Origin of the sequence: Parvularcula oceani, assembly GCF_000733125.1 — a bacterium.
In the GTDB taxonomy this organism is placed as follows: domain Bacteria; phylum Pseudomonadota; class Alphaproteobacteria; order Caulobacterales; family Parvularculaceae; genus Parvularcula; species Parvularcula oceani.
Genome location: NZ_JPHU01000010.1, coordinates 57,672 through 114,650, shown reverse-complemented (window position 1 = coordinate 114,650; position 56,979 = coordinate 57,672). Strand labels below are relative to the sequence as shown.

Below are 56,979 nucleotides of genomic sequence, written 5' to 3'. Positions count from 1 at the left end.
CTCCTCGGGCTCGCCGAGGCGCTTGAGCGGGATCTGCCGCGTGAGCGCGGCCTCGCCCTCTTCGGCGCTGCCCTTCATCGCGATCATCGGGTCGAGGATCGGCGTGCGGGTGAAGACCGGGTGCACGGAATTGCAGCGGATTCCGGTCCGCGCCTTCGCGCAGTGCAGCGCGATGGAGCGGGACATCATGGCCACGCCGGCCTTGGCGACGTTGTAGGACAGGAAATTGGCGTCGGCGATGATGCCGGCGACCGAGGAAATGACCACAATCGAGGCGTCGCCCGCCCGCTTCAGCGCGGGCATGGCGGCCTGCGTCCCGAGGAAGACCGAGTCGCAGTCGATCGCCATGACCTGCCGATACTGCTCATAGGTCTCGGTCTCGATATTGCCGAGGCTGCCGATGCCGGCATTGTGGATGAGGACGGAGATGCCGCCCATCGCCTCCTCGGCCGCGGCGCAGACCTCTTTCCACTGCGCCTCGTCCGTCACGTCATGGGCGAGGCCCGCCGCGGCGCCGATCTCTCCGGCGGCCTGGGCGACCTTGTCGGCCTGGATATCGGTGAGGACGATCTCCGCCCCCTCCTCCTTGAACATCCGCCCGAAGGCGAGGCCGAGCCCCTGGGCGCCGCCGGTGATGAGCGCCTTCTTGCCGGCGAGGCGGCCTCTTCCGCCCCCGCTCACGCGCCGCCGCCCCTGGTGCCGGGCGAGCGGGTCTCGTCCATCGCCCTGTCCAGGCATTCGGCCATCTTGGCGCGGATATCCTCGTCGGAGATGCTGGGAGGCAGGTCCTCGCGCAGCTTCTCGAAGACATCGTCGTCGCCCGGCTCCTTGAGGTCGGCCCTGACGACCGACCGGGCATAGGCCTCGGCATCGCTGGACGAGAGGCCCAGCTTTTCGGCCGCCCAGGCGCCGATGAGCCTGTCGCGCCGCGTCTCCACCTTGAAGCGCGCTTCCGCATCATGGGCGAATTTCGCTTCGAACCGCCGCTCCCGATCGTCAAACGTGGTCATTGCCGCTCCTTCCCTGCCGGAACCATACCCCCGTCTACGCCGGTGCCGTGTTCCTGCAAACGGCTTTGCGCGGGGTTTCGCAGCGTGCTAGCGGGGCGGCCTTACCCCCTGGGGGGACGCGCCCGCTCCGCGCCGAGGCCACCCCCGCAGCGCGCAAGGATTCCGGCGATGGCCCGCGGCAAGCAGATCTACGAAGGCAAGGCGAAGATTCTCTATGAGGGCCCCGAGCCGGGCACGCTCATCCAGCACTTCAAGGACGACGCGACGGCCTTCAACAACCAGAAGCACGCCGTGCTCGAGGGCAAGGGCGTCCTCAACAACCGCATTTCCGAGTTCATCATGTCCGGCCTCGAGCGGGTGGGCATCCCGACGCACTTCATCCGCCGCATCAACATGCGCGAGCAGCTGATCCGCCATGTCGAGATCATTCCGCTCGAAGTGGTGGTCCGCAATGTCGCGGCCGGATCGCTTGCGAAACGGCTCGGCCTGAACGAGGGCGACGCCCTGCCCCGCTCCGTCGTCGAGTTCTACTACAAGGACGACAAGCTGGGCGATCCCATGGTGTCGGAGGACCACATCACGGCGTTCAACTGGGGCAGCGCCCAGGAGATCGACGACATGATGGCCTATGCCCTGCGGGTGAACGACTATCTGTCGGGGCTCTTCGCGGGCGCGGGCATCCGGCTGATCGACTTCAAGCTCGAATTCGGCCGCCAATATGAGGGCGACCTCGTCCGCCTGATCCTCGCCGACGAGATCAGCCCGGACAGCTGCCGCCTGTGGGATGCCGATACGGGCGACAGCATGGACAAGGACCGCTTCCGCAAGGACATGGGCGGCGTGGTCGAGGGTTATCGCGAAGTGGCGCGGCGCCTCGGCATCCTGCGCAACGAGAACGAGCGGGGCGACGCCAAGGGGCCCGTCCTCGTCAGCTCGAACGACGAGAACAAGGCGTAAGGGGCGGCATCATGAAAGCGAGCGTGTTCATCACCCTCAAGAGCGGCGTCCTCGACCCGCAGGGAAAAGCCATCGAAGGCGCGCTTCACGGCCTCGGCTTCGAGGATGTCTCGGGCGTGCGCCAGGGCAAGCTGATCGAGATCGAGCTGAGCGAGACGGACGAGGCGAAGGCCCGCGCCGATGTCGAGCGTATGTGCGAGCGCCTGCTCGCCAATCCGGTCATGGAAAGCTACCGGATCGAGCTGTCCGCCTAAGGGCGGGCCTCCCCCCTATTGATCGAGGGCGGCCGTCGCCGGCTGGGCAGGCGCGTTGATGTCGAGGTCGCGATCCTCGAAGAGCGCGTAGGTGTCCTCGTACCATTCCGAGCCCGGATAGTTGTAACCGAGGATCGCCGCATGACGGCGCGCCTCGGGCACGACGCCGAGTTGCAGATAGCTTTCGACGATGCGGTGAAGCGCCTCGGGCACGTGGCTCGTGGTCTGATAGTCGCGCAGCACGGTGTTGAACCGGCCGAGCGCCGCGACATGCTGGCCGTGCCGCAGATACCAGCGGCCGACATCCATTTCCTTGCCGGCAAGGTGATCGCGCGCCAGGTCGAGCTTGAGGCGGGCATCGCGCGCATATTCGCTTTCGGGATAGCGGCGCACCACGTCCTGAAGCGCGATGAGCGCGTTCTTGGTGATGTCCTGATCGCGCCCGACATCGCGGATCCGCTCGTAATAGTTCATCGCCTTGAGGTAATAGGCGTAGGCCGCGTCCTTGTTGCCCGGATGGATCGAGAGGAAACGGTCAACCGAGGCGATCGAGTCCTCATAGGCGTTGGTCCGGTACTGGCCATAGGCGGTCATCAGCATGGCGCGCCGGGCCCAGGCCGAATAGGGATGCTGGCGCTCGACTTCCTCGAAATAGAGGATCGCCTCGTCATAGCGCTTCTTCTCGAGGTTCTCCGCGCCTTCGGCATAGAGAAGCTCCACCGGCTGCTCGACATAGGCGAAACGCTCGTCCTGGTCGGGACCGCCCGCACAGGCCGTCACACCGGCGATGGTCGCGGTCGCGAGAAGGAGACGCAGTCGTTTCATGGCCCAGCCCTGTTGCCGCCCGGCCCCTGCCGGTGGGCACGCTTTGTATGAACGCCGCCCCGGCCGGTCAAACCTGCGCCGGCCGCTTCAGCGTGAATTCGGGTTCAGACGCCGCCCGCTCAGGCGAGAATGCGCAGCCCTTCTTCCGCCTCGCCGGGCAGGAAGACCTCGGTCTTACCGTCCGACGCGTCGATCGCGGCGGCGAGCGCGGTGTTGAGGGCATGGCCCGGCTTGTAGGCGGTGATGCGCCCGATCACCGGGCGGCATAGCAGATGCAGATCCCCGATCAGGTCGAGCGCCTTGTGGCGGACGAATTCGCTTTCGAAACGGAGCCCGCCGTCATTGAGGATCGCCCCTTGGTCGACCACGATGGCATTGTCGAGCGAGCCGCCCAGCGCGAGGCCGTTGGCGCGCATCGCCTCGACATCGGAGAGCGAGCAGAAGGTGCGGGCGGCGGCGAGGTCGCCGCGAAAGGCCGCGGCGATGCCCGACAGCTCCAGATGCTGCCGTCCTATGGAGCGGTCGGGATAGTCGACCGTGACGTCGAGCGTGCAGCAGGCCCGGGCGGGATCGGCCAGGGGCGCGACCTCCACGAAGGCGTCGCCGCGCTCCACCCGGACCGGCGCATCGATCCGCCAGGCGCGGCGCGGCGCGGGCAGCGACCGCGTGCCGACCTCTTCGATGAGGTCTAGGAAAGGCTGGGCGCTGCCGTCCATGATCGGCACTTCCGGACCGTCCAGCGTGACGATCGCATGGTCGATGCCGCAGCCTGCGAAGGCCGCCATCAGATGCTCGACCGTCGAGACCGTGACGCCCGAAGCGTTTCCGAGGACCGTGCCGAGCGTGGTGCCGCGAACCGCCGCCGGCGAGGCCTGGACCGATAGCCGCGCGAGGCGCTGCGCCTGATTGGCGCCGCCTTCGCCGCTCAACAGGTCGATGCGGCGGAAGAGGATGCCGGTTCCGGCCGGCGCGGGATGCAGCGTCAGGCGGACGGGCAGGCCGCCATGCAGGCCGATGCCCTCGCAGGACACGGACGCGCGAAGCGTCTGCGCCGCAGCGCCCTCGAACCTCTCGCTCAGTCCCGCAGCCGTCATGCTTCGTCCCACTTTGCCGGTGCCGCCGCGCCAGCCCTCCTCTGACGCAGCGGTGCCTTCAGTATGGTTACGAAGGGGGCCAGCCCGAAGTCACGCTGTGTTACCGGCTATGTTACAGGTCAAGGCACTGAAATCTGGCGGCTATTCGACGGTGACCGATTTCGCGAGATTGCGCGGCTGGTCGACATCGGTGCCCTTGGCCACCGCGGCATGATAGGCGAGAAGCTGCACCGGCACGGCGTAGACGAGGGGCGAGAGCAGCCCCTCTGTGTCCGGAACGGGCACCTTGGCCCACAGCTCTCCGCCGCGCTCGGCCGCGGCGAGCCCCGCCTTGGTCGAGATCAGGCAGCAGCGCCCGCCGCGCGCCATGACTTCCTGCATGTTCGAGATCGTCTTCTCGAAGAGCGGGCCCGGCGGCGCGATCACGATCACCGGCACCGCCTCGTCGATCAGCGCGATAGGCCCGTGCTTGAGTTCGCCCGCGGCATAGCCTTCGGCGTGGATATAGCTGATTTCCTTGAGCTTCAGGGCGCCTTCGAGGGCGAGCGGGAAGCTGACGCCGCGGCCGAGATAAAGAACGTCGCGCGCGGAGGCCATGTCCTGGGCGAGGTCGCGCAGCGCCTCGTCCATGGATAGCGCCTCCGCCACATGGCGGGGCACTTCGAGAAGCGCCGTCAGGAGGCGCTGCTCCTCCTCGGGCGACAGCACGCCCCGCGCGACGCCCGCGCCGATGGCGATGCAGGCGAGCGTGGCGAGCTGGCAGGTGAACGCCTTGGTCGAGGCGACGCCGATCTCGGGCCCGGCATGGGTGGGATAGAGAGCGTCGGCCTCGCGCGCGATGGTGCTCTCGGGCACGTTGACGACGGCGCCGATGCGCTGGCCCGCTTCCTTGGCGTCGCGCAGCGCGGCGAGCGTGTCGGCCGTCTCGCCCGACTGGCTGACGAAGAGCGCGGCCCCGCCCTGCCGGTAGGGCACGTCGCGATAGCGGAGCTCGGACGCGATATCGATCTCGACCGGCAGGCGGGCATAGGTCTCGAACCAGTATTTCGCGATCAGCCCCGCGAAATAGGCCGTGCCGCAGGCGGAGATCGTCAGCGAGGTGACGCCGGCGAAGTCGATTCCGCCCTCGGGCAGGCGCACCGTGCCGGAGACGGGATCGAGATAGGCCGAAAGGGTGTGGCCGATCACTTCGGGCTGCTCGTGAATCTCCTTCGCCATGAAGTGCCGGTGCTCGCCCTTGTCGACGATGGCGGCCGAGGCATCCGAGAGCTGCTCCTGGCGGCTGACCGGCGCGCCGTCCGGCCCGAACACCTCCACGCGGTCGCGCATGACCACGGCCCAGTCGCCATCGGAGAGATAGGTGACCCGATTGGTGAAGGGGGCGAGCGCATAGGCGTCCGATCCCAGATACATCTCGCCATCGCCCCGGCCGACGGCGAGCGGGCTGCCGCGCCGCGCGCAGTAGAGGGTCTCGGGCTCGGCCTCGAACAGAACGGCCAGCGCGAAGGCGCCTTCGAGCCGGCCTATGGCCTCGGCGAAGGCTGCGCGCGGTTCGCGCCCGGCATCGAGATAGGCGCCCATCAGCTTGGCCACGGTCTCGGTATCGGTCTCGGATTCGAAGGCGACGCCGTCAGCCGTCAGCTCGTCGCGCAGCGCGGCATAGTTCTCGATGATGCCGTTATGGACCACGGCGACATGGCTGCCGGCATGAGGATGCGCATTGGCCTCTGTCGGGCGGCCATGGGTCGCCCAGCGGGTGTGGCCGATGCCCACCGCGCCCGGCAGCGGATCCTCCGCCAGCATGCGGCGCAGCTCGGCGAGCTTGCCCACCGCCCGGCGCCGGCCGAGCCGGCCATCGCACACGGTGGCGATCCCGGCGGAATCATAGCCGCGATATTCGAGCCTCTGGAGCCCCTCGACGAGGCCGTCCGCGACGTCCCCACGGCCGATAATGCCGACAATGCCGCACATAAGCGCCTATTTCCCTTCCATACGGGACCGAAACGATGCCGCCCATCCCGGCTTTTGAACCTGACGGCTCCGCCCAAGGGCGAGAGCGTCCGCCTCGACGTCCTCGGTGACCACCGACCCAGAACCGACAAAGGCGCCCGCCCCCACCGTCACCGGAGCGACCAGCGCGGAGTTCGAGCCGATGAACGCCCCCGCCCCGATCTTCGTCCTGAACTTGCCATAGCCATCGTAATTGCAGGTGATCGTGCCTGCGCCGATATTCGCATGGGCGCCGATCTCGGCATCCCCGAGATAGGTCAGGTGGCTGACCTTCGCGCCCTCTCCGAGCGTCGTCTTCTTCACTTCGACGAAATTGCCGACCTTGGCCCGCGGGCCGAGTTCCGCGCCCGGGCGCAGGCGCGCGAAGGGGCCGACCGTCGCCCCGGTCTCGACCGCGCAGCCTTCAAGATGGCTGAACGCCTCGACGCGGACACCCTCGGCGAGGCGCACGCCGGTCCCGAAGACGACGCTCGGCCCGATGACGCAGTCCTGCCCGATCTGCGTGTCGTGGCTGAAGCGAACGCTCCGGGGATCCTGCAGCGTCACGCCGGCGCGCATGGCGGCGAGCCGGGCGCGGGTCTGGAACAGGCCTTCGGCCACGGAGAGCTCGGCGCGGTCATTGACCCCGAGCACCTCGCTCTCCTCCGCGGTCACGACCGCGGCGCGCCCGCCCCCGCCGGTGACGAGCGAGACGAGATCGGTGAGGTAGAATTCGCCCTTGGCATTGTCGTTGCCGACGCGGGGCAGCTCTTCGCGCAGCACATCGGACCGGATCGCCATCACGCCCGAATTGCACAACCCGATCGCAAGCTCGTCCGCGCTCGCATCCTTCGCCTCCACGATGCGGACGAGCGCGCCGTCCTCGCCGGTGACAAGCCGGCCATAGGCGCCGGGCTCGTCAGGCTCGAAGCCCAGGACCGCGAGCGCCGCGCCCTCCGCGATCGCGGCGCCGAGCGCCCGCAGCGTGGCTTCCGTCACGAGCGGCGTATCGGCGTAGAGGACGAGGACGATGCCGTCGAAGCCATCGAGACCCGCCATGCCCGCGCGCACCGCATCGGCCGTGCCGCGCGGCGGATCCTGAACGAAGACGAGCGCCTCTTCGTCGAGCGCCCTCGCCGCCTCGCCGACCTCGGGCGCCTGGCTGCCGATGACGACCACCCGGCGTTCGGCGCCGAGCCCCCGCGCCGTCGCGAGAACGTGACCGAGCATGGGCAGTCCGCCGATCTCGTGCAGCACCTTGGGCAGGCGCGAGCGCATGCGCGTGCCGTGCCCGGCGCCGAGGATCACGCTGGCCAGGGGTTCCATTCGAGCCGTCCTTCCCGTCAGTTCCGCAGCCAAGCCGTAGCCTGCCGCTGCCGCAGCCTCTAGTCACAGCGCGTTTCGCGCTGCACATGCCCCCGCCGTCAAGGAAAAGCCATGCCGAACCCGCCTTTGTCTGACCTCGTTGTGATCTTCGACCTCGACGGTACCCTCGTCGACAGCGCTCCGGACCTGACCGAGGCGATGAACGCGATCCTGACGCGGGAGGGGCTGTCCCCGCTGCCCGCAGGAGAGGTGCGGCACCTGGTCGGAGAGGGGGCGCGCGCCCTTCTGGAGCGCGGCTTCGCGGAGAACGGGCGGGCTTTCCCGCAGGGCGCGGCCGGGGACCGCCTCGTCTCGGATTACATCGATCATTACGAGGACCACATCGCGGACAGCTCCTTCGTGTTCGAAGGCTGCGATGCGTGTCTCGAGGCGCTCGCGCGGGCAGGCGCGACGCTGGCGGTCTGCACCAACAAGGTGGAGCGGCTGGCCTTCCCGCTCCTGCGGGCGCTCGGCCTTCTGTCCCGGTTCGAGATCGTCCTGGGACGGGACAGCCTGGCGGCGCACAAGCCCGATCCGGCGCCGCTTCAGGAAATCCTGCGCCGCAGCGGGCGGAGCCGCGGCGTCATGGTCGGCGACACCCTGACCGACCTTCTTGCCGGGCGGCGCGCCGGCATGCCCGTCCTCCTCGCGGAGTTCGGATATGGAACGGAAGACATTCCGCTCGAAACCAGCGAACAGCGCTTCGCCGATTACGAGGCGCTGTTCGAGATGATCATTCGTATCGGTAACGGCGTCGCGATGAGCGAGCGCGGAACGATCTAGGCCTCAGGCTTGTCCTTGGAGCGCCTGGGCATGCCGTTGACCATGTCGCTGCGAACGTCGAAACGCGAAGACCGCATCGTCGAGACGAAGCCCTGATGGACGAGCTCGACGTCCACGTCGAAGCCTTTCTTCCGCCAATAGTCCCGGATCGCCGACTGAAGACGGTTGGCACCGTCCGAAGAACAATAATCCGACATGCGAATCCTCCTGCTGCGGCATTTGATGTGTAACCGCTGAAGAGGAAGCTTGTCTATAGGTTCACCTTGTAAGAGGTTAAATTTTCCCTACCCGGCGCCCCTGGTGCGCCTTTGGACCTCCGTCTCCCCATGCTCTCGCACAGGGGCATGATATAGTGTAACCCTATACTGGCTTGGCCGCCGATTGGAGAGAGCACCGGCTTGCTGCACAGCGTTCCAGATGTCGAGGAAGGCGCGACGATCGGGCAGCGCATCCGTGCGGCGCGCAAGGCGCTCGGCCTCAACCAGGGCGCTCTCGCCGACCGCCTGGGCGTCACCCAGCCGACCGTCGCCAATTGGGAGGCAGGGGTGCACGATCCCCGCCAGCTCATGCTGGCCAAGCTGTCCGAGGCGCTGAGCGTGTCGCTCGGCTGGCTCGCCGGGGGCGAGCGCTCCGAGCTCGAGGCGGACAGGAGCGCGGCGGCGCCCTATCTGCGGCGCCCCATGCAGCACGTGCCCGTCCTGACCGCGGCGTCGGCCGCGCGGGTCGTTCGCCAGAACATCGACCCGCACCGCGCCGCGACGGACTATATTCCGATAACCTATGGCGGCGGCGAGCTGATCGCCGTCTTCCTGCCCAAGACGGCCGTCCCGGGCGACATCGCCCCGGACACGCTGTTCGTGATCGACATGGCCCGCAAGGCGCCACTGCCGGGCGAACTCGTCATCCTGCGGACCGATACGGGCCTGCTGGCGTCGGCGTGGGAGAGGACGCCGGGCGCGGCGGGAGGCGGCAACATCCTGGGCACCGTCGTCGCCTCGATCAGGTTCCACTGACGCGGTTCTGGCGTCGCGGCGAGAGCTTGCGTAGAGGCCCTTGCGTGACTGAACTCGGCACGCGCGGAGCGCGCTTCTCTCTGACCGGCTGGCAGGTGGCGGATGGCGGCATCCGCTTCGCCTTCGACTGCTCGCGCTTCGGCGCCTTCGAAGAGCGCGTATGGTTCCCGGACATCGCGGTGCCGGACGCCCCCGATGCCGGCCTGTGCCGCCTTCTCGACCTCCTGCATGTCGCGCTGGGCGTCAGCGCCTACAAGGCGGCGGCGGCGGAGCGGGTGGATCTGCCCGCCCTGACCCCGGCGGGCCGCGCCATGGCCGAGCGCCTCTACACGCACGGCCTGGCGGAGTTCTTCGTGCGCGCCGGACTGCCCTATCCGCCGCGAACAGCATTCTCGTCCGCGAGGGAGGCCGCGCCTTCGGCCCGACGCGCGGCGCGCGCGCGGGAAGGCGCGGCGCTCGTCGCCTTCGGCGGCGGCAAGGATTCCTATGTCGCCCGCGCCATCGTTCAGGAGGCCGGGCAGGAGGCCCTGCTCGCCTCCGTCGTGATGTCCGACGCCGTCGCGGAGGCCATCGACCGCACGGCGCCCGAGCCCGTCCGCTTCCTGCGCCGCAGCCTCGACCCCAAGCTCCGCACGCTCGAAGGCGCTTATAACGGGCACGTGCCGATCACCGCGATCAACATGCTGGTCCTGACGATCTATGCGCGGCTGAAGGGGCACGGCGCGGTCATCTTCGCCAATGAGCGCTCGGCCGACGAGGAAACGATGCGGGTCGGCGGCGTGCCGGCCAATCACCAGGACTCCAAATCCTCCGCCTTCGAGGCTCTGGCCGCCGGAGCCGTGGCAGAGGCCGATCCCCTCGCGCCCATACCCTTCTCGATCCTGCGGCCCTATTCGGAGGTCTGGATCGCGCGGGGCTTTGCGAGCCTGTCAGATGCGCATGGCCGCTTCACGAGCTGCAACCGCAATTTCCGGCTCGCGGGAGACGCGGCGGGGCGCTGGTGCGGGCATTGCGCGAAATGCGCCTTCACCTCGCTCCTCCTCGCGCCACACCTCGATAGGCGGTCCCATATCCGCAGTTTCGAAGCGGATATGCTGAATTCTGCGGCTCTACTGCCCTATTACGAGCAGCTTTGCGGCCTCGGTGACCAGAAGCCCTGGGACTGCGTCGGCACGATCGACGAGTGCCGCGCGACGCTGTGGCAGGCCGGGCAGAGCGGGGACTGGCGCGACAGCCTCGCCGTGCGCAGCCTGTTGCCGCGGGTGCGCGAAGAGATGACGGATCAGGCGCTCGCCGCTGCCTGGGATGCCGCGCTGCGGCCTGCCCCCGCCCCGGCCGTACCGGAGCCCTACCGCCTGGCGGCGGCGCGGCTCTGGCCATGAAGACGGTCCTGATCCACGGCCTCGGCGTCGAGGGCCGGGCGGCGGCGGCCCATTTCACCGCCCATGCGGGTATGACTCTCCTCCTGGCGGATGAGGCGGGCGGCAAGCTCGATGGCCGGCCCGTCCTTCGGGAGGCCGAGGCGGCCGGGCGTCTCGACGCCGGCACGCTTTATCTGCGCTCGCCGGGCATACCGCCGGAGAACCCGCTGCACCGAGCGGCGCGCGCCGCGGGCGCGGCGGTGACCACCCCGACGGGCTACTGGCTGTCGCGCCTCGCGCCCCGTGGCACGATCACGGTGACGGGCACCAAGGGCAAGAGCACGACGACCGCGCTGATCGCGGCCATACTGGGTAAGGCCGGCATTCCCGCCGCCGCTTACGGCAATATCGGGCAGCCGCCTCTGGGGCCGGATCTGCCGCGCGAAGAGGTGCCCGTCGTCGAGCTCTCCTCCTATATGATGCACGACCTGCCGCCCGGGCCCTACCGCCACCTCGTCACCAGCCTCTACAAGGAACACACGGACTGGCACGGCGGAGAGCCCGAATACCGCGCCGCCAAGCTGCGGCCATACCGGTTCGACCCGCCCTGCGGCGGGGCCGCTCCCCGCGCCGTCATAGCCGATGAGGCGCTGGCAGGAGTGACCGCGATCGAGGATGCGGTTCCGCTGACGGGCGAGGCGCTGATCCTCGGCCCTCATGCCCTCGCCATCGAAGAACTGGGGGACGCCTTCCGCAGCCCTGGCGCGAGAGCGGCGGCCAGAGCGGCCTCAGCCATCCTGCTGCCCATGCTCGGGCCCGACCGCCTCTTCGAAGCGTTGCCCGCCGCAGCAGCGGACTGGCGGGGGCTGCCTTCGCGCCAGGCCATGGTGCCGAGCGCGGATGGCCGCATCTGGATCGACGATGCGCTCGCCACCGTGCCCGAAGCGGTGGGGGCGGCGCTCGAGCGGTTCTGCGACCGTCCCGTCCGCCTGATCCTGGGCGGCAAGGATCGCGGCCAGCGCTTTGGCAGCCTCGCCCCGGCGGCGAAGCGCCTGGACGACCTCGCCGTCTTCGCCTTCGGCGAGATCGCCTCCCGCGCCGCCGGGGATCTCGCGCCCATGGCCGTCGAACACCTGCCAAGCCTCGAAGAAGCCGTCCGGGCGGCGGCGGCGGCCTGCCCGCCCGGCGGCGTGGTGCTGTTCTCGCCCGGCGCGCCGAGCGGGCCGCCCCATCGCGACTACAAGCAGCGGGCCACGATCTTCGCCGGGCTCGCATCGGAGGCTTTGCCGCGATGAGCGCGCGCATGGCCCTGACCCGCCAGGTGACCGCCCTGCCCAAGCCGGTGCGCTTCGCCGCGCTCGGCCTTTTCGTGACCGGCCTCCATTACCTGATCCTGCGCGCGGGCGTCGCGGGCGGGCTGCCCGTCATCGTCGCGAACCCGCTCGCCTTCGCCCTCGCCTTCTGCGTCAGCTATGCCGGCAATAGCCGCATCTTCGGCGCGAGCGGCGCCCGGGCGGCGGGGCTGATGGTGAGCGGCTATCTTGGCATCATGGGCATCAACACCGCGCTGCTCGCGGGGCTCGACGATTTCGTCGGCCTCACGCCGGCCTTTGTCCTGGCGACGGGGTTCTGCGCGGTGCTCAGCTATCTGTGGAACCGCCACGTCGCCTTCCGGCGCTAGCGGGGCTCGGCCAAGAGAAGCTCGACATAATAGCGGTATTCGGAGTCCGGCGCCTCTGCGAAGGCGATGCCGGCCTCGGCCACGTCCGGCAGGAGGAGGCGGTCCTTCTGGACCCGGTCGCTCCGCCAGGCTCCAAGCGCGGCTTCGAAGCTGTCATAGCCGCCCGCCACGAGGCTGGCCGCCGCGGCCGGAGCATAGCCGGAGGCCCTGACCCGCTCCAGGACACCTGCGCCATCCAGGGACCGGGTGGTGACGACGCCGCGCGCGGCGAGATCCTCCACATGGGCCTCCGCCGCCTCGGACAGGGCGGGCGCGAGCCGCACGGGGGGCAGGCCGCGGCTGCCGCGGAAGGCGTTGAGGTCATCGATCGCGCGCGCGGCGCGCGACGCTTCGGCTGGAAGGGGATCCACGGCGCTGTCGCGGGCCGCCTCGCGCATGGCGGGCTCTGCCTCCGGTCCCAGCCCCGACTCTGGCTCTGGCTCTGACTCTGGCTCTGGTCCGGCAGGTCTTTCCTGCGGGGGCGCCTCCGCCTCCTGCGCCATGGGCGCGGGGTCCGGAGGCGCCTCGGGCGGCGGGATCCGGGTCGCGCAGGCGCAGATTCCGGCGAGCGCGAGCGCCGACGCGAATCCTGCCTCCCGGCTCCCGATCATGCGTGCCTCCTTCGAACCGCGCTCAGGCCTGCAAGAACCGGTCCGGATCTGGCAAGGGGGCCGGCGGGGAAGGCCGCGAGCGCCGCCCGGCCCGGATGCTCTCGCACTTTGGCTTGCCGCGCACTAGGTTAGCGGCATGCGCACTCTTCTTCTGCCCTCCATGCTCCTCCTGCTCGCCGCCTGCGCCACCGGGCCCTCCTATGGTCCTGCGGACCGGCCGGGCGCGCTCGGCTATTCGGACAGGCCGATCGAAGCCGACCGCTATCGCGTCAGCTACCGCGCGCGGAACCTTATCGAAGCCGAGGACGGCGCTCTGCGCAGGGCGGCCGATCTGACGCTTCAGAACGGCTATGACTGGTTCACCATCGTCACTCGCAGCGCCGATGCGGAAGGCGTCGGGCGCTCATCGGGCGCATCGGTCGGCATCGGCGGCTCGACAGGCGGCTTCGGGCGCTCGGGCGTGGGGCTCGGCGTGCAGCTGCCGCTCGGCCGCCGCGATGCGGGCGAGACCGTGGTCAGCCTCGAGGTCGTGATGGGGACGGGTCCGGAACCCGACGGTCCCCAGACCTATGACGCCACCGCCGTCCTGGGAAATCTGAACGCGCCGGGCCTCTAGCGGCTGCGCAGCGGCTTGGGCCGGAAGAGTTCGAAGACGAGGCCGCCCAGGACGCCTGCCCCGACCTGCAGCCAGAAGCCGTAAGCCTCCTGCGCGCCCAGGATCGGCGTGACGCCGTAGCGCCAAGTCATCAGCGCGAGAGCGGTCGCGATCGCCGCGCCGCCGGCTGCCGGATAGGCGATGGGCGAGAGGCGCGGCAGGGCCGCGGCGACCAGGCTGGCGATGTAGAAGGCGATCGCGAAACCAAGAGCGATGACCGCGAAATAGGAGATCATCGCTCCAAGGTCATGCAGCACCGTCCGCAGGTTCACCCCCAGCGGCACGTCCCGGCCCAGAGCCTCGATTCCCGCCAGGGTCACCTGGGTGGAGGCGGCCGATCCGAGAAGATAGGCCGCGAGCGAAGCGGCGAGCCAGGCGGTGACGATCCCGAAGAAACGCATGTCGAGGTCCGGAAGAGGCGGCCGCGCCCTGCGGCCAATTCCGGCTGAACTGGCGCGTGGCGTTCCGAAAGGCAAGGCGAGGCGCTAGGGAGCCGCCGATCCCTGTCTCGCTTTCGGAGTTCCCGCATGAGAATGCTGCTCGCCCTCCTTCTCGTTTCGGCGCCGCAAGACGGCCCCCTCCCCCCGAGCGCGGAGGCCCCTTCGGCCGATCCGGCCGCTTATGCGGTGGAGACGGTGGCGGGCGGGCTCGACCACCCCTGGGACATCGCCTTCCTGCCCGGAACCGAGCAGGGGACAGGGGACGTTTTGGTCACGGAACGGCCCGGCCGCCTGCGCGTGATCCGCGACGGGGTGCTGCTGGAGGCGCCCGTATCGGGAGTGCCGGCGGTCCATGCGGAGAGCCAGGCGGGCCTGTTCGAGGTCTCGCCGCATCCCGACTTCGCGCAGAACGGGCTCCTCTATCTCAGCTTCGCCATGCCGGAGGGCGATGCGAACACGCTGGCGCTGGCGCGGGGGCGTTATGTGCCGCTGCCCGAGGGCGGGCGGCTGGAGGCGGTGGAGGTCCTGTTCACGGCGGAACCGCTGCGCGAGACCTCGGCGCATTACGGCGGGCGCATCGCCTGGCTGCCCGACGGAACGCTGCTCCTGACCTCCGGAGAAGGATATGGCTATCGCCACCAGGCCCAGGATCTCGGCAGCCATCTGGGCAAGATCCTGCGGCTGGACGAGACCGGGCAGGCGCCGGCCGACAATCCCTTTTCGGGCGTGCCGGGCGCGCTGCCCGAGATCTGGTCCTATGGGCACCGCAATCCGCAAGGGATCGCCGTCACGCCTTCGGGCGTCTTCGCCGACGAGCACGGCCCGCGCGGCGGCGACGAGCTGAACCGGATCGACCGGGGCGCGAATTACGGCTGGCCGGTCGCGAGCTACGGCCTCGACTATTCGGGCGCCCGCATCACGCCCTTCACGCAGTGGGAGGGCACCGAGCAGCCGCTCGTGCAGTGGACGCCGTCCATCGCGCCCTCCTCCCTCGCCCTTTATGACGGCGCGATGTTCCCCCAATGGCGGGGCGACCTCCTGGTCGGCGCCCTCGCCCATCGCCAGGTGCGGCGCCTCGACCCGGACGCGCCTGCCGAGCAGGAGATCCTGTTCGAGGAGCTCGGCGCGCGCATCCGCGATGTTGCCGTGGCGCCCGACGGGGCGCTGTGGCTGGCGCTCGAGGAACGGGAGGGACCTTCCGGACGGGTGGTGCGGGTGACGCCCGCGCGCTAATGGGCACCCCGCGCCCTGACCGGACCTTCATTTCGTCCGGCAGGGCAACAGGGCTACGCAACGGGCTGATTCAGGCGACGGGCATGCGCCGGGGGCGCCTCCACAGAACTCTTCCGGGAGGAATTTTCATGACGGACGCGATGCATCGGCGCGGGCTTCGGCTCGCCCTTCTCTCGGGTGCGGCGTTCTGCTGGGCAGGACCGGCCGCCGCGCAGCAGACCGAGATCGACGGGGACCGCACGACCACCGTCCGCACGAGCGCGGCCGGCGACGTGACGATCACCGAGAATGGCAGCATCACCGTCGGCCAGACGCCGGCCCTGGTGATCGATGCGGATGCGGAGGTCGTCAATGACGGCGCCATCCTCGTCGAGACCGAAGCCGAAGGCGGGGCAGGCGTCCTGATCACCGGCGACATCACCGGCAGCTATACGCAGAACGGCAGCCTCGACGTCCTTTCCGCGATCGACACGGTCCAGGACGAGGCGCCGGGACAGTTTCCGGCAGGCCGCTACGGCCTGTCCTTGAGCGAAGGATCGAGCCTGACGGGGGACCTGACCTTCGAGAGCGCTTCGGGCATCGCCGTCGAATCGGCCGCGGGCGGCGGCATCGCCATCGCCGGCACGCTCGATGGCGACCTCGTCATGGACGGCGTGGTAAGCGTCCAGGGCGAAGAGGCGACCGGCATTTCGGTCACCGGCGCCGTCAGCGGCGATCTGAGCTTCGGCCCGGCCTCGACGATCGAGGCGATCGGCGTGAATGCGGACGGCCTGTCCATCGACGGCCCGGTGGCCGGGGGGATCACGCTTGGCGGGGCGGTCCGCGCCAGCGGCTTCACCGACCAGGTCGGCGATCCCGACGACGACGACAGCGACGACATCGACCAGTCGGCGCTGGCGGCGGGCGACGCGGTCGCCATCCGGGGCGATGTCGGCGGAGGGGTCCTCGTCAATGCGGCCGCGGACGCAGCGACGGGCAATGGCGGGCGCCTGTCGGTCCGGGGCAGCGGCAACGCGCTCTATGTCGGCGGCGGCGCGCAGATCGGCCTCACCGCCGGGATCCCCGACGATCCGGACACGGATGAGGATGAGTCGGATGACGGCGCCCGCGGCGAGTTCGCCATCGTCAACCGCGGCACGATTTCGACCGACGCCATCTATAACGGCGTCACGGCCGAGGCCGCGCGCATCGAGGATGCGAGCCTCGCCGGCGGCTTCGCCAATGAAGGAGAGATCAGCGCGGTGGGCCGCCGCGAGCAGGCTGTCGCCCTCGTCTTCGGCAATGGCGCACAGGTTCCCACGCTGTCCAATGCGGGCACGATCGGCGTCGGCGCGACGAGCCTCGACCGCGACGGCATCGGCGTGCTGCTCGAAGACGGCGCGCGCGTTCCCGAGGTGGTCAATTCGGGCCGGATCGAAGTCCAGATCTCGAGCGATGCAGGCGATGCGGTCGCTTTCCGCGACGAGAGCGGCACCGTGACCCGCTTCGTCAACACCGGCGCGCTGACCACCGTGCTGCGCGATTTCGACGATGGCAATGATGCAACCGATGCCGATGAGGGCGAACCGGTCGGCAACGGCATCGCCCTCGACCTGTCGCGCAATACGAGCGGCGTCGAGATCGTGAACCGGGGCGCCGGGAACATGGTCGGCAATGTGCTGACCGGTTCGGGCGATGACGTGTTCCGCGCCGCAGGCGGCACCAGCACGGGCGCCATCCGCCTCGGCGGCGGGATGGACCAACTGATCCTGACGCAGAGCGCGCTGGTGCGCGGAAGCGTCTTTCTCGGCGGCGGCAGCGACACGGTGAGCGTCGCGGCCTCCACTCTCCAGGCCGGTCTCGATTTCGGCGGCGGCGGCGGCACGTTCGGCCTGACGAACGGCGCCACCTTCCAGGGCGATCTCAACGGCGCGGAAGGCGTCGACCTGACGCTCGACGCCTCCTCCTCCGCCTTCTTCCTCGGCGAAGGCCCCTCCGCGCTCGGCAGCCTGACGACGGCGGCCGGAACGGATGCCAATGGCGAGGCGCAGGCCTCGGTCCTGGGCTTCCGCATCGATGCCGCGGGCGAGACCGTCAGCTCGCTTGATGTTTCGGGCGATGCGATCCTCGCCGACGGCACGCAGATCCGCACGCTGTTCAGCGCCGCCTTCGCGGACGATCTCAGCGCGCCGATCATCACGGCGGGCGGCGTTCTGGCCGCCGATGCGGGCAGCCTCGTCCTGAACCCCGCAGGGCAGGAAACCTTCCTCTTCGAGCAGTCGCTGCGCCGCGACGGCCAGTCGCTCATCCTCAATCTGCGCCGCAAGTCTGCCGCGGAGCTGGGCATCGCGCCGGCCAGGGCCGCCGCCTACGAGCCGGTGATCCGGTCTCTCGTTCAGGACACGGATCTGGGCGCCGCGGTGTTCAACGCGACGACGCAGGAGGAATTCCTCGCCGGCTTCGACCAGTTCCTCGGCGCGCCGCTCGAAGCGCCGCTCACCTATGCCCGCGTGCAGAACAGTTCGGTCACCTCGCTCGTCAACCAGCGCGTCGACCGCCTGCGCGACGATGCGGGCCGCGAGCGGCATATCTGGCTGCAGGAAGAGAGCTTCTTCGTCGACCGGCAAGGCGACGAGACCCTGCGGGGCTTCGATGGTGGCGGCTTCGTCGTCACCGGCGGCGTCGACACGGCGCTCGGCCCGATCGACACGATCGGCGTGACCGCTTCGCTCGCCTCCGCCCGCTATGACGAGGAGACGGGCGAGGACTTTCCCTTCAACCGGCTCGCCTATGGCGGCGGCGTCTATATCGCCGACCAGCTCGGCCCGCTGCAACTCGATGCGCGTGCGGACTATGCGTGGGTGAACTCGGAATCGGAGCGCAACGTCGTGGTCGGGAATGCCCGGCGGGCGGCCAGCGCGGAGTGGGACGGCACGCAGGTCGCGGCCCATGCGCGGGCGCGCTACGAGGCGTCGCTCGGCGGGTTCGAGGTCATGCCCTTCGTCAGCGTCGACTATCTGAAGCTCGAGGAAGACGCCTATACCGAAGTGAGCGGCCAGGGCGGCGCGATCGGCCTGACGGTGGACGAGCGGGAGGCGACCTCGCTGCGCGGCAATGCCGGCGTGACGGTCGGCCGCCGATACGAGCTGCAGCCCTCGACCTATGACACGTCCATTCCGGGCGTGATCACCCCCACCCTCACGGCCGCCTGGAGCCAGGAGCTCGACAGCGACGACCTGACGGCCACCTACCGCTTCGGCGAAGGCGACCCCTTCACGCTGGCGGCGGAAAAGGAGGACGGCGCGGCGATCGTGGCGGCGGATTTCGGCTATGAGAACGAATATGCCCGCCTGGGCGCGGGCATTTCGGGCACGTTCGGCGAGGATACGCAGATCTACGCGCTGCGCCTCGGCCTCGGCCTCAAATGGTGAGATGACGCGGATCGGGCGGCTCAGGGCCGTCCGATCACGCCCCTCACCCCGCCGCTCGTCATCAATGCCACATCGGCAAGAGCGAAGGGCAGGCCCAGCCGGGTGGGCGCGGCGAGATAGAGCGGCTCCCAGACCGGAGCGAATTTCTCCTTGTAGATCCGCAGGCCGTGAAAGCCGTAGAAGCGCCCGCCCCGGCTATAGGCGAAGGCGCCGACCTGGGACATGAGCGGGGCGAGCCTGTCCTCTTCGAGCCCCGACAGCGGCGCCATGCCGAGATCGAGAAGGCGGTAGCCCTGCGCCTGCCCCCAGAAGGCGAGCTCGGTGAAGAGATAGTCCATCACGCCGCGCGGCGAGCCTTCGGAAAAGCGCATCAGATCGGCGGAGAGTTCGCGCTGGCCCGCCGTCGTCCAGATATTCGCGAAGGCGACAGGGCCGTCCGCCCCCTCGACCAGCGCCATCGGGAAGCGGGAGAGATAGTCGGGGTCGAACCGCCCCAGGCTGAACCCCTTCTCCTCGCCCTCGTGCCGGGACAGCCAGTCGTCGGAGATCGCCTCGAGCCGCGGCAGAAGCCCCGGCACCTCCTCTTTCGGCGCGATCCGGAAGGACAGACCCTCCTTCTGCGCCCTGCGCCGCGACTGGCGCAGGGGCTGGCGGTGCGATCCTTCGAGAGAGAAATCCTCGAGCGGCAGGATCGCGGCCTCGCCGATCTTCTGGATAACCAGCCCCAGTTCGATCAGCGCCGGCAGGAGCGCCGGGCCGACCGAATAGAAGCACAGGCTCATCCCGTGCCGGTCGGCGCGGTCGCGGGCATCGCGCAGAAGCTGCGGGAGTTCGGACCAGAGGCCGTAGGGCGCGCCCATCACCACCATGCGGCGCCCGCGCACGCCGTATTGCAGGAAGCTCCTCCCGCTCTCGCTGAAGAGCAGGTGCTTGTCCTGAAGCCAGGCGAGATTGGCGTCGGCATGGCCCATGTCGCCATCGGCGAGGGCGGCTTCGAGACGGGCCGCGTCGGGCGGAGCGGCCGCCTCCGGCATGGCTTGCGGCGCGAGAAAGCGCCAGCTCATCACGAAGGTCAGAACGATCGCGCCCCCTGCCGCCGCGCGCAGGAAGCGGGAGGGAGCGCCCCCTTCGAGGACGAAGCGCCACCACAGATCGTCGCTGTAGGGCGTGGCGCGGAAGACGATGAGGCCGAGCCAGACGAAGATCGCGAAGGCAAGGATGGCCGCGAGCAGCCAGACCGGCTCGGAGAGGCCCGAGCCCAGCCCCCCCTTGCGGTAGAAGGCGCCGCGGGCGGCGAAGAGCGCGGCGCCGACAGCTAGGAGCAGCGCGCTCGGCTGCCAGGGCCCGCCGCGGGTCAGGTTCAGCCCGGCCGCGATCCCCAGCAGCACCAGCGTGACGAGCCACGCGCTGCGCGAGCGGCGCCTGAGGCTGGAGGCGACGAGCAGGAGGAGGACCCCGGTCAGGCTGCTGAAGAAGTGCGACGCGTTGATCGCCGCCACCGGTAGAAGCCCCGCCGCCTCGCCGAAGCGCTCCGCCGGAACGGGTGCGGTCAGCGTCCACAGGAGAACGAAGCCGGAGGCGAAGGCGAGTGCCGCGAAGCCTAGCGGCGCGAGAACCATCGCCGTGCCGGCGAGGATCGGCGGCACCCGTCCCAGACCGAGCCGCGCGGCGAGCCGGCGCACGCGCACCGCCTGCGGCACGCCCCAACGCCGGATGCGTGCCGCGCGCCGCCGCGCGAGCGAGCGGACCGCTTCGCCTCCCGACGCCTTCATGCCGGAAGATCCCGATCCAGAAGCGCAGCATCGCGCAGATGTCCTGATGCGCCTGCGAGGCGAATAAGCATGCTTCCTCTCTCCTGCCGCCCGGTCTTCGCAGAAGATTCTCCGACGCACCGGTGCCGTGCAAGCGCGCTGAACGGTTCCCGGCCTTAACGCGAGCGGCTCTGAGGTCTATGCGGGAGCCGAACGCCATGCTTCGGAGCGCCATCACGTGACCACCGCCTGCACCTTCGTCCTGTTCGGCGCCACCGGCGACCTCGCCCGGCGCATGCTGTTCCCGTCTCTCTACTTCCTTCATGCCGAAGGCTTTCTGGCCGACGAGCAGCGCATCGTCGCCACCTCCCGCTCGGACCGCTCCGATGAGGATTTCCGCGATTCCGTGCGCGGCTGGGTCGAGGAGCGTTCTGGCGAGTGGTTCGACCCGGAGGTGTTCGAAGACTTCGCCAGGCGCATCTCCTACGTTCCGGTCGATGCGGGCGAGCCGGCCGATTTCGAGAAGCTGGCCGAGCATCTGTCGGGCGGCTGCGCCGAGGACGTCGTCTTCTACCTCTCCACCTCGCCCTCGATCTTCGGCGCCGTCTGCTCGGGCCTCAAGGATGCGGGGCTGACCAAGGCGCCGAACCGGATCGTGGTCGAGAAGCCGATCGGGCACGATCTCGAATCGAATGTCCGCATCAACGAGACGGTCGCCGAGGCCTTCAGCGAGGACAGGACGTTCCGGATCGACCACTATCTGGGCAAGGAGACGGTCCAGAACCTGATCGCCCTGCGCTTCGGCAACCGCATCTTCGAGCCCCTGTGGAACGCGCAGGCCATCGAGAGCGTGCAGATCTCGATCGCCGAGATGGTCGGGGCGGAGGGCCGCGGCGGCTATTACGACGAATACGGCGCCATCCGGGACATGATGCAGAACCACCTCCTGCAGCTCCTCTGCCTCGTCGCGATGGAGCCGCCGGCGAGCCTCGGCGCGGACAGCGTCCGCAACGAGAAGGTCAAGGTGCTGCGCAGCCTGGCGGAGATCACGCCCGACAATGTCGAGCAGCGCACCGTCCGCGGCCAGTACGAAGGCGGCTATGACGAGAATGGCGGCCGCGCCGCCTCCTATACCGAGGATGTGGGCAATCCCGACTCCGATACCGAAAGCTATGTCGCGATCCAGGCCGAGGTCGAGAACTGGCGCTGGGCGGGCGTGCCCTTCTACCTCGAGACCGGCAAGCGGATGGCCGAGCGGCGGACCCAGATCGTCATCCGCTTCCGGCCCGTCCCCCACTCGATCTTCGGCGCCGAGACCGACCCCAACGAGCTGATCATCGTGCTTCAGCCCGAAGAGCGCATCACCCTGCAGATCATGAACAAGAAGCCCGGCCTGACCGAAGAGGGCATGCCGCTTCAGGAGCTGGGCCTGAACCTCAGCCTGTCCGAGCATGCGGGCGGCGAACGGCGGCGCATCGCCTATGAGCAGCTCATTCTGGATGCGCTCAAGAACAATCCTACCTTGTTCGTGCAACGCGACGAGCAGGAAGCCGCCTGGCGGTGGATCGACGGGATCGTGAATGCGTGGGAGGCCCGCAACATGCGGCCGCGGCGCTACCGTTCGGGCGGCGGCGGCCCTTCGGCCAAGCACTCCCTGACGGAGCGCAACGGCCATAGCTGGAACGAGTGAGGCGAGAGATGGCGATGATCGAGAGCTTCGACAGCCGGAAAGAGATGACGCGGGCGGCGCGCGATGCGGTCTGCGCCAGACTGCGGGCGGGCATCAGCGACCGGGGCCAAGCCAGCATGGCCCTGTCGGGGGGCTCGACGCCGCGGCCCCTCTATGAGGACCTCAGCCAGCAGAGCATCGAATGGAACAGAACCTCCGTCACGCTGGCGGATGAACGGCTCGCCCCGGAAGACTCCGGCGGCCGGAACGAGGAGCTGGTGCGGAAGCATTTCCTTCGCGACAAGGCCGCGGCCGCGGCGTTCACGCCGCTGATCGGGACCAAGGACCTGCATGGCTGCCACATGCCCTTCGACGTGACGATCCTCGGCATGGGCAAGGATGGGCACACCGCCTCCTTGTTCCCTCACAGCCCCGGGCTGAAGGAGGCGCTGGAAGCTGCGCCGGAAGACATCTGCGAAGTGACGCCCGATCCGCTGCCGGAGGATGCGCCCTGGAAGCGCCTGACCCTCAGCCGGTCGGGCATCCTCTCCTCGCGGCTCATCCTGCTTCTCGTGACGGGCCGGGAGAAGCGAGACGTCCTCGAAGAGGCGATGCGGCAGGGCCAGGTCGAAGAGATGCCGGTCCGCGCGGTGCTGCACGCCCCCGACGCGCCGCTGCGCGTCCTCTACGCCGATTAGGAATCCTGCATGACCATCACAGTTCAAGACGTCCGCGAACGGATCGAAGAGCGCAGCCGCGACACGCGGGCCGCCTATCTCGAAAAGGTCGACGCGATGCGCCGGCGCGGGCCGCGCACCGCGCTTTCCTGCGGCAACCTCGCGCATGGCTTCGCGGGCAGCCCTGCGGGCGACAAGCTGCGCATCCGCACGGGGTCCAAGAATATCGGCATCGTCACCGCCTATAACGACATGCTGTCGGCGCATGCGCCCTATGAGGACTATCCCAAGATCCTCCGCGACGCCGCGCGCAAGGCTGGCGGGACGGCGCAGGTGGCGGGCGGCACGCCGGCCATGTGCGACGGCGTCACCCAAGGGCAGGACGGCATGGAGCTGAGCCTGTTCAGCCGCGACGTGATCGCCATGTCGACGGCCGTCGCGCTCAGCCATGACATGTTCGATGCCGCCCTGGCGCTCGGGATCTGCGACAAGATCGTGCCGGGCCTCGTCATCGGCTGCCTCTCATTCGGGCACCTGCCCACCCTTCTCGTTCCCGGCGGGCCGATGACCTCGGGCCTTCCGAACAAGGAGAAGGCGCGGATCCGCGGCCTCTATGCGGAAGGCAAGATCGGCCGCGACCAGCTCCTCGAAGGCGAGATGGCGTCCTATCATTCGCCGGGCACCTGCACCTTCTACGGCACGGCGAATTCGAACCAGATGCTGATGGAGCTGATGGGCCTGCACCTGCCGGGCGCCGCCTTCATCAATCCGGGCACGCCGCTTCGCGATGCCCTGACCCGCGGCGCCGCCCGGCACGTTCTGGAAATGGGCGAGGACCGCTGCATGGCGGAGGTGGCGAGCGCGGGCAGCTTCGTGAACGCCGTGGTCGGCCTTCACGCGACCGGCGGCTCGACCAACCACACGCTGCACCTCGTCGCCATGGCGCGGGCCGCGGGCTGGATCCTGACCTGGGACGACTTCGCGGACCTCTCGCGCATCACGCCGCTCCTCGCGCGGGTCTATCCGAACGGCCCCGCCGACGTGAACCACTTCCACGCCGCGGGCGGCCTCGCCCTCGTCACGCGCGAGCTCCTGAAGGCGGGCCTTCTGTGCGACGACGTCACCACGGCCATGGGCCGGGGCATGGCGGCCTATACGCGCGAGCCCTATCTCAAGGACGGAGAGCTGGCCTGGCGCGACGGCATCGACCGGTCCCTCAACAGCGATATCGTTCGGGGCGTCGAGGAGCCCTTCGCCGCGCAAGGCGGCCTCAAGCTCCTGACCGGCAATCTCGGCAAGTCGGTCATCAAGACCTCCGCCGTCGCGCCGGAGCACCGGGTGGTCGAAGCCCCCGCCATCGTCTTCCACACGCAGGAGGAATTCCTGCAGCGCTTCAAGACGGGCGAGCTCGACCGCGACTTCATCGCGGTGCTGCGCTTCCAGGGCCCGGCGGCGAACGGCATGCCCGAGCTGCACAAGCTCTCCCCTCAGCTCGGCGTGCTGCAGGACCGGGGATACAAGGTCGCCCTCGTCACCGACGGGCGCATGTCCGGCGCATCGGGCAAGACGCCGGCGGCGATCCACGTCACCCCCGAAGCCCATCACGAAGGCCCGATCGCCCGCCTGCGCGACGGCGACATGGTCCTGATGGACGCCAATGACGGCGTGCTCGAAGCCAAGGTCGAAGGGTTCATGGAGCGGGCGCCCGAACGGCACGCGGCGAACAGCCATGACGGGCTCGGGCGCGAACTCTTCGGCGGCCTCCGCGCGGCGGTCGGCCCCGCCGATGAAGGCGCTTGCACGCTGTTCGCATAGGAGGCGGCATGACGACGACGCGCAGGAGCCTGCTGAAGATCGGCGCTCTTGCGCCTCTCGCCGCCGCCCTTCCGGCCGCGCATGGCCGGACGCCTCTTCCCGCCGCCCCGCAATGGATGTCCCGCGCGCCGCTTCCGCTGCGCATCCAGGAGATCTACGCGGCCGCGCATGACGGAGAGATCTGGGTCGCGGGCGGCCTCTCCCCCGACATCGCGGGCGATCCCATCGGCGTTTCCGATCGCGTCTTCGCCTATGATCCGGCGGGCGATCGCTGGCGGGAAGGCCCGCGCCTGCCGCGCCCGGCCCATCACCCCAACCTCGTCAGCCATGAGGACCGCCTTTACGCCGTCGGCGGCTTCGTTCGCGAGGGCGGCGGCATGTGGCACATGACCGAAGACATGCTCGCGCTCGATGGCGACCGCTGGATCCCGGTCGCGCCGATGCCGCAGCCGCAGGCGGAGACCGTCTGCGCCTCGCTCGGCGAACGACTTCACGTCGTGACGGGCAGGCGGCCGATCGGCGCCGCGAATGCACAGTGGTCTGATCATTTCGACGTCAACGCGCATCTCGCCTATGATGCGCGGGCGGACCGCTGGGAGGCGGCCTCGCCAGCGCCGACCGCGCGCAACAGCGCGGCGGGCGCGGCCCGCGGCGGACGCCTCTTCGTTGTGGGCGGGCGGACGGTGACGGGAGGCAACAGCGCCGCCTTCGAGGCCTATGACGCGGCCTCGGACCGCTGGCAGGTCCTCGAGGACATGCCGGAGGGGCGCGGTGGCCTCGCCGCCGCGATCACCGCGGACAGCCTCTTCGTCTTCGGCGGCGAGTGGTTCGGCGAGAATGGCGGCGGCGTCTATGAGGACGTGCTGCGCTTCGGATTCGGCGAGCAGCGCTGGTGGCGCGCGGGAAAGATGGCGACGCCGCGTCACGGCCTCGGCGCCGCGGCGGTCGGCGGCGCCATCCACCTGATCGGCGGCGCCCGGAGGCCGAGCGGCGAGCAAACCTCCGATGCGAATGAGCGCTTCGCGCTCTAGAACAGCGCAAGGCCCCGGACGGCGAATGCAGGCGGTTGCCCTGCGACAGAGCGCCCCGCCCTCTCCGTCCTCTTCAAATCGCGCAGCGGCCTTTACACGAGTCGGTAAACTCATAAGCTACTCGAAAAGAGAAGGTCCCTGTTCCCTGCCCACTGCACCGGGCGGTCCGGGATTCTTCCTCATCGGCCAGTTCCCGGACATCCCGTTCGGCGGAAAGAAGACAAGTATTCGAAGACAAGCGGCCCGCTCTGCTGCGGCATCGTGCGCCGAAGACGAGGAAGAGCGGGACTTCATGCCCAAGCGCCGTGTGATGATCGTGGAGGACGAGGCCCTGATCGCCGAGGACATGGCGCGCACTCTGCGCCGGGGCGGCTATGACATCCTCGGCCCTTATTCCTCGGAGAAGAAGGCCCTCAACCAGATCGACCTCGCCGCGCCGGATGCGGCGCTGCTCGACATCAATCTGGGACCCGCCGCCGACAGCTACGCCATCGCCGACAGGCTGAAGGAGCGCGCCCTGCCCTTCGCCTTCCTGTCCGGCTATGGCAGCCTGCGGAGCGAGCGGTTCTCGGGCGAACGGCTGCTGAGCAAGCCCTGCACGCCCGCTGCCCTTCTCGAGACCGTGGCCGAGCTGATCTCTCCCTCCGCAGGCTGAGACGGCGGCCCTCAGGCCTCCTGCCCTGCCAGCGCCTCGGCTTCCTCGCGCAGGACCTTCTTGTCGATCTTGCCGACGGGGGTCAGCGGGATGGCGTCCACGAAGCGGATGACCTTCGGCATCTTGTAGGGCGCCATCCGCTCGCGGAACACGTTCTCGATCTCGCGCCGGCAGGCCGCCTCGCCCCGTTCCCGCCCCTCATCGGAGAGGGCGACATAGAGATTGACGATGTCATTGCCCGGCCTGTCGCGGTCCGGCGTGCCGACGACGGCGCTGCCCGCCACGATCGGCAGCGACTGGAGGTGGTCCTCCACCTCGACCGAGAAGACCTTGAACCCGCCGACGATGAGCATGTCCTTCGCCCGGTCGCACAGGAAGAGATAGCCCTCCTCGTCCATATATCCGACATCGCCCGAATGCATCCAGAGCGCGCCGTCATGCTCGCGAAGGGCGGTGCGGGATTCCTCGGGCAGGTTCAGATAGCCCTTCATCACCTGCGGGCCGCGCGTGACGATCTCTCCGGGCTCGCCGAAGGGCAGCGCCCCGCTGCCGGTCTCCGCATCCACGATCCGCACATCCGCTCCCGGCAGAGGGATGCCGATCGAGCCCGGCTTGTAGCGCTGCTGCGGGTGGCCGACATAGCAGGGGCCGGTCTCGGTCATGCCGAACACGTCGGTGAGCTTGCCCTTGCCCAGAAGGCCCTCGACCTTTTCGGCCGTGCTGCGCGGCATGGGCGCCGCGCCGCTGACGGCGGTCTTGAGCCTCGAGAAATCGACGTCCCGGGCGCCGGGGAAGGCCGCGAGCATGTCGTAGAGGGCGGGCACGCCGTTCATCAGCGTCGGCGGCCGCGCCTTCATCTGCGCGCAATAGTCTTCGAGATCGCGCGGATCGGGCACCACGATCAGCAGGGCGGCGTGGATCACCGCATTGATCGCTCCGGCGAGGCCCGCGGCGTGGAACATCGGGAAGGCCGAGGCCAGCACCTCCTCGCCGAGCACTGGCGGCACGAAGGCGGCCGCCTGCAGCGGGTTGTACATCAGCGTGCGATGGCTGAGCTCCGCCCCCTTGGGACGCCCCGTCGTGCCGCCGGTATACTGGATCATGAAGGTGTCGAGCGGATCGACGGGCCGCTGGGCGAAGCGGTCCTCCCCGGCATTCCTGACATCGGCATAGCTGCGGAGCTGCGCCCCTTCGATGTCCGGCAGCGCGGGCGCCGAGGGCGCCAGGGGATCGCCCGGCGCGGTGACGACGACGAGCCGCAGCGCCTCCGGCCACGGCTCCATCGCCGCGAGGCCGGGCGCCAGCGCATCGAGCGTCAGCACGCAGACGGCTCCGCAATCGCGCAGCTGATGGCTCAGCTCCGCCGGCTTGAGGAGGGGCGAGACGCCAGAGCCGATCGCGCCGAGCTTCGAGATCGCGACCAGCGCCGCCACATATTGCGGCAGGCTCGGCATGTGCAGGCCGACCACGTCTCCCCGTCCGATGCCATGCGCCTCAAGGCCGCCCGCGATCCGGCTGGCTTCCCGGTCGAGCCACTCATATCTCAGCTCCGCGCCCGCATAGCGCAGCGCGGGCAGATGCCCCCTCTCCTCCGCGTGCCGTTCGGCATGAGCGCCGAGCGGCCTGTCGTCGATGGGGGGCGTTCGCACCCCGAGCGCCTCATAGACGGCGAGCCAGGGCCGATCTTCGTTCGCAACCACGCTTCCCTCCCGGTTTTTTTCGCGAGCTTCACCGATGCGGACGGCCTTGCGAAGGAGAATGCGCAGCGGCGCGCCGCTTTGGCGTTCCCGCTCCAGCTGCTAGGAGCGGCAGGATGAAAATCCTGATCGCCTGTCCCATACCGCTGTCGGATCGCGGCGGCGTCCAGGCGGCGGTCACGCGCCTGGCGGCGAGCCTGCGCGATGCCGGCCACCGCATCGTGGAGCACTGGCCCGACGCGCCGGAGGCGAGCGCGGCGGCGGAGAGATGGGCATTGCCGCTCGAGGCGGGGACGGGCAGCGGCGGCCAGCCCGCCCTGATGGCGCTGCCGCGCGCTGGGCTCGGCGTCCTGCAGCTCGGCCGCCGGCTGGCCGCGTTCCGCCCGGGCACGGTGAACCTTCACTTCCTGCGAGGGCAGGCGGTCTATTACGCTCTTCTCAAGCCGGTCTTCGGCTACCGCCTCGTGCTGTCGGCCCATGGCAGCGACCTGATGGCGCCGCCCGACACGCTCAAGCCGCATCTGCGGCGGATCCTACGCGCGGCGGATGCGGTGACGGTGGTGTCGCGGCCGCTGCGCGACGCCGCGATCGGCTATGGCGCGGACCCCGGAAGAGTCGTTCTGGTGCCGAACGGAGTCGATACGGCGTTCTGGACGCCCGATGACAGCGTCCCCCAGGAGGCGGACAGCATCGTCGCGGCAGGGCGCCTCGTCGCGGTGAAGGGCTATGACCTGCTGCTCGAGGCGATGACCCGGCTTCCTGCCCGCGTGACCCTCACGCTCTACGGGCAGGGCGAGGCGGAAGAGGCGCTCATGCGGCAGGCAGAGGCGCTGGGCGTGAAGGACAGGGTCCGCTTCGCAGGGCATGCGGACCCCGGAGCGCTGCGCGAGGCCTATCGCCGCGCGGGCGTCGTGGCTCTGCCCTCCCGCTCTGAGGGCATGCCGCTCGGCCTGATCGAGGCGCTCGCCTGCGGGACCCCGGCGGTGGCGACGCATGTGGGCGGCGTACCGGACGTGCTGGATGGAACGGGCGGCGCCGTCGTGCCTGCCGAGGACGTGCCGGCCCTGGCTGCCGGACTGGAAGAGGTGCTGGCCCGCCCTCACGATCCCGTGGGGCCGCGGCGCCTCGCCGAAGGGTTCTCGGCCACGGCCTGCGATGCCCGCATGGAGCGTGTTCTTCTGGGACTGGACGGGACGGCCCGGGAGATGCAGGCGTGACGACCGACAGCCCGAACGGGACGAGATGACGAGCATGAAGACGCTTCCGAAGCGACATCTGGCGAAGGAGCCGGCCTCCGCCTCGAGCATGGCCGCGTCGCTGCGGCGGCTTTATTCGCTGCTGACGCCGAAGGACCGCAGGAACGGCGCGATCCTCCTCTGCATGATGGGGGTGACGGCGATCCTCGACCTGATCGGCGTCGCGGCCGTGCCGCTCTTCGTCGCCACGCTGGTCGATCCCGAACAGCTCGACCGCTTTCCCTGGCTCGCGGGCGCCCTTGAGGCGCGGGGCCTCGATGACGGGTCGCTGCGCCTGATCCTGTTCGGGGCGGGCGTGCTGGTCGCGGTGTTCCTGGCCAAGGCGATCGCCCAGGTCACCTTCGGCTGGTTCCAGACCCATTACGTCTCCCACCGCCGGGCCGAGCTCGCAGGGCGCCTCATCCGCGCCTATCTCGGCGCGCCCTATGCCTTCCACCTGCGCCGGAACACCGCCGAGCTTCTGCGCAATGTCGAGAAGGAGACCGCCGTCATCGCCTATCAGGTGATGAACGCGGTCCTACGGATGATGTCCCGCCTCCTGAACCTCGCGGCCGTGACGATCCCGCTCCTCATCATCGAGCCCCTGCTGACCGGCACGTTTTTCGGCATTTTCGGCGTCGCGGCCGTCGTGACCCTGCGCTTCCTGTCGAAGAAGATGCGCAGCTGGGGCCTGCGCGAGCAGAAGGAGCGCGCCGGCGTCACCATGGCGATGATGCAGGGCATGGGCTCTTTGAAGGAGGCGCGGATCGGCGCGAAGGAGGATTACTTCGCCCACCGTGTCTACCGCTCGGTCTGGGTCATCTCCCGCTCCGTCGCGCTCAAGAAGCTGACCGCCGACATCATGCCGACCCTGACAGAGGTGATCGGCATTCTGGGCCTCGTCGGCCTCATCCTCTTCCTGATCGGCTTCGGCCAGCAGCCCGACGAGATCATCGTCACCCTGTCGCTCTTCGCCATCGTCATGGTGCGGATGCGCGAGGCCTTCGGCGTGCTGATGGGCCATTATACGAGCGTGCGCTACAACATCATGGCGGTCGATCCGATCTATGACGACCTGACCATGCTGGAGGCGCTGCCGCCGCCCCCCGATGCGCCGCGCCTTCCCCTGCGCGAAGAGCTGGTCCTCGATCACATCTCCTATCGCTATGAAGGATCGGACCGCAAAGCGCTCGACGATATCACCGTGCGCGTGCCGGCGGGCAGCGCGATAGGCCTTGTCGGCGCGACGGGCGCGGGCAAGTCGACCGTTGTGGACATCCTGCTCGGCCTCCTCACCCCGACCGAAGGCCGGGTGCTCGTCGACGGCAAGGACGTGCAGGCGCACGGCCTGCGCGGCTGGCAGAAATCGCTCGGCTATGTGCCGCAGACGATCTATCTCCTCGATGACACTGTGCGCCGGAACATCGCGCTCGGCGTCGAGGACAGCAAGATCGACGAGGAGCGGCTGATGGCCGCCGTGCGCACGGCGCAGCTCGAAGGCTTCCTGTCCCGCCAGACCGACGGTCTCGATACGGTCATCGGCGAAGGCGGCGCCCGCGTCTCCGGCGGCGAGCGCCAGCGCATCGGCATCGCCCGCGCGCTTTACGACGATCCCGAAGTGCTGGTGCTCGACGAGGCGACCTCCGCCCTCGACAATGCGACAGAGGCGGCGATCACTCAGGGCATCGAGGCGATGCGCGGGGAGCGCACGCTGATCATCATCGCCCACCGCCTGACGACCGTGCGCCGCTGCGACCGGCTCTATTTCCTCAAGGACGGCAAGGTCGAAGCCGAAGGCGATTTCGAGAGCCTGCGCCAGAAGCATCGCGACTTCGCGGAAATGTCGGCGGTATGAGCGTGCTCGCCGTTAACGGCCCGCTGCGCTCGCGGCTTCGCCGCCTGCCGCATGGCGCGATCCGGAAGGGCCTGCCGCCGCGCACGCTCGGCTATCGCTGGGTCGAGCGCCGCGCGGTCCGGGACGCGGCGGATGCCTATGAAATGGTCGAGCCGCCAAGGCGCGAGAGCTATCCCCTGCCCGCAGGCTGGAGCGACAGGGATGCCCTGCCGGACGATGCGGGTTGGTGGGGCTATTCCATGCGGGACGTGCCCGAACGGCTCAGCACTGAGACGGGCCTCGCCACGCTCAAGGACGGCCGGCTCGCCTTCGCCCGCGACAGGCGCGGCCAGTTCTCGGTCGGGCTTCTGACGCGCGAAGGCGTCGCCGCCGACACGCGCGAGATCGTCTTCCGCCCCGAGCATGCCGCGAGCGCGCGCGGCCGTCCGCGGACGCTCGACCGGGCCGTGTGGGTGACGGAACGGGTCTATGGCAATTACTCGCACTGGCTCGCCGCTCACCTCCCCAAGCTCCTCATGCTGCGCCGGGAGGGCCGCCTGGACGGACTGATCCTGCCCAAGCGCCTCTCGGCGGTCGCCGAGGAGACCCTGCGCCGCCTCGGCATTCCGCCCGACGACACGCCGCGCTTCGACGAGGAGCGCCCCCTCGTCGTCGGCGAGCTGACCGTTCCGGTCACGGACAGGTTCCGGCCGAGCCTTCTGCGCCCGCTGCGCGCGGCCCTCGCCGGCGAGAACGCGCGGGGCCGCCGGCGCCTCTATGTCAGCCGGGCCAAGGCGCGCGGCCGCAAGCTCGCCAATGAGGACGAGATCTGGCCGATGCTGGAGGCGCGGGGCTTCGAGCGCGTCTTCCTCGAAGAGCACGGGTTCGCAGGCCAGCTCGACATGATGTCCGACGCGCAGGTGATCGCGGCGCCCCATGGCGCGGGGCTGACCAATATGATCCTCGCCCCCGAAGGCACGGCTGTGATCGAGATCGCCGACCTCGCCTTTCCGAACCCGAACTTCTACGCGCTCGCCTGCGCGATGGGGCACGCCTATGACCTCGTCCCGGCGCAGCCCGCAGGCGGCGGAGAGCTTCTCCTGCGGGACATGGCCGTCGACCCGCAGGCGCTGATGGCGGCGGTGGACCGGGCGATCGGCTGAGGCCATGCGGATTTCGGTCGTCATTCCCTGCTTCGATGCCGAGGACGTGCTGGCCGACACAGTCCGGTCGGTCCTGAACCAGACGCTGCCGCCGCACGAGATCCTGATCGCCGATGACGGCTCGACGGACGGCTCCGTTGCCCTCGCCGAAGGCTTTTCCGCTCCCGTCCGGGTCCTGCGCGGCCCCTTCGGCGGCGCCCCTGCCGCACGGGCCGCCGCAGCGGCGGAGGCGCAGGGCGAGGCGCTGATGTTTTTGGACGCGGACGATCTTCTCGGTCCCGACGTGGTGCAATCCCTGTCCGAAGCGCTGCCGCCGGGCGGCATGAGCCGCTGCCGCTGGCTCCGCTACGAGAAGGCGGGGGCGGCATGGATCGCGGCGCCCGCATCCTGTGCGCCGCGGCGTCCGGCGCAGGACGACCTCTCGGCCTGGCTGACGGGATGGTATGTCCCGCCCTGCGGGCTGTTGTGGTCGCGGGAAGCCTATGAGCGCTCGGGCGGCTGGGATGCCGGGGTGGCGGTCAACAATGACGGCGATGTCGTCATGCGGGCGCTGACGGCGGGCATCCGGATCGCGAAGGCCAGGGGCGGGACGTCCTATTACCGCCGCGTGCCCGGCTCGTTGAGCTCCTCGCGCAATGCCGCGCCCGGCGTGAAGGCGCGCCTCGACGTGCTCGAACGGATCGAGGACAGGCTGGGCGCGCGGAAGCGGCGCTACCGCTTCTCCCTCGCCGAGGCCTATCGCCTGATCGCGGCGGGGGCCGAAGATGACGCGCTGGCCGCCGAAGCCGACGAGAGAGCCCGCCGCCTGACCGGCAGCGCCCATCGCCTGCTTGCAGCCGCCCACTCCGGCGCCGCCCGGACAGGCCGCTTCGCCGAGAGCCGGATGCCGCTTCCGCCCATGACGCGCTCTGCCGACAGCGCCGCGAGCGGCAGTGATGCCCGCCCCCTCGTCAGCGTCGTCATCCCCACCCATGAACGGCCGGCGCTGACGGTCCGGGCGGTCCGGAGCGTTCTGGCGCAGAGCCATCAGAACCTCGAAGTTCTCGTGGTGGACGATGCGTCTACGGATGACACCGTAGCTCGGGTCGCAGCGATCGGGGACGCCCGCCTGCGCGTCCTGAGGCAGGAGGTGAACCGTGGCGTCGCCGCCGCACGCAATAGAGGGCTGAGAGAAGCGCGCGGCGAATTCATCGCCCTTCTAGACTCGGACGATACCTGGCTTCCGCGCAAGATCGAGGCGCAGCTGGAGCGGTTCCGCCGCAGCGGGCGGCGCCTCGGCCTCGTGCTCACGAGCGTCGAGGAGAGGAGCGGCGAAGACGGGGCCGGCCGCGTGCGCACGCCCGATGCGGGCGGCGATCTCTACCGCCGCCTCCTGTGCCGCAATGTCCTGCATGGTTTTCCGAGCAGCGGCCTGATGCGCCGGGAGATCGCGTCGATGATCGGCGGGTTCGACGAAAGCTGGCCGGCGATCGAGGACTGGGACTATGTCGTGCGCCTGTCCCGCTTCTGGGACGTGGCGGTCGTGGCCGAGCCGCTGACGCTTTATGACGAGGACGCAGAGAGCGAGGAGGCCCGCCGCTCGAAGAACCTGCGGGCAAATCTGCGGGCACGGAGAATGTTCCATGCCCGCTACGGCTTCGAGATGCGCCGCGCGGGGACGGAAGCGGATTTCCTGATCGAATCCGCCCGGCGGGAGCTGCGGGAGGCAGGCGGCGATGCGGCCGAGGGCCGCCGACTGGTCCTGCAGGCGCTCGCCGCCAGGCCGCAGAGCCAAGCCGCCTGGCCCTTCCTCGCCTATATGATGGCGCCCGGGGCCTTGAGAGACCGGCTGCGCAGGATCGACCCCCGGCGGGCGCGGCTGGAAGCGGAGCTATGAGCAGGCGCTATACGCTTCCTTCGGTCGAGGCCGCCTTCTCCTCGTCCTTCGACGAGATCATCGATGTCCGCTCCCCGGCGGAGTTCGCCGAAGACTCTCTGCCCGGCGCGATCAACCTTCCCGTCCTGAACGACGAGGAACGGGCGCGGGTCGGCACAATCTACAAGCAGACGAGTCCGTTCGATGCACGCAAGATCGGCGCGGCCCTCGTCGCCCGGAACACGGGACGCCATCTCGAAGAGGCGCTCAGCGACAGGGACGGAAGCTGGCGGCCGCTCGTCTATTGCTGGCGCGGCGGGCAGCGCTCTGGCGCCTTCGCGACCATCCTGTCGCAGATCGGCTGGCGGGTGAGCGTTCTGGAGGGCGGCTATCAGAGCTTCCGCCGCGCCGTGGTGAAGCGGCTCTACCATGCGCCGCTCGAGAGCCCCGTCCTCCTCCTCGACGGGGATACCGGGACGGCGAAGACGGCGATCCTGCACCGCCTCGCGGCTCGCGGCGTGCAGGTTCTCGACCTGGAGGGCCTTGCCGCCCATCGCGGGTCCCTCTTCGGCGGACTGGCCGGTCCTCAGCCCGATCAGAAGGCCTTCGAGACCGCCCTCGCCGGAGAGATCGTCAGGCTTTCGCCGGACCGGCCGGTCGTCGTGGAGGCAGAATCGAGCCGGATCGGAGAGCGCAACGTGCCCCCGTCGCTATGGAACGCGATGAAGGCCGCGCCGCGCCTTCAGGTCACCGCCCCCCTCGCCGCCCGCGCCGCCTATACCGCCCGCACCTATGACGAGCTGTGCCGGGATCCCGCCGCCCTCGCCGATGTGCTCGACCAGCTGCGCCCCCTGCATCCGCGCGAAAGAATCGAGCATTGGCACGAGCTTGCGCAGGGCCATGCCTTCGAAGCGCTCGCCGCAGAGCTGATGGAGCGGCACTACGATCCCCGCTATCGCCGGATGCGCGAACGCGGAGACGCGCCGGCCGCGATCCTGCGGCTCGACGATCTGTCGGAGGAGAGCCTGAGCGGGGCGGCGGAAGAGATCGAAGAGCGCCTGCCCACCCTGTTCAGCTGACGCGCAGGCGCGGCGGCCCTTCTGTGACCTGCCCGATGACGGAGACGGGTTCACCGGCCGCGCGGAACTGCGCCAGCACGCTCTCGGCCTTGCCGGCCGGAACGCTCGCCAGCATGCCGCCGGCTGTCTGCGGATCGAAGAGAAGGTCTCTCAAGGGACCCGCCTGCGCCTGCACGTGATGGCCCGCGAAGGCGTGATTGTCGGTCCACAGGCTCGAGCGGACACCCTCCGCCGCGAGCGCCACCGCGCCGTCGAGCACCGGCAGAGCCGCACCGTCGAGTTCCGCCGCCGTGCCCGAGGCCTGCATCATCCAGAGAAGGTGCCCGGCAAGGCCGAAACCGGTGACATCGGTCATCGCATGGGCGACGGGCGCAAGCCATGACGCGGCCCGCGCGGGCGACCGGCTCATGCTGTCCAGCGCGCCCGCGACCTGCCTGCCGCGTCCCTTTCCGGCCATCAGGGCCGCCATCAGTACGCCCGTGCCGATCGGCTTTGTCAGGAGGAGGAGGTCGCCGGGCTGCGCGCCGTGCTGCTCCACGGCGTGCTCCGTCAGCCCGGTCGCGCTCAGCCCCACGCTCAGTTCGGCGCCGAGGCTCGTATGGCCGCCCACGAGATCGGCGCCCGCTTCGCGCAGCACGCAGGCCGCGGCATCCGTGGCCTCGGCGAGAGTGCGCGCCTGCAACTTCGGCGTCATGCGCGGCAGCGTAAGAGAGAGAAGCCCCGCCTGCGGCGCCGCGCCCATCGCCCACACATCGCCGAGCGCGTGGATCGCGGCGATGCGCGTCATCAGCCAGACATCCTCGGTGAAGCCGCGCAAATGGTCGGTCGTCAGCACCTGCGCGCCCGACCCGTGCCGCAGGATCGCGGCATCGTCGCCGGGGCCGGAAAGGACGTCTTCGCGCCGAGGAGCGGGCAGCTGCGCCAGGCCCTCGGACAGGCCTGCCCGCCCCGCCTTTGCGCCGCATCCGCCGCAAAGGGGCGGCAGCGCTTCGGTTCCGGCGCCGCCCGAAGGCGCGCCCATGACCGGCAGGTCCTTGAGCCTGGCGATGAAGCGCCGGTCGATCCGGTCCTTCAGCCGCCAGACCAGCGGGCCATGCGGCGCGATGCGGAAGCGGTCGGCCACGGCCGCCTTTCGCCCGGTGGAGACGAGCTTGAGATAATCCTTTTGCGGACGGTAGGCCTTCATCCCACCCTGGCCGAGCGCGGCGCGGAGATTGTGCTCCAGAACCTTCGCCTCGCGGACGGCGAAAACGCCCGCCTTGGGCCGCGGCGCATGGGTGAGGTGGGCGCAGTCCCCCGCCGCGAAAACGGAGGCGTCGCCGACAGAGCGCAGCGTCTCGTCCACGGCGACATAGCCTTCATGCAGAGGAAGGCCAGTCCGTTCCAGCCAGTCATAGGGCGAGGCCCCCGCCGCGGCGACGGTGAAGGCGGCGGGCACCGCGTCGCCGCCTTCGAACAGGACGGCGTTGCCCGTGACGGCGGAGGGCGCCATGCCGGTGCGCAAGGCGATGCCCTCGCGCCGGAGCGCCCGTTCGAGCGCCCGCCGCGCGCCTCGGTGCACGCCCTTGAGGATTTCCTCCCCCGCCTCGATCAGCGTGACCTGCGGGTCCAGCCCGGATCGGCGGAGGCGGTGCGCCATCGCCATGGAGAGTTCGACGCCCGCAACGCCGCCGCCGATCACCGCGGCAACAGGCGGACGCGCGCCCGCCTCGGCCGCTTCGGCGAAGCGGGTCCATCCATCGGCGAAGGGGCCGAGCGGCTTTGCCGCGACCGCATGCTCGCAGAAGCCGTCGAGGTCCGGCAGGTCGCCGGTGATGCCGATATCGATGGACAGCACGTCATAGGCGAGAGGCGGACGCCCCGGCACCGAGACCGTCCGCGCCTCCCGGTCGACCGCTTCGGCGGCGCCGAGGACGAGCCGCGCCCCGGCATGGCGGGCGAGATGGACGAGATCGATCTCGAGCTCTTCGCGCGCGTAATGCCCCGCGACCAGGCCCGGCAGCATTCCGGTATAGGGCGCGGCGGGAGCAGGATCGATCAGCGTCAGCCGGGCCCCCGGCATCGGCTTCATGCCCCAGCGCTTCAGGACGAGGGCATGCGCATGCCCCCCGCCGATCAGGACGAGGTCGCGGGTCAGGAGAGGATCAGGACTTCTCATGCCGCGCCAGATTGGCGGCGTTTCTTCTTCGCCTCAACGGCGCTGGAAGGGCCGTCCCGTCGCAGCCTCGAACTCCGCCTCGTCGCGCGGCCAGACCGTCGCCGACGCATCCTGCCTGCAAAGATAGATCTCGTGTCCCGGCCGGCCCTCGATCCGGAAGCCCGCAGAGCGCAGGAGCGCGCAGACAGCAGCGTGGTTCGGCGTGAACCAGTTCGTGGGATCGTCCGAGAAGCGCCCCTCGATGAAGGCCATGAAGGGGAAGTTCCGATCGGTCAGCCTGTCCCGCTCGTCGAAGTCGAAGGGCGGGACGGGTTCGCCCCCCTCCTCGCCGGTATCGGCCGTCAGGGTCTGGAAGATCATCGTCTCCACCCCCGTCCGCGCCACGATATCGAGCGCGAGGAGCGGGTAGCGCAGGTGGTAGAACACGCCCATGAACAGGACGATGTCGAAATGCTCATCCGTCCGCTGAAGGTCGTAGATCTGGCACTGGCGGAAGGTCACGTTTGGCAGGCCCATGCGCTCGGCCGCCCAGGCCGCCTGGCGCAGGTAATGCGGGTCGGTGTCGATGCCGACCACTTCGGCGCCGCGCTTGGCGAGCTCGAAGCTGTAAAAGCCCGCATTGCAGCCGATATCGAGCGCGCGCTTGCCGCTGAGGTCCTCGGGCAGGAAGCCTTCGATCTCCTCCCACTTGGTCCTCGGGAAGTCGCCGAAGCGATGCTCCGGCGCCGTCTGCCGCCCGTCGGGAAGGTGCAGGTTGTGGAACCAGGGTCCGAGATCCGCGCTGTCTTCGGTGGCCGGGATGTCGAGGTCCAGCATCAGGCCGTCTCCTTTCGCGGCGCCTGCCGCGCCTCTTCCAGATAGGTTTCGAGGTCCTGCGCCCTGGCGACGGAGGAATGGCGGGAGCGGACGATCTCCAGCGCCGCATCGCCGATCCGTTGCAGCTCGCCGCGGTCCCTGTCCAGCGCGGCTTCGGCGTCCTCGGCCGTGCGGGCAATCAGGATGGCCTCGCCGTCCGGGAAGAGCGCGTCGAGCCCGTCCCAGTCATCGGAGAGGATCGGCGTCGCGCAGGCGCCGGCCTCGAACAGGCGGACGCTCGGCGACCAGCCGGCGGCGATCATGTCCGCCCGCGTGACGTTCAGCGTCAGCTCCTGGTCGTTGTAGAAGGCCGGGTGGCGGGCCGGCGGCAAATGGTCGATGCGCTCGACATTGCCCGGCCACTGGACCGTGTCCGGATATTGCGGTCCCGCGACCACGAAGCGCTCCTGCCCCCTGCGCCGCGCGGGCTCCAGGAGGAGCGTGTCGAGCGTGGGCTGGCGGTCATCGCTATAGGTCCCGAGATACCCCATGCGCCACCGGGGCTGCGCCTGGCGGGCCGGGGCATAGGCCTCGGTGTCGACCGAACAGTAGAGCGCCCGCGCGCGCGGCGCGCCGAATTCCCGCTCGATGCGGTCCAGCACCGGCCCCCCGGTGAAGGAGAGATAGACGTCGAGTTCCGCCACCTGTGCCAGGCGGATGTAATGATCCGGCTGCCCCATTTTCGACAGGGTGATCGGCGTGTCGATATCGTAGAAGCCGACCGGCCCCGTCGCCGTCTGCCGGACCCAGTCCAGAACCTCCGGGCCGTGCTGGACATAGGAGCCGACGATCACGGCCTCCGCCTCGCGGACCTCTCTTGCGAAGCGGGCCTTGAGATCGGCAGGCTCCGCATAGAGCGCGAGCCGGCAGAAATCCGGATCGGTCAGGTCGCGATGGGGCGCGTACCAGGGCACGTCCTGTTCGAGGAACAGGACGTCATGGCCCCGGGCGTGCAGCCCGCGCAGCAGCGAACGGAAGGTGGTGGCGTGGCCGTTGCCCCAGGACGAGCTGAGCGAGAGGCCGATGAAGACGATGCGCATCAGGCGGGCTCCTGCGATTGCCGCGCCGCCTCGAACAGGCGCTCCACCTCGAGCGCGCGGCGGTCATAGGTGTGCTCTGCGAGGACGCGCCGCAGGGCGGCCTGGCCGATCGCCTCGGCCCGCTCGGGCGACAGCGCCCCGAGCGCCTCGGCCACGTCCTGCCCGTCGCGGGCGACCAGCACCTCCTCCCCGGGCTTGAGGAAGGCGTCGATCCCTTCCCAGTCATCGGTGATCAGGCAGGCCCCCGCGCCCGCCGCCTCGAAGACGCGGGTGGCGGGGGAATGCCCGTTCTGCGCCATCGAATCCCGCGAGACGTTGAGCGCGGCGCGCGGGGTCGCATTGAGCGCGTTGTGGTCGCGCGTCGAGACGTGGCCGAGCGCGGCGATGTTGGACGGCATGGGCTTGTCCTCCCAGCCCGACCCGCCGAGCAGGAAGCGGTCCTGCGGCCTCAGCTCCGCCGCGCGGAAGAAGAATTCGTCCGCCCGCCGCTCGCGGTCGGGCAGCCGGTTGCCGAGGAAGACGAGATCGCCCGAAAATCGGGGATCGGGCTGCACCGGATGGTGCGTCTGCGGATCGAGCGCGTTGTAGACGGGGACGCAGGCCCGCGCGCCCAGGGCCTCGTAGCGCCTGACGACCGGCGGCCCGCCGCCATAGGTGAGGACGAAATCGACCTCGCCGATCCATCGCCTGAGGTGATGGTCCGGCGCCGCCTCGATCTCGGCCAGCGTCGCAGGCGCATCGACGTCCCAGAAGACGCGCAGGGCGCCCGGCCGCGCCTTGGCATAGACGGCATCGGGCAGCGCGTCGTCGAGCACGCCCACCCCGCTCGTCTTGACGACGGCGTCGAACTCGCCAGCGCGCGCCGCGACCTGCGCGAGGCCCTGCGGATCGGGCTCGTAGACCACGACCTCGCACCATTCCGGCGGTTCGATATCGGCCCGCTCCTGCCGTCCGAAGGCGCGGGGTTCGAAGAAGGTGACCTCGTGCCCCCGCGCGTCGAGCGCGCGGATCAGGCCGCGATAATAGGTCGCCGCCCCGTTCCAGACGGAGGACAAGAGGCTCGATCCGTAAAAGGCGATCCTCATCGGGCTGCGGCCTCCTTCATGCCGTCGATTTCGCCGAGCACAGCCAGAAGCTCGTCGACGCGGTGGGCGCAGGTGTGCCGGGCCAGGATGGTCTCGCGTCCGCTTTCAGCCAGAGATCCGGCATAGCCGGGGTCTGAGAGAATGCGCTTCATGGCGGCCTGAGCCTCCTGCCCGTTCTCTACCATGACGAAGTCCTGGCCGATCCGGAACAGGCCCTCCGCGTCCTGCCAGGGCGCGCTGATGAGGGGAATGCCGCAGGCCAGCGCCTCGAAGGGCCGAATGGTGGGCACGCCCGGCAGCGCCTCGACGTAGAAGCGGCGCGGCACATGCACGGTGAAGCGGTGCTGCGCGAAGACCTCCGGCGCGCGCGCATTGGGCAGCCAGCCGCGATAGTCGGCACCTGCCCGCTTGAGCCTGTCCAGCGCCTCGTCCGGGTAGCGCACGCCGTGAACCGTCAGGCCGAGCCCCAGCCGCTCGACCGGGCCGAAGAGGAACTCTTCGAGCTCGGCCGTGCGCTCATCGTCACCCCAATTGCCGATCCAGACGGCGTCGCCCGTCTTCTCGCGGTCGAGCGGCTGAAAGATCCGCGTATCCGCCGCTTCGTGCCAGCTCCAGACCCGCCGCCCCCAGCCGCGCGCTTCGTAGACCGCGCGCACCGCTTCGCCGAAGGCGAGGACGCCGTCATAGGCGCCGAGGTCGTAGACGCCCATCGCCTCCGGATCGGAGACTGCGCGATGATGCGTGTCGTGGAACAGGAGCGTGAACCGGCCCCCTTGCGCCCTGCGCCGGCCGATCGCGGCGACGAGCTCTGGCGTGTTCCACTCATGGACGATGACGAGGTCGGCGCCGTCGAGCGCGGCCTCCGCGTCTTCGGTGGACGTATAGGCATGCGCCTTCAGTTGCGGGAAATCCTTGCCGAAACCCGCCTCCGCGTCCGGCGCCGCCTGCCGGAGATTGTTCCGGCTCCAGCTATCCGCCGGCTCCCAGGCGACGGCGTCGTGCCCCCTCGCGATCAGCTCGCCGAGGACGCCGCGCAGGAAATGCGCATTGCCGTGGTTCCAGTCGGACACCAGGGAATGCGTGAAATAGACGATCCGCATCAGGCTACGCCCTGCCGCGCGGCGGGTACGGAACAATAGCGGGCATAGACGGCCTCCATGGCGTCCGCGCAGCGGGACAGGGTGTAGCGCGCCGCCCGCTCCCGCGCGCGGGCGCCGAGCCTCGCTTTGAGGTCCGGATCGCTCATCAGGCGGTCGAGCGCATGGGAAAGCGCGGCGTCGTCACGGGGCGGACAGAACATGGCCGCCCCCTCCCACAGTTCACGGAAAGTCGGAATGTCCGAAAGCACGAGCGGGGTCCCATATCCCGCGGCCTCGAGAACGGCGAGGCCGAAGGGTTCGTAGAGCGAGGTGCTGACGAAGGCGGCGGCGCGGGCATGTCGCTCTCGCATTTCGTCCTGCCCGAGAAATCCGAGGGGGTGCAGGGAAGGATAGGCTCTCCTGCGGCCTTCGGGATCTTCGGAAGACCCGGCAATCGTCACCGGCCAGCCGAGGCCTCGAGCCGCCGCATCGAGGGTCCGGAGGTCCTTCGCCTCGTCCCAGAGGCGTCCGGCAGACAGGATATGGTCGGTTCTGTCCGTCCGCAGCTGCGCTGCGGGCGGCAAGGGTGTGCCGTTATGCACGACTTCGGCCTGCCGGATATCGGGATAGGCGGAGGAGAGGGCCGCGGCGAAGGCCGCGCTCGGCGCCAGCGCCGCATCGGCAGAGGCGAGGCCCCGGCGCATCGCCTGTCCGTGCCACGCCCACTCCTCGGGCGGGGCCTCTCCCTTCACCGCTCGCCACCATGTCGCGACGCAGGAATGGGCGACCGCGACGACCGGCAGGTTCCAGTCCGGGCCGCCGAAGGCGGGCTGGTTGAGCTGGACGCAATCCGCGCCGAATGCGTGGGCGGCTTCTTCGAGGGCGGCCCGGCCGGCCAGGAGGCCGCCTTCGCCCCCGGGTTCCCAGTCCAGCGGCGCGCCGGTTACGAGAAGGCCGAGCCCCTCTGCCTCCGCCCGCTGATCATCGCTCGGCGAGGGGCCGATCGCGGCGAGGCCGACCGTCCAGCCGCGCGCCGAGAGCGCATGGCCGAGATCGACGCTGTAACGCCACACCCCGCCCACGCAGTCCGTCGTCAGGAGAAGGCGGCTCACTGAGCGAAGCTCGCCTCGATCGTCTCGAGCGGCAGGGGCCGCGCATCCTGGATGTCGCTGAACCGGTCGAATTCCGACAGGTAGTGGGCATGCGCCCGCTCCCAAGCCTTCTCGTCGGGCGCGCCCCAGAGCTTCCGGTAGTCGGGAGAGCTCGGATAGGGATAGAGCGGAACCGGATCATTGGCCCAGACGCCGTGCGAGCGGACTTCGTCGCGCCAGCGTTCGAGATCGGCCTGCTCGTCGGCGGAGACCTCGATCAGATTGGCCTGCACGAAGGGCACGTGCTCGCGCGCGAGCAGGAGCCGCTCGGTCAGCGTGTCGGTCGTGACCCGGCAATCCTTGTCGAGCGCGGCGCGGCCTTCCTCGGTGATGCTCTCGACGCCCGCCTCGATCGAGACGCAGCCCGCGCGCCCCAGAAGCTCGATCATCTGCGGCTTCCAGAGGTCGATCCGCGTCTGGACGCCGAACTCGATACCGCGCTCCACCAGCGCCTCGAGCAGTTGCCGCCAGGGCAGGAAAATCTCGTCGATGAAATAGAGATAGCGCACGCCCTGTCCGATCAGGCGGTCGATCTCTTCGAGCAGGACCGGCAGGTCGCGTCGGCGGTACTTGTCGCGGAAATCGATCTTGGCACAGAAGGAACACGAATAGGGGCAGCCGCGCGAGGCCTCGACCTCGGCGCCAAGGCCCACAGGCTCCGTGCCGTAGCGATGGTGATGGTGCCCGTGGCGCTGGATCCAGTGATCGGGCCATTCGAGCACGGGCAGATCGGTGAAGGTCGTCGCGCGCGGGCCGCCGAGAACGCGGACGTCTTCGCCTTCGCGCCAGGCCATGCCGGAGATCGTGCCGACCTCCTGCCCCCCGGCAAGCTCGACCAGCGCCTCCTCGCATTCGCCGCGTATGCCCAGGTCGCAGCCGAGCTTGCGCAGCGTCGTCTGCGGCGTCACCGAGACATGCGGCCCGACCGCCACCGTCCGGCCGCCCCGTCCGCCGAGCGTATCGAGGAACGCCCTCGGCGAGCGCAGCTCGGGCGGCGCGCAGCGCCAGAACAGATAGGTCGGCGCCGTCGTCAGGACGGTCAGGTCCGGCGCGAAGGCCGCGACTCGGTCGGCGGCTCCTTCCGCATCCAGATCGTCGAGCGCGCCGTCGAGCATCAGGACCTCGTGCCCCTCGCGGAGGAGCAGGGCACGCGCAGCGCCGAGTTCGATCGGCAGATGCTCTGCCTTGCAGCCGAAATAGATGCTGCCCTCGAAGCGCCAGGGCGGATTGACGAGCGCGATCTTCATGCTGCCACTCCTTTCTTCTTCACCTTGCGGGGCGCGTCGGCCGTCAGCTCCTCGAGCCACGCGGCAAGGTCCCGGAGCCCGTCGCGCCACCCTGTGCGGGCGCGCCAGCCGAAGGCGTCCTCGATGGCGCGCGTGTCGGCGACGAAATAGACCTGGTCGCCCGCCCGCGTCTCCTCATGGCGCAGGCGCGCGGTCCTGCCCGTCACTTCCTCGGCCTCCTGAAGAAGCTGCAACAGGCTGACGGCATTGCCCGGGCCGCCGCCGAGATTGAAGGCCCGCCCCTTGGCCTCGTCCATGCGGCCGAGCAGGGTCAGATAGGCGTCGACCGCGTCCGAGACATGCAGGATGTCGCGCACCTGCTTGCCGTCGCCGAACAGCGTGATCTCATCGCCCGCCAGCATGCGCAGAAGGAAATGCGCGACCCAGCCCTGATCCTCGGTGCCGAACTGGCGGGGGCCGTAGATGCAGCTCATGCGCAGGACGCTCGCGCGGAGGCCGAACTGCCGGGCATAATCGAGGACATACTGGTCCGCGACGCCCTTAGAGCAACCATAGGGGGTATGCAGATCGAGCGGCTGGGCCTCGTCCACGCCGTGCCGCGCCAGCGCCTCCTCGGCGGGCACCCAGCGCGTTTCAGCCTCTTCGAAGCGGTGGGCGGCGAGATCGCCATAGACCTTGTTCGTGCTGGCGAAGACGAGCGAGGGCGGATCCGACCGCTTACGGATCGCCTCGAGAAGCGTCACGGTGCCGGCGGCATTGACGGTGAAGTCGTCCATCGGCGCATCGAGGCTGCAGGTGACAGCGACCTGCGCGGCCAGATGAACGACCTCATCGGCCTCCGCGACCGCTTCGGCGACGGCACCCTCCTCCCGGATATCGGCGATGACAGGCCGGATCCGGGCGCCATGGCGCTCTGTCAGCCAGGCGAGGTTCCGTTCCACGCCGGAGCGGGCGAGACTGTCGAGGACGATGACCTCGCGCCCCTCCGCCGCCACCCGGTCGGCGAGATTGGCGCCGACGAAGCCGGCTCCTCCGGTGACGAGCAGAGGCCCTGCCCCGCTCACGCTACCAGCCCCCGGGCCTGAAGCTCCGATGCGGCCTCATCGACCTTGTCCTCGCATTCCTGCTGCGCCACCCACTCCGCGAGCTCGCCGAGGGAGTCCTCGAAACTCCGCTGCGGCTCGAAGCCCAGCAGCTCCCGCGCGAGCGAGATATCGGCGAAGCAATGCCGCACATCGCCCTTGCGCGCCTTGCCGGCGATATCGGGGCCGAGGTCCGGCCGCCCCATGGCGACGGCGATCTCCCGCGCCACTTCGGCGATGCTGACGGAGCGCCCGCTGCCCGCATTGATCGTGCGCCCCGAGACGCCCTCGGTCTCCATGGCGAGGCGGAAGGCGCGCGCGATATCCTCGACATGCACGAAGTCGCGACGCTGCTCGCCATCCTCGAACACCATCGGCCGCTGGCCGTTGTGAAGCCGCGAGGCGAAGATGGCGAGAACGCCGGTATAGGGATTGGAGAGCGCCTGGCCTGGCCCGTAGACGTTGAACATGCGCAGCGCGACGGATTCCATGCCGTAGGCCTTGGCCACGATATGGGTCATGCGCTCCTGCGCGTATTTGTTGAGAGCGTAGACCGAGGCGAGGTCCGGCGCCTTCGTCTCCGGCGTCGGCACCGGCGTCAGGGGGCGGCCCTGCGCGTCCACGGGGTCCCAGTCGCGCCCTTCGCCGCGCACCGCGTCGCCGACGGGATTGCCGCTCGCGTCCTGATAGAGGCCCTCGCCGTAGACGCTCATCGAGGATGCGGTGACAACGCGCTTCACCGGCCGCTCCGTCAGCGCCTGGAAGAGGACGGCCGTGCCGAGTTCGTTGACCGAGGTATAGCGGTCGATCTCGTACATGCTCTGGCCGACGCCTACCTCGGCCGCCAGGTGGAACACGCCGTCGACGCTCTCGAGAGCCTCCTTCACGGCGTCGATGTCGCGGATGTCCGCCCGCACGAAATCCGCGCCCGACAATTCTCCGGGCAGCTCGGGATCGGTGCCGTGCACCTGCTCGATCAGGCTGTCCAGGACACGCACGCGCGCGCCGCTGCGCAGAAGCTCGGCTGCGACATGACGTCCGATGAAGCCGGCCCCGCCGGTGATGAGATAGCTGGCCCCGCGTCCCATGGAACCCCTCGTTCTTTTTGCTTTGGTTCAATAACAACGGCAGCAGGAACCGGTTCCTCATGGCAAGGGGCAATCGGAGATTCCGCTGCATCCCTTGCCGTGCGGCGCAGCTCGCCTACGATTCGTCCATGATTCTTTATCCCGAAGAGATGCAGTTCGAAGCCTGCACCGTCCGCGTGTGCGACCAGTATGTCGAAACCGAGTTCCGGGAGGACGGCGCCATCGCCCGCGCCGACGTTCCCTGGGGCGACAACGACCACATCGCGGCCTGCTGGACAGCCGGCTATGGCGGCGACCAGTGGCGCATGGTGGTCGAGCACGAGGTCGCCCATGCCTTTCTCGCCGAAGAGCGCGGCCTGCCGCACTCCTGGTCGGTCTGGGCCGCCGCTCACAACTCTGGCGGCAAGAGCAGCCATACCCTCTGGCCCGAACGGGTGCGGGAGGAGGAACACCTCGTCGTCGCATTGCAGCGCTATGTGAACTGCGGCGTGCGGGACGATTACGACCGCCTCGGCAGAGCGTTCGGCCACGACCTGCCGGACCTCGCCCGTCGGTTCGTCGCCGTCATGCGGCCCTGGCTGAGCGAAGGCTATCGCGAGCCCTATCTCGACTGAAGGGCCGCTCAGGCCTTGCGCAGGCGGGTCGCGAAGAAGCCGTCCATTCCGGGCGCCTTTCCCGGGTGGCACCTCAGATCGCCGGCCTTGTTCACGAGGCCGGACAGGCCGGCGAGCTCATCGGGCGAGACCGGCACGCGCGCCAGGTCCGGATGGCGTCCGAGCGCCGCTTCGGCACGCTCCTCACCCTCCTCGGGCAGGAGCGAGCAGGTCGCGAAGACCAGAAGGCCGCCGGGCTTGAGGAAGGTGAGCGCGCGGTCGATCATCCGGTCCTGAAGCTTGGCGAGGCCCGCGCTCAGCGCCTCGTCCTTGGAGCGCAGCACATCCGGATTGCGCCGCGCCGTGCCCGTCGCCGAGCAGGGCGCATCGAGCAGCACCATGTCCGCCAGCCGGTCGGGCTCGAAGAGCAGCACGTCCCCGACCACGCAGCGCGCCTTGAGGCCCGTCCGCTCGAGATTGGCCTCCAGCAGGCCCATCCGGCCGGCGCCCGAATCCACGGCCGTGACCTCGGCGCCGCGCGCGCAGAGCTGCATCGTCTTGCCGCCCGGCGCCGCGCAGAGGTCGAGCACCTGAAGTCCTTCGATCTCGCCCATCAGCGCGACCGGCAGCGTGGCGGCGAGATCCTGGATCCACCAGGCGCCTTCGGCATAGCCGGGCAGGTCCTCGATCCGTCCCCCGCCCTGGCGGCGCAGCGTCATCGGCCCGACGGGCTCGGCCTCGAGCGCCTCCGCCCAGCTTTCGCGGTCCTTCGGCACGGTGAGGTCGAGCGGCGGCTCCCGGCGATGCGCCTCGGCGATCGCGCGCGCCGCCTTCGCGCCATAGGCCCGTTCGAAGCGGCGCCAGAGCCAGCCGGGCGTGTCGGCACGCAGCGGCACCTTTTCGAGGCGCTCCTTGCCGGTCTCGGCCATGCGCCGCCCGAGCGCGTTGACGAGCCGGGCGAAACCCGCCGTCTCGCGCCGTCCCTTGGCGAGCTCCGTCGCCGTCATCCCTGCGGCATGGGGCGGCGTATCGAGCAGCAGGATCTGCGCTGCGAGCAGCCTGAGCACGAGGCGCAGCTCGGCCTGCTGCGGCCCGATGGGCTCGCGCAGATAGGTCTCGATCACCTCGTCGAGGCTGCCCTGGCGGCGAAGGACCGTCGTCGTCAGCTGCCGCGCGAAGGCCCGGTCCGAGCCCTCCAGCTCCTCGAAGCTGCGGCAGACGCCGAGCGCCTTGTCGAGGCTGTCCCCGCGCGAGACCAGCCGCAGCATGTCGAGCGCCGCCTGGCGCGCGGGCATGCCCGCCACCTCGCGCCGGGGCTTCTTGCCCCCGCCGCCCCGTCCGCTGCCATCCCGTCCGCCGCCATCCCGCGGCGCGTCATCGCGGCGCGGCCCCGGCTTGCGCGCACCCGCATCGCGCGGGTCGGGCCGGCGCGGATAGCGCTCGCGGCCCCTGTCATTCGTGCGTCTGTCGTCCATCGGCGCGGCTAGAGCACGCCGGCGCGGCGAAGTCACGCCTTCCCGCGCCCAAAAGGGGTTGCGCACGCGCCGCCCCTGCCCCACAACCCCCGCCAGTCCGCACCCATAGCTCAGCTGGATAGAGCGCTGCCCTCCGAAGGCAGAGGTCTCAGGTTCGAATCCTGATGGGTGCGCCATCTGTTCCGGGGGCAGCCAGGCCCCTCCCCCTCAGCCCTGTGGAACGCTTCACCGGAAATTCCGGGCTCTCACCTTGATCGACGGGCTGTCCCGTTCACCAAGGATCGTCCTGTGGTCGAAGTCGGGATTGTAGTCCTCGGTGGGCCGCGGCAGCAGGCGCTCGCCCGAGCCGGGCGGCAGGCCGCGCCGGTCGGGGCCGCCGCCGGAGCGGGTTTCGTCGCCGCGGCCGAAGCGCAAGGGAACATCGCCTTCCCGCTCGCCGACCCGGCGCAGGGCGGGCGTCAGGTCGAGAAGGCGCTCGGCGATGATGTGGTGGACCTCGCCCTCTTTCTGGAGCCGTCCTTCGACGCCCATCATCCCGGCGGACAGGACCACCCGCCGATAGGTCTCGAACAGGCTCGGCCAGACGATGACATTGGCGGGGCCCGTCTCGTCCTCGAGGGTCAGGAACATCACGCCCTTGGCCGAACCCGGCCTCTGGCGCGAAAGGACAATGCCAGCGACGCGGATGCGCGAGCGGTCGCGGTGCCGGCGGGCCTCTTCCGCGGTGACGCAGCGCTTCCGGCGCAGGGCGCCGCGGAGGAAGGCGAGCGGGTGCGCCTTGAGGCTGAGGCCCATCGCGACATAGTCCTCGACCACTTCGCGGCCCGCGCTCATGGCGGGCGGCGCGAAGGGCGTTTCCTCCGCCTCCGGATGGATGCCGCCTTCCGCCCTGTCGGCGGCCTCGAAGAGCGGCAGCGGCGCCTCGCGCAGGGCGGCCGCCTTCCAGCCCGCGCCGCGGCGGTCCATCGCGCATGAGGCGAAGGCGTCCGCCTCGACGAGCTTGCCGATGGCGCTGGCGGGCAGCCTTGCGCGCCGCTGCACGTCTTCTGGCCCTTCGTAAGGGGCGTGGCGCGCGCCGACGAGGCGGGCCGCATCCTCCTCGCGGAAGCCCGACACCATGCGCAGGCCGAGCCGCACGGCGCGCCAGCCGCGCGGGCCCGCCTCCTCCTCGATCGTGCAGTCCCAGCGCGAGGCGTTCACGCAGGGCGGACGCACCTCCACCCCGTGGTTCCGCGCGCACCAGACGAGCTGGGCGGGCGCGTAGAAGCCCATGGGCTGGCTGTTGAGGAGCGCGGCGCAGAAGAGATCCGGGTGCCGGCATTTCGCCCAGGACGACACATAGGCGATCTTCGCGAAGCTCGCCGCATGGCTCATGGGGAAGCCGTAGGAGCCGAAGCCCTCGAGCTGCTTGAAGGTGCGCTCGGCGAAGTCGCGGGAGAGGCCGTGGGCGACCATCCCGGCGATGAGCTTGTCGCGGAAATGGCTGACCCCGCCGGTATATTTGAAGGTCGCCATGGCACGGCGCAGCTCGTCCGCCTCTCCCGGGGTGAAGCCGCCGCACCGGATCGCGATCGACATGGCCTGTTCCTGGAAGAGCGGTACGCCGAGCGTCTTCTCGAGGACGTCACGGAATTCAGGCGTGGGGTATTCCGGCTTCTCCAGCCCGTCTCGGCGCTTGAGATAGGGGTGGACCATCTGGCCCTGGATGGGTCCGGGCCGTACCACTGCCACTTCGACGGTGAGGTCGTCGAGGCTGCGCGGCTTCATGCGCGGCAGCATGGCCATCTGCGCCCGGCTCTCGATCTGGAAGACGCCGAGCGTATCGGCCTTGCAGATCATGTCGTAGACCTCCGGGTCCTCGGGCGGGACGGTGGCGAGGTCGCAGGTCTCGCCCTTGTGCTCGGACAGGAGGCCGAAGAAGCGGCTCATCGCGCCGAGCATGCCGAGGCCCAGGACGTCGACCTTCATGAAGTGCAGCGCGTCGATATCGTCCTTGTCCCACTCGATGACCTGGCGGTTCTCCATCGCGGCGGGCTCGATGGGCACGAGGTCGCAAAGAGGCTCCTTCGTCAGGACGAAGCCGCCGGGGTGCTGTGAGAGGTGGCGCGGCGCGCCCATGAGTTGGCGGGCGAGGTCGAGCGTCATTCTCAGGCGCCGGTCCTGAAGGTTGAGGCGCAGCTCCTTCGCCTGCTCCTCGGTCACGCCCGCCTCGTCCCAGGCCCATGTCAGCTTGGAGAGCTCGGCGGTGACGTCTTCGGGCAGGCCGAGCACCTTGCCGACCTCGCGGATCGCACCGCGCGCGCGGTAACGAACCACCGTCGCCGTCAGGGCGGCGTGGTCCCGTCCGTATTCCTCATAGGTCCACTGGATCACCTCCTCGCGGCGCTGGCTGTCGAAGTCGACATCGATGTCCGGCGGCTCGCCCCGCTCGCGGCTGACGAAGCGCTCGAAGAGGAGGCCGCCTTCCTCCGGGCTGATCGAGGTGATGCCGAGGACGAAGCAGACGGCGGAGTTCGCGGCCGAGCCGCGGCCCTGGCAGAGGATGTCCATGCCGCGCGCCGCCTCGACGATGCGGTGCACGGTGAGGAAATAGGGCGCGTAGTCCAGCTCCGCGATCAGGCCAAGCTCATGGGCGATCTGGCGCTCGACCCTCTTCGGCACGCCGTGCGGATAGCGGTCCGGCAGGCGCTCCTCGACCAGGCGAGCGAGCCAGGCCTGCGCAGGCTCGCCGCCCGGCGAGACCTCGTCTGGATACTGATAGCTGAGCTCGGACAGGGAGAAGGTGCAGGCGGCGGTCAGCTCTTCGGTGTTCGTCACGGCTTCGGGGTGCGCCTCGAACAGCCGCGCCATCTCTTCTGGCGGCTTGAGGAAGCGCCCCGCCGTGCGTTCCCGCTCGCGCCCCAGCGCCTCGACCGTGCAGCCCTTCCTGATCGCGGTGACCACGTCCTGCAGCACGCGGCGCGGCTCTGCGTGGTAGAGGACATCGTTGGTCGCCAGCGGCTTGACCCTGCCCGCCCGCGCGAGGCCCGCCGCGCGGGCGAGCCGCTCGCTTTCATCCGGCAGGAAGCGGCGGGTCAGGGCGAGATAGGCGCGCTCTTCGAAGGCCTCGCGCAGACGGGCGAGGTCCAGCGCCATCCGCTCGTCCGGTTCGTCGCGGAGGAGGACGGCGCGCATCCCCTCGCGGTGCCCGGCCACATCCGCCCAGGACAGCTCGCAGGCGCCCTTGCCCGCGCGGCGCTTGCCGATCGTCAGCAGGCGGCACAGCCTCGACCATGCGGGCTTGTCCTCCGGATAAAGAAGGAGGGAGGTGCCGTCCTGAAGGTCGAGCCTGCATCCCAGGACCGCCCGCACGCCCGTCACTCGCGCGGCCTGATGCGCCCGGACGAGCCCCGCGACCGAGTTCCTGTCCACGATGCCGAGCGCTGGCAGGCCCAGGGCCGCCGCCTGCGCGAACAGCTCCTCGCAGGAGGAGGCGCCGCGCAGGAAGGAGAAGTGCGAGGTCGCCTGAAGCTCGCAATAGCGGCTCACGCGAAGACACCGTGCATGAACCACTCGGCCGCTCCCGCCGCCCCCTCGCCCAAGGACGCGTCCCGCGCGCGGAACAGCCAGTAGCGGCCGCCCTCTTCGGTCTCGACGCGGTAATAGTCGCGGGTGAGCGCGGCCTCCGCATCCGTGCGCCACCATTCGCCGAGCATGCATTCGGGCCCGTCCGCGCGGGCGACGCGGTGCTGGCGGCCCCGCCAGGTGAAGCGGCGGGGCGGGCGGTCGGGCAGCAGGGCGAGCACCTGCACGGGCTCGGGCGGGACGAAGAGGAAGGTCGGCCTCGGCCCGCGGTCCCAGACGAGGGGAGAGGGCCTCGCCAGCGGCCCCGCCAGCCGGCAGGAGCGCTCGGGCAGGTCCGCCTCGGTGGGCGCGATGCGATAGACCCTGCCGGGGCCGATCCTCGCGGCGATCCTGTCCACGAGAGGCGGCAATGGCTGGGCCGTATCGTCCTCCGTCGTGCGCTGGCGCGCCTCTTTCCGGCCCGCCCGCACGGCGAGCAGGGTCAGGCGTTCGATGCCGAAGCCGGGATCGATCGTCGCCGCCGTTTCGCGGAACAGGCGGCAGAGATGATCCGCATCCTGCGTCGCCACCGCTGCCCGCGCCCTGAGCGTCAGGATCTCCCCGTCCACCCGCTCGCAGCGCAGATCCGCGACGCGCACGCCCTGCCCGCGGGCCGCGAGCTTGCGGCAGAGTTCGGCGGACAGCTTCGCCAGGGCGGCCTCGACGCCTGCGCTGTGCGCGATCGGCTCGGCGAGGACGAGGCGGGCAGCGATCCGGTCGGGAACGCTGACCGGCTCGAACGGCTCGGGGCGGTGCCCGTGCAGCCGGTCGAGCGCCGCCGTCAGCTCGGGGCCGAAGCGCAGCGCGAGCGAGGCGCGCGGCGCGGCTCTCAACGCGCCGATCCGGCCCAGGCCGAGCCGCGCGAGCGCATCGGCCTGGTCCCGGGGCAGGCCGAGCGCGGCCACCGGCAGCGCGGCGGCGGCCTCGCCCTCCCCGCCTTGCGGCACCACGCGCCCAGGGCCATCCGTGCCCGAGCCGTAGCGCGCGAGTCCCGAGGAGAGCGAGCGGCTCGAGGACAGGGCGCCGCGCACCGACAGCCCCGCCTTGCGCAGGCGCGCGAGGAGGTCGGAAAGAAGCGCGGCCTCGCCGCCGAGAAGGTGGTCCGCCCCCGTCGTGTCGAGCACCAGCCCGTCCTCGCCGTCCGGCGCTGCGAGCGGCGTGTAGCGCAGGGCCCAGACCGCGAGGCGCGAGAGCGCCGCCGCCTCGGCCCCGGGATCCACCTCCACGATCGTCAGCCCCGGCACGCTCGCCTGCGCAAGCGCCACCGTCTGGCCCGGCCGGACCCCCGCCTGAAGCGCGCCCGCGCTGGCGCTTCGCACGCGCCGTGTCTGCCTCGCCGTCTCGGCCACGATGAAGGGCTCAGGCGGCGGGCCGCCCGGCTGCCTCTTCAGCCTGTCCGCCGGCCACCGTGTCAGCCAGACGCAGGCATAGCGGCGCCCCCGGCTCACGCCCCGGCTCCAGGACCGTGTCCCAGGCGGCGGGACGCCCGCCCCGGCAGCGCGTCAGGGCGAGCCGGAAGGCCGTGCGCGGCAGGCCGGAAGGGTCGGCGGAGGGCCGGGCGGTGACCGACCAGCGCGTGGCGCAGGCCGTGCCGGCAGACGGCGCCTGCCCCTTGCGCCAGCGCCGCAGCACCAGGCAGGGCACGTCCCCCGCCTCGGCTGCGAGCTGCAACCGCCGGGAGGCCGTCAGGGACAGGCGCGACGCCTCGCAGACGACGCCCGCAAGCCCTCCATGGCGCAGCGCCTCCTCGGCCACGGCCAGCACGTCCCGCTCGTCCCCCGCCTCGGCGAAGACCACGCGCGAGGGGCTGAGACCCGCCTCGGCCAGCGCCGGAGGAAAGAGCGTCAGGCGCGGCAGCGCCCAGATCACCGGCCCGCGCGCGCGTCCCAGAAGCCAGGCGGCAAGCTGCACGCAGGCCGCCTCGTGCGGCAGGTCCGCTCCGCCCGCGCAGACCTCGTGGCTGCCGGATACGAGGCCGTTCGCCGGCAGATGCGCGTCCAGCGCATCCAGGCCGAACCGGATCCTCGCCGTCTGCCGCCGCGTCCCGCCGTCTTTGGCGTCGAACCCGGCACGAAGCGCTTCCAGCTGTTGCTGTCGAGACAAGAACGGCTCACCTCCCGCATTGAAAGTTCTCCTTATGTTCTCTTCGGGATCGGCTTGGCGAGTCGAGTCTGCAGGAATCTGGAAAAAGAAGGCCCGCCCCGCCCGGCGAGGCCGGGGAGGGGCCCCTCCCCGGGCGGGGTCGCTGTCCGCCGGCTATCGCTGTCATCGCTCGCGGCGCTGCCTGCGCGGCTTCTTCCGCTCGAGCGCCTTCCGCTTCGAGACATAGATGTCGGCCGCGCCCTCCCCGCCTTCCCTCGGCGAGCCGAAGACGAGGATCCGGCCGTTCCACGAGAGCGAAGCCCGGCTCTGTCCAGCGGGATCGTGGACCTGCTCGATCGGCTCGGGCGGGCTCCAGCGCTCGCCGATATGCCTGCGATGCGAGGTCCATATCCGCGGCACGACGCCCCGATACCGGTCGGTATCGAAGACGATCTCCAGCCCGTCCCGGCGCACGTTCGGCCTGGCGTCGGAGAAGGGAGTGTTGAGTTCCTCGACCGGCCGGACCGGGCCGACCGTGTTCGCGATGACGTCGTAGTCCTCGGCGACGTAGATGTCCTGATCGCCGTCCCGGCTCGAGGAGAAGTAGAGGAGGTTCCCGCCGAGCCCCGTGGAGACGAAGGAGGGGCTGAGTTCCGCGCCAGGGCCGTTGACCGGTTCGGGCAGGCGCCTGAGCCCGGCATAGCCGCTCGGCACGCGCCAGGCGAGATAGATGTCGCCGTTCAGCTCCTCGCGCGTGCTGACGAAGAACAGCATGCCGCCGGGCAGCGGCGTCGGGCAGAACTCGTTCGCCGCAGAATTGATCGGCTCGGGCAGGTTGACCGGCTCGCCCCAGCCCTTGCCGTTATAGGGCGCCATCCAGATGTCGAGCCCTCCTTTTCCGCCCGGCCGGTTCGAGGCGATGAACAGGTTGTTCGTGAGCGGATCGAGGATCGGACATCCCTCGACGGCCTCCGTGTTGAGAGTCGCAGCCGAGCCTTCGAGCCGCTCGGCGTTCTTCGGCCCGGACCAGGGGCCGAAGAGCTTTCCCGCCATGCCCCCTTCGGGGTCTTCCGGCCTCTGCATGCCCTCCCGCATCGGCGGCTCGCAAAGAGCCGGCAATGGTGCGGCCATGATCATCGTCGCGATCAGAACGCTCGCAGTCTTGTCCATCTTCTCCTCCCAAGGGGTGTGCGCCCGGGAAGGCTAACCCGCTGTCGGCCGCAAGTTGTGATGGGGAGATGATGTCCGCACCGAAGAAGGAGAAATATTACAAAGGGCCTGAAAGACCATGGGAAAATGCCTTTCCTGATGCCATGTCATCAGAAAGCCATCAGCGGCCGGCGATCGCGATGCCGGCATGCCGCCCGGGAATGATCGGACCCGGCCTCTTGGCCTCTTCCTTCGGCGACCGGATCAGGCCGCCTCGAGCGCCAGCTGACAGCGCGCGGCGGCATGGTCCTGCCGGCAGAAATCGGGCCGGTGCCCCGTCTTTCGCCAGTACTCGACCAGGCCGCGCTTCGCCGCGTAGCGCCAGAAGCGCTCGTCCGAGCGGAAAGCGCGCATTTCCGGATAGAACAGCATGATGGCGGCCTGGCCGGGATGATCCGGGATCTCGGCGGCGAGGGCGAAGGCCCTGTCGAGATCACCGAGCGCAGCATGAACGCGGACGCGAACGCTCCTCCCGGTCAGCTCGCAAGCCTCGAAGACGTCCGCCTCCGCATGAATGAGGCCGGCCCTGCGCCGGGCATAGGCGTGAAGACAGTCCCGGAAGCCGCCGCCGATCGCGGCCATCCGGAGAGGCGCATCGTCGATGAGGGACAGCGCCACCGCCGGGTCGCCGTGAAGCGCCTCGACCTCGAAGATGCGCTGCATGACCCATTCCGATTCCGGCACCCGGCGGCTCGCCTCCGCAAGGTTCCGCCGCGCGGCGGGAAGGTCGCCGCCTGTCGCATCGAGCCATGCGAGCTCGCTGAAGGCATGGCCGTCATGGGGCGCTCTCTCGGCGAGACGCCCGAGCAGCCGCCTCGCATCCTGGACCCGTCCGACCGTCCGCAGGAAGAAGGCGTAGTGCTGAACGATGCAGCTATTGGCCGGATCCAGCGACAGCGCCTCCCGATAGGCGACCTCGCGCGCGGCATAGCGGCCGGCACGGGCCTTTGCGAGCTTGAGGGCCAGACGGGCCTCCCCCTGCTCCGGCGCGAGGCCGAGCGCGCGCTCGGCCAGCGCTGCGGACGCAGTCCTCGCAGCGGGCGGAAGCTCGATCGCGCAGGCCAGCGAGAGGGCGTGGAGGCCGAGGAGCGCAGGGTCGTCGGGGGCGGCCGCAAGAAGGGCTCGCGACCTGTCGGCGAGGCGCGGCCCGTGAGTGTAGGCCTGCGCCTCGTGGCAATATCCCATGGCCAGGCGCCGAAGCTGCGCGGTCGGACGCTCCACGGCGGACAGGAGGCGCTTGGCGCAGGTCAGCGCCGCGGTCATGCGCCAGGCCACCTCCTCGGCGAAATCGGCCCTGTCCCGCCCCGACCTTCTGAAATCCGCCGACCACAGGAGGGTCCGGCGATCCGGCGTGAGGAGGCGGATGCTGACCAGATCGTCCCCTCCGGCGCCGACGACCGAGCCGCCCAGGATATAGGCCCCTCCCCCCCGGGGCGGCGCCCCGATGGAAACCGGGTCGTCATGCGCGGCGAGCAGGCTCGAGAGGCGGTCGGTCAGGAGGCGGCTCAGCTCCGCCGTAGCCGGCGTCGCCGGGAGGCTGCTGAAGGGCGCGATGGCGACCTGGCGCATGCCGGCCTCGGCGGGATTCCGGACGCCCTGCCTGGGAAGGAGCGAAAGCGCCAGCAAGACGCAGGCGAAGCATGCCGCTGCGATCGCGGCGCGCCTTCCGGACAGGGCCTGCGCCCGGCCCGGCCCCGGCAGGAAAGCCTCCGCCCCAGCGCGGTCGGGCAGCGGCGTCGCCGGCGCTGCGAGCCGGTATCCCCGCCTGGGCACCGTGCCGATGGGCGAGGGAGCGCCGAGCGCTGCGAAGGCCCGGCGCAGGAGGTAGACGGCCCGGGTGAGGCTTTCGTCGCAGCCGAAGGCCCGTCCCCATACCGCGTCGAGGAGATCCGGCCGCGACGCCGTCTCTCCCTGCCGGGCGGCCAGGGCGCAAAGAACGTCCATCGCCTTCGGCTCGAGGAGCGTACTCCTCCCATGTCGCCGCAGCTCGTTCCCGGACGGAGATATCTCGACATCCCCGATGCGGAAGCCTTCCGAGAGCGACGAGTCCA

At 69.9% G+C, this 56,979-nt stretch carries 47 protein-coding genes and 1 tRNA gene (2 of these 48 running past the window's edge); 22 read left to right on the top strand and 26 right to left on the bottom strand.

Features of this window, described 5'->3' with window-relative positions; translation table 11 throughout:
* Both IE88_RS0111540 and IE88_RS0111535 read right to left on the bottom strand, forming a co-directional pair.
* Positions 1-681, bottom strand: partial view of an SDR family oxidoreductase gene (locus IE88_RS0111540; RefSeq protein ID WP_031554603.1) — the 5' portion only. 102 nt of this gene lie to the left of the window's left edge; the window shows 681 of its 783 coding nt (coding positions 1-681); it begins with the start codon at positions 679-681; the stop codon falls past the left edge of the window.
* Entirely contained in the window at positions 678-1,010 is a 333-nt protein-coding gene (locus tag IE88_RS0111535) for a DUF1476 domain-containing protein (protein ID WP_031554601.1), read from the bottom strand. The genes IE88_RS0111540 and IE88_RS0111535 overlap by 4 nt, the downstream gene beginning before the upstream one ends.
* Positions 1,011-1,178: 168 nt before the next feature.
* On the opposite strand from IE88_RS0111535, the gene purC reads away from it, so the two are divergent.
* Positions 1,179-1,967 (top strand): phosphoribosylaminoimidazolesuccinocarboxamide synthase, encoded by a 789-nt coding sequence (gene purC / locus IE88_RS0111530; protein WP_031554599.1) that lies wholly within the window; start codon positions 1,179-1,181, stop codon positions 1,965-1,967.
* An 11-nt stretch (positions 1,968-1,978) separates the two neighbouring features.
* Positions 1,979-2,221, top strand: coding sequence for a phosphoribosylformylglycinamidine synthase subunit PurS (gene purS, locus IE88_RS0111525; RefSeq protein WP_031554597.1), 243 nt, complete (start codon positions 1,979-1,981; stop codon positions 2,219-2,221).
* 15 nt (positions 2,222-2,236) lie between these two features.
* Here the strand turns inward: purS and IE88_RS0111520 are convergent, their stop codons facing one another.
* The 4 genes from IE88_RS0111520 to glmU all read right to left on the bottom strand — a co-directional run bounded on the left by IE88_RS0111520 (position 2,237) and on the right by glmU (position 7,455).
* Positions 2,237-3,046, bottom strand: a complete 810-nt coding sequence (locus IE88_RS0111520; protein WP_036767117.1) for an outer membrane protein assembly factor BamD — start codon at positions 3,044-3,046, stop codon at positions 2,237-2,239.
* A gap of 119 nt (positions 3,047-3,165) precedes the next feature.
* The gene (gene lpxC / locus IE88_RS0111515) at positions 3,166-4,140 is read right to left on the bottom strand and encodes a UDP-3-O-acyl-N-acetylglucosamine deacetylase (RefSeq protein ID WP_051882020.1); all 975 of its coding nucleotides are present in this window, start codon (positions 4,138-4,140) and stop codon (positions 3,166-3,168) included.
* Between the two features lie 141 nt (positions 4,141-4,281).
* On the bottom strand, positions 4,282-6,111 hold the full coding sequence (gene glmS, locus IE88_RS0111510) for a glutamine--fructose-6-phosphate transaminase (isomerizing) (protein WP_031554591.1): 1,830 nt from the start codon (positions 6,109-6,111) through the stop codon (positions 4,282-4,284).
* A gap of 6 nt (positions 6,112-6,117) precedes the next feature.
* Positions 6,118-7,455, bottom strand: coding sequence for a bifunctional UDP-N-acetylglucosamine diphosphorylase/glucosamine-1-phosphate N-acetyltransferase GlmU (gene glmU / locus IE88_RS0111505; protein WP_031554589.1), 1,338 nt, complete (start codon positions 7,453-7,455; stop codon positions 6,118-6,120).
* Between the two features lie 111 nt (positions 7,456-7,566).
* Between glmU and IE88_RS0111500 the strand changes: the two genes are divergently transcribed.
* Entirely contained in the window at positions 7,567-8,277 is a 711-nt protein-coding gene (locus IE88_RS0111500; protein ID WP_051882018.1) for an HAD-IA family hydrolase, read from the top strand.
* On the opposite strand, the gene IE88_RS0111495 is transcribed toward IE88_RS0111500, so the two are convergent.
* On the bottom strand, positions 8,274-8,474 hold the full coding sequence (locus tag IE88_RS0111495) for a hypothetical protein (RefSeq protein WP_031554586.1): 201 nt from the start codon (positions 8,472-8,474) through the stop codon (positions 8,274-8,276). The genes IE88_RS0111500 and IE88_RS0111495 overlap by 4 nt on opposite strands.
* Positions 8,475-8,675: 201 nt before the next feature.
* Between IE88_RS0111495 and IE88_RS17450 the strand changes: the two genes are divergently transcribed.
* Genes IE88_RS17450 through IE88_RS0111475 form a run of 4 tightly spaced genes read left to right on the top strand, consistent with a single transcriptional unit; the run spans position 8,676 to position 12,332 of the window.
* Complete coding sequence (locus IE88_RS17450) at positions 8,676-9,290, top strand: helix-turn-helix domain-containing protein (RefSeq protein ID WP_051882016.1); 615 nt, start codon at positions 8,676-8,678, stop codon at positions 9,288-9,290.
* A gap of 44 nt (positions 9,291-9,334) precedes the next feature.
* Entirely contained in the window at positions 9,335-10,672 is a 1,338-nt protein-coding gene (locus IE88_RS0111485) for a MurL-like N-terminal domain-containing (RefSeq protein ID WP_051882014.1), read from the top strand.
* On the top strand, positions 10,669-11,946 hold the full coding sequence (locus tag IE88_RS0111480) for a glutamate ligase domain-containing protein (RefSeq protein ID WP_031554580.1): 1,278 nt from the start codon (positions 10,669-10,671) through the stop codon (positions 11,944-11,946). The genes IE88_RS0111485 and IE88_RS0111480 overlap by 4 nt, the downstream gene beginning before the upstream one ends.
* Positions 11,943-12,332, top strand: coding sequence for a GtrA family protein (locus IE88_RS0111475; RefSeq protein WP_031554578.1), 390 nt, complete (start codon positions 11,943-11,945; stop codon positions 12,330-12,332). Before IE88_RS0111480 ends, IE88_RS0111475 begins: the two co-directional genes overlap by 4 nt.
* On the opposite strand, the gene IE88_RS0111470 is transcribed toward IE88_RS0111475, so the two are convergent.
* Positions 12,329-12,982 carry a CAP domain-containing protein gene (locus IE88_RS0111470; protein WP_031554576.1) on the bottom strand — a complete coding sequence of 218 codons (654 nt, stop codon included), beginning with the start codon at positions 12,980-12,982 and terminating at the stop codon, positions 12,329-12,331. The genes IE88_RS0111475 and IE88_RS0111470 overlap by 4 nt on opposite strands.
* Before the next feature lie 136 nt (positions 12,983-13,118).
* Between IE88_RS0111470 and IE88_RS0111465 the strand changes: the two genes are divergently transcribed.
* Positions 13,119-13,598 carry a CC0125/CC1285 family lipoprotein gene (locus IE88_RS0111465; RefSeq protein WP_031554574.1) on the top strand — a complete coding sequence of 160 codons (480 nt, stop codon included), beginning with the start codon at positions 13,119-13,121 and terminating at the stop codon, positions 13,596-13,598.
* On the opposite strand, the gene IE88_RS17445 is transcribed toward IE88_RS0111465, so the two are convergent.
* Positions 13,595-14,038 carry a hypothetical protein gene (locus IE88_RS17445; protein WP_051882012.1) on the bottom strand — a complete coding sequence of 148 codons (444 nt, stop codon included), beginning with the start codon at positions 14,036-14,038 and terminating at the stop codon, positions 13,595-13,597. The genes IE88_RS0111465 and IE88_RS17445 overlap by 4 nt on opposite strands.
* 126 nt (positions 14,039-14,164) lie before the next feature.
* Between IE88_RS17445 and IE88_RS0111455 the strand changes: the two genes are divergently transcribed.
* A complete protein-coding gene (locus tag IE88_RS0111455) occupies positions 14,165-15,310 on the top strand; it encodes a PQQ-dependent sugar dehydrogenase (protein ID WP_036767115.1) in 1,146 nt (381 codons plus the stop codon).
* 128 nt (positions 15,311-15,438) lie between these two features.
* Positions 15,439-18,720 carry an autotransporter family protein gene (locus IE88_RS16640; RefSeq protein ID WP_036767113.1) on the top strand — a complete coding sequence of 1,094 codons (3,282 nt, stop codon included), beginning with the start codon at positions 15,439-15,441 and terminating at the stop codon, positions 18,718-18,720.
* 20 nt (positions 18,721-18,740) lie between these two features.
* On the opposite strand, the gene IE88_RS0111445 is transcribed toward IE88_RS16640, so the two are convergent.
* A complete protein-coding gene (locus IE88_RS0111445; protein WP_081871628.1) occupies positions 18,741-20,492 on the bottom strand; it encodes a phosphatidylglycerol lysyltransferase domain-containing protein in 1,752 nt (583 codons plus the stop codon).
* A gap of 217 nt (positions 20,493-20,709) precedes the next feature.
* On the opposite strand from IE88_RS0111445, the gene zwf reads away from it, so the two are divergent.
* The 5 genes from zwf (at position 20,710) to IE88_RS18395 (ending at position 26,318) form a co-directional block, all read left to right on the top strand.
* A complete protein-coding gene (gene zwf / locus IE88_RS0111440) occupies positions 20,710-22,161 on the top strand; it encodes a glucose-6-phosphate dehydrogenase (RefSeq protein ID WP_031554568.1) in 1,452 nt (483 codons plus the stop codon).
* Positions 22,162-22,169: 8 nt separating this feature from the next.
* The gene (pgl, locus tag IE88_RS0111435) at positions 22,170-22,838 is read left to right on the top strand and encodes a 6-phosphogluconolactonase (protein WP_031554566.1); all 669 of its coding nucleotides are present in this window, start codon (positions 22,170-22,172) and stop codon (positions 22,836-22,838) included.
* 9 nt (positions 22,839-22,847) lie between these two features.
* The gene (edd, locus tag IE88_RS0111430; protein ID WP_031554564.1) at positions 22,848-24,632 is read left to right on the top strand and encodes a phosphogluconate dehydratase; all 1,785 of its coding nucleotides are present in this window, start codon (positions 22,848-22,850) and stop codon (positions 24,630-24,632) included.
* An 8-nt stretch (positions 24,633-24,640) separates the two neighbouring features.
* Positions 24,641-25,663, top strand: coding sequence for a Kelch repeat-containing protein (locus IE88_RS0111425; protein ID WP_051882010.1), 1,023 nt, complete (start codon positions 24,641-24,643; stop codon positions 25,661-25,663).
* A gap of 292 nt (positions 25,664-25,955) precedes the next feature.
* The gene (locus IE88_RS18395) at positions 25,956-26,318 is read left to right on the top strand and encodes a response regulator (RefSeq protein ID WP_031554562.1); all 363 of its coding nucleotides are present in this window, start codon (positions 25,956-25,958) and stop codon (positions 26,316-26,318) included.
* Positions 26,319-26,329: 11 nt separating this feature from the next.
* On the opposite strand, the gene IE88_RS0111415 is transcribed toward IE88_RS18395, so the two are convergent.
* Positions 26,330-28,018 carry a class I adenylate-forming enzyme family protein gene (locus IE88_RS0111415; protein ID WP_031554561.1) on the bottom strand — a complete coding sequence of 563 codons (1,689 nt, stop codon included), beginning with the start codon at positions 28,016-28,018 and terminating at the stop codon, positions 26,330-26,332.
* A 113-nt stretch (positions 28,019-28,131) separates the two neighbouring features.
* On the opposite strand from IE88_RS0111415, the gene IE88_RS17440 reads away from it, so the two are divergent.
* From IE88_RS17440 to mnmH, 5 genes are read left to right on the top strand one after another with little or no spacing between them, the layout of a single operon-like run.
* Complete coding sequence (locus IE88_RS17440; RefSeq protein ID WP_051882008.1) at positions 28,132-29,232, top strand: glycosyltransferase family 4 protein; 1,101 nt, start codon at positions 28,132-28,134, stop codon at positions 29,230-29,232.
* A gap of 34 nt (positions 29,233-29,266) precedes the next feature.
* On the top strand, positions 29,267-31,105 hold the full coding sequence (locus IE88_RS0111405) for an ABC transporter ATP-binding protein (protein WP_156032575.1): 1,839 nt from the start codon (positions 29,267-29,269) through the stop codon (positions 31,103-31,105).
* A complete protein-coding gene (locus IE88_RS0111400) occupies positions 31,102-32,247 on the top strand; it encodes a glycosyltransferase family 61 protein (protein WP_031554558.1) in 1,146 nt (381 codons plus the stop codon). The genes IE88_RS0111405 and IE88_RS0111400 overlap by 4 nt, the downstream gene beginning before the upstream one ends.
* 4 nt (positions 32,248-32,251) lie before the next feature.
* A complete protein-coding gene (locus tag IE88_RS17435) occupies positions 32,252-34,123 on the top strand; it encodes a glycosyltransferase family 2 protein (protein WP_051882006.1) in 1,872 nt (623 codons plus the stop codon).
* On the top strand, positions 34,120-35,181 hold the full coding sequence (gene mnmH, locus IE88_RS0111390; RefSeq protein WP_031554548.1) for a tRNA 2-selenouridine(34) synthase MnmH: 1,062 nt from the start codon (positions 34,120-34,122) through the stop codon (positions 35,179-35,181). Before IE88_RS17435 ends, mnmH begins: the two co-directional genes overlap by 4 nt.
* On the opposite strand, the gene selD is transcribed toward mnmH, so the two are convergent.
* Genes selD through IE88_RS0111345 form a run of 9 tightly spaced genes read right to left on the bottom strand, consistent with a single transcriptional unit; the run spans position 35,174 to position 45,966 of the window.
* Complete coding sequence (selD, locus tag IE88_RS0111385) at positions 35,174-37,339, bottom strand: selenide, water dikinase SelD (RefSeq protein ID WP_031554546.1); 2,166 nt, start codon at positions 37,337-37,339, stop codon at positions 35,174-35,176. The two genes, mnmH and selD, sit on opposite strands and share 8 nt — an antisense overlap.
* Positions 37,340-37,372: 33 nt before the next feature.
* On the bottom strand, positions 37,373-38,155 hold the full coding sequence (locus IE88_RS0111380) for a TIGR04290 family methyltransferase (protein WP_031554544.1): 783 nt from the start codon (positions 38,153-38,155) through the stop codon (positions 37,373-37,375).
* Positions 38,155-39,234, bottom strand: coding sequence for a CgeB family protein (locus IE88_RS0111375; protein ID WP_031554542.1), 1,080 nt, complete (start codon positions 39,232-39,234; stop codon positions 38,155-38,157). Before IE88_RS0111375 ends, IE88_RS0111380 begins: the two co-directional genes overlap by 1 nt.
* Positions 39,234-40,319 (bottom strand): CgeB family protein, encoded by a 1,086-nt coding sequence (locus IE88_RS0111370; protein WP_031554540.1) that lies wholly within the window; start codon positions 40,317-40,319, stop codon positions 39,234-39,236. Before IE88_RS0111370 ends, IE88_RS0111375 begins: the two co-directional genes overlap by 1 nt.
* The gene (locus IE88_RS0111365; protein ID WP_031554538.1) at positions 40,316-41,419 is read right to left on the bottom strand and encodes a CgeB family protein; all 1,104 of its coding nucleotides are present in this window, start codon (positions 41,417-41,419) and stop codon (positions 40,316-40,318) included. The genes IE88_RS0111370 and IE88_RS0111365 overlap by 4 nt, the downstream gene beginning before the upstream one ends.
* A complete protein-coding gene (locus IE88_RS0111360) occupies positions 41,419-42,510 on the bottom strand; it encodes a glycosyltransferase family 4 protein (protein WP_031554536.1) in 1,092 nt (363 codons plus the stop codon). The genes IE88_RS0111365 and IE88_RS0111360 overlap by 1 nt, the downstream gene beginning before the upstream one ends.
* Complete coding sequence (locus IE88_RS0111355) at positions 42,507-43,796, bottom strand: TIGR04295 family B12-binding domain-containing radical SAM protein (RefSeq protein WP_031554534.1); 1,290 nt, start codon at positions 43,794-43,796, stop codon at positions 42,507-42,509. Before IE88_RS0111355 ends, IE88_RS0111360 begins: the two co-directional genes overlap by 4 nt.
* Positions 43,793-44,860, bottom strand: coding sequence for an NAD-dependent epimerase/dehydratase family protein (locus tag IE88_RS0111350; RefSeq protein ID WP_081871624.1), 1,068 nt, complete (start codon positions 44,858-44,860; stop codon positions 43,793-43,795). Before IE88_RS0111350 ends, IE88_RS0111355 begins: the two co-directional genes overlap by 4 nt.
* Complete coding sequence (locus tag IE88_RS0111345; RefSeq protein ID WP_031554532.1) at positions 44,857-45,966, bottom strand: SDR family NAD(P)-dependent oxidoreductase; 1,110 nt, start codon at positions 45,964-45,966, stop codon at positions 44,857-44,859. The genes IE88_RS0111350 and IE88_RS0111345 overlap by 4 nt, the downstream gene beginning before the upstream one ends.
* A 128-nt stretch (positions 45,967-46,094) precedes the next feature.
* On the opposite strand from IE88_RS0111345, the gene IE88_RS0111340 reads away from it, so the two are divergent.
* Entirely contained in the window at positions 46,095-46,580 is a 486-nt protein-coding gene (locus IE88_RS0111340; protein ID WP_156032574.1) for a hypothetical protein, read from the top strand.
* A gap of 8 nt (positions 46,581-46,588) precedes the next feature.
* Here the strand turns inward: IE88_RS0111340 and IE88_RS0111335 are convergent, their stop codons facing one another.
* Positions 46,589-48,034, bottom strand: a complete 1,446-nt coding sequence (locus IE88_RS0111335; RefSeq protein ID WP_051882004.1) for an RsmB/NOP family class I SAM-dependent RNA methyltransferase — start codon at positions 48,032-48,034, stop codon at positions 46,589-46,591.
* A gap of 99 nt (positions 48,035-48,133) precedes the next feature.
* Here IE88_RS0111335 and IE88_RS0111330 point away from each other — a divergent pair.
* Positions 48,134-48,210: transfer RNA gene (locus tag IE88_RS0111330), tRNA-Arg, on the top strand.
* Between the two features lie 49 nt (positions 48,211-48,259).
* Here the strand turns inward: IE88_RS0111330 and IE88_RS0111325 are convergent.
* The 5 genes from IE88_RS0111325 to IE88_RS0111305 all read right to left on the bottom strand — a co-directional run.
* Positions 48,260-51,562, bottom strand: a complete 3,303-nt coding sequence (locus IE88_RS0111325; RefSeq protein WP_031554529.1) for an error-prone DNA polymerase — start codon at positions 51,560-51,562, stop codon at positions 48,260-48,262.
* On the bottom strand, positions 51,559-53,085 hold the full coding sequence (locus IE88_RS18710; protein ID WP_051882001.1) for a DUF6504 family protein: 1,527 nt from the start codon (positions 53,083-53,085) through the stop codon (positions 51,559-51,561). The genes IE88_RS0111325 and IE88_RS18710 overlap by 4 nt, the downstream gene beginning before the upstream one ends.
* A complete protein-coding gene (locus tag IE88_RS0111315; RefSeq protein WP_051881999.1) occupies positions 52,997-53,740 on the bottom strand; it encodes an ImuA family protein in 744 nt (247 codons plus the stop codon). Before IE88_RS0111315 ends, IE88_RS18710 begins: the two co-directional genes overlap by 89 nt.
* A 162-nt stretch (positions 53,741-53,902) precedes the next feature.
* The gene (locus tag IE88_RS0111310; protein WP_031554523.1) at positions 53,903-54,889 is read right to left on the bottom strand and encodes a TolB family protein; all 987 of its coding nucleotides are present in this window, start codon (positions 54,887-54,889) and stop codon (positions 53,903-53,905) included.
* A gap of 243 nt (positions 54,890-55,132) precedes the next feature.
* Positions 55,133-56,979: the 3' portion of a winged helix-turn-helix domain-containing protein gene (locus tag IE88_RS0111305; RefSeq protein WP_081871622.1), read on the bottom strand. Its footprint extends 43 nt past the window's final position; only the last 1,847 of its 1,890 coding nucleotides appear in the window; its start codon lies beyond the right edge, outside the window — the gene reads right to left on this strand; it ends in the stop codon at positions 55,133-55,135.

Excerpts from the sequence above, each read along its gene's own strand:
- IE88_RS0111495 (WP_031554586.1), bottom strand. The coding sequence starts at position 8,474 with ATGTCGGATTATTGTTCTTCGGACGGTGCCAACCGTCTTCAGTCGGCG.
- glmU (WP_031554589.1), bottom strand. The coding sequence starts at position 7,455 with ATGGAACCCCTGGCCAGCGTGATCCTCGGCGCCGGGCACGGCACGCGC.
- IE88_RS0111445 (WP_081871628.1), bottom strand. The coding sequence starts at position 20,492 with ATGAAGGCGTCGGGAGGCGAAGCGGTCCGCTCGCTCGCGCGGCGGCGC.
- lpxC (WP_051882020.1), bottom strand. The coding sequence starts at position 4,140 with ATGACGGCTGCGGGACTGAGCGAGAGGTTCGAGGGCGCTGCGGCGCAG.
- IE88_RS0111405 (WP_156032575.1), top strand. The coding sequence starts at position 29,267 with ATGAAGACGCTTCCGAAGCGACATCTGGCGAAGGAGCCGGCCTCCGCC.
- IE88_RS0111465 (WP_031554574.1), top strand. The coding sequence starts at position 13,119 with ATGCGCACTCTTCTTCTGCCCTCCATGCTCCTCCTGCTCGCCGCCTGC.
- IE88_RS0111500 (WP_051882018.1), top strand. The coding sequence starts at position 7,567 with ATGCCGAACCCGCCTTTGTCTGACCTCGTTGTGATCTTCGACCTCGAC.
- IE88_RS0111365 (WP_031554538.1), bottom strand. The coding sequence starts at position 41,419 with ATGCGGATCGTCTATTTCACGCATTCCCTGGTGTCCGACTGGAACCAC.
- IE88_RS0111400 (WP_031554558.1), top strand. The coding sequence starts at position 31,102 with ATGAGCGTGCTCGCCGTTAACGGCCCGCTGCGCTCGCGGCTTCGCCGC.
- edd (WP_031554564.1), top strand. The coding sequence starts at position 22,848 with ATGACCATCACAGTTCAAGACGTCCGCGAACGGATCGAAGAGCGCAGC.
- IE88_RS17435 (WP_051882006.1), top strand. The coding sequence starts at position 32,252 with ATGCGGATTTCGGTCGTCATTCCCTGCTTCGATGCCGAGGACGTGCTG.
- IE88_RS0111470 (WP_031554576.1), bottom strand. The coding sequence starts at position 12,982 with ATGATCGGGAGCCGGGAGGCAGGATTCGCGTCGGCGCTCGCGCTCGCC.
- IE88_RS0111355 (WP_031554534.1), bottom strand. The coding sequence starts at position 43,796 with ATGAAGATCGCGCTCGTCAATCCGCCCTGGCGCTTCGAGGGCAGCATC.
- IE88_RS18395 (WP_031554562.1), top strand. The coding sequence starts at position 25,956 with ATGCCCAAGCGCCGTGTGATGATCGTGGAGGACGAGGCCCTGATCGCC.
- IE88_RS0111375 (WP_031554542.1), bottom strand. The coding sequence starts at position 39,234 with ATGCGCATCGTCTTCATCGGCCTCTCGCTCAGCTCGTCCTGGGGCAAC.
- IE88_RS16640 (WP_036767113.1), top strand. The coding sequence starts at position 15,439 with ATGACGGACGCGATGCATCGGCGCGGGCTTCGGCTCGCCCTTCTCTCG.
- IE88_RS0111380 (WP_031554544.1), bottom strand. The coding sequence starts at position 38,155 with ATGCTGGACCTCGACATCCCGGCCACCGAAGACAGCGCGGATCTCGGA.
- IE88_RS0111520 (WP_036767117.1), bottom strand. The coding sequence starts at position 3,046 with ATGAAACGACTGCGTCTCCTTCTCGCGACCGCGACCATCGCCGGTGTG.
- purC (WP_031554599.1), top strand. The coding sequence starts at position 1,179 with ATGGCCCGCGGCAAGCAGATCTACGAAGGCAAGGCGAAGATTCTCTAT.
- IE88_RS17445 (WP_051882012.1), bottom strand. The coding sequence starts at position 14,038 with ATGCGTTTCTTCGGGATCGTCACCGCCTGGCTCGCCGCTTCGCTCGCG.
- IE88_RS0111345 (WP_031554532.1), bottom strand. The coding sequence starts at position 45,966 with ATGGGACGCGGGGCCAGCTATCTCATCACCGGCGGGGCCGGCTTCATC.
- IE88_RS0111480 (WP_031554580.1), top strand. The coding sequence starts at position 10,669 with ATGAAGACGGTCCTGATCCACGGCCTCGGCGTCGAGGGCCGGGCGGCG.
- IE88_RS0111425 (WP_051882010.1), top strand. The coding sequence starts at position 24,641 with ATGACGACGACGCGCAGGAGCCTGCTGAAGATCGGCGCTCTTGCGCCT.
- selD (WP_031554546.1), bottom strand. The coding sequence starts at position 37,339 with ATGAGAAGTCCTGATCCTCTCCTGACCCGCGACCTCGTCCTGATCGGC.
- glmS (WP_031554591.1), bottom strand. The coding sequence starts at position 6,111 with ATGTGCGGCATTGTCGGCATTATCGGCCGTGGGGACGTCGCGGACGGC.
- IE88_RS0111455 (WP_036767115.1), top strand. The coding sequence starts at position 14,165 with ATGAGAATGCTGCTCGCCCTCCTTCTCGTTTCGGCGCCGCAAGACGGC.
- mnmH (WP_031554548.1), top strand. The coding sequence starts at position 34,120 with ATGAGCAGGCGCTATACGCTTCCTTCGGTCGAGGCCGCCTTCTCCTCG.
- IE88_RS0111535 (WP_031554601.1), bottom strand. The coding sequence starts at position 1,010 with ATGACCACGTTTGACGATCGGGAGCGGCGGTTCGAAGCGAAATTCGCC.
- IE88_RS0111370 (WP_031554540.1), bottom strand. The coding sequence starts at position 40,319 with ATGAGGATCGCCTTTTACGGATCGAGCCTCTTGTCCTCCGTCTGGAAC.
- IE88_RS0111340 (WP_156032574.1), top strand. The coding sequence starts at position 46,095 with ATGATTCTTTATCCCGAAGAGATGCAGTTCGAAGCCTGCACCGTCCGC.
- IE88_RS0111310 (WP_031554523.1), bottom strand. The coding sequence starts at position 54,889 with ATGGACAAGACTGCGAGCGTTCTGATCGCGACGATGATCATGGCCGCA.
- pgl (WP_031554566.1), top strand. The coding sequence starts at position 22,170 with ATGGCGATGATCGAGAGCTTCGACAGCCGGAAAGAGATGACGCGGGCG.
- purS (WP_031554597.1), top strand. The coding sequence starts at position 1,979 with ATGAAAGCGAGCGTGTTCATCACCCTCAAGAGCGGCGTCCTCGACCCG.
- IE88_RS0111335 (WP_051882004.1), bottom strand. The coding sequence starts at position 48,034 with ATGGACGACAGACGCACGAATGACAGGGGCCGCGAGCGCTATCCGCGC.
- IE88_RS0111475 (WP_031554578.1), top strand. The coding sequence starts at position 11,943 with ATGAGCGCGCGCATGGCCCTGACCCGCCAGGTGACCGCCCTGCCCAAG.
- IE88_RS17440 (WP_051882008.1), top strand. The coding sequence starts at position 28,132 with ATGAAAATCCTGATCGCCTGTCCCATACCGCTGTCGGATCGCGGCGGC.